Raw genomic sequence first — 57,671 nt, 5'->3', positions numbered from 1 at the left:
GTTCATCCCCTCCGGTCTGAGCTCTTGAGAACCAGTTGATCCCATATCCTTTATAAAAATACGTTCCGCTCTTATCCTGCTTATGAATATACAACGGTGCATAAGTATCCGGAATCTGAAGAGGTAATGTTTCCCAAGAATCAGCAGCATTTGCAGAACCATCTACATTCAGGTATTTGGTATCGTGGCACAATTCCGGTTTGACCCAGGTATAATCATCTGCTTCTCCAGGTTCTACAACACGGTACTCCAGACCTGCATACACAGGAAATGTAAATGAGGACGCATCGAATTTCTGAGATGATCCAAAAAATGAAGGATTGATTTCAAGCTCAGGAATCTGCAGATTATAAACACTGATATAGCGGTATTTTCCATTATGAGAATATCCCTCTGCATCGTATAGACCAGCCGACTGCGGATTGTTGGAGTCCATTCCTTTATTCAGCTTCATCAGCTTTACCGGCAATGAAAGTCTTTCAATTTCAGTAGAAACAGGAAGAGACATTGAAAGTAACTGGTACGTCTTATCATCCGAATTGATATCCAGATTGTTATTGGTATAATATTCTGTGATATAAATATATTCGTTTCCGAAAACCTCATCTTTGATATCAAGATACCCTAATCCCAGCATTCTTGCCACGTGATAATCCAGCGCTGCAATATTTAAAATATCCAGATTGGAAACCTGCATATCCCCTTCCTGAGGAAGGTTCGTGCTAATATCAACCACCTGTTGTGAACCGGTAGGCGAAAGATTAATTGAAATCGTTTCGTTCCCTTTTGGATTCGGCTGATCATTACTCAGCTCTACATATCTTTTGACTACCGTCTGAATATCTCTGTCTAAAGGTCCAATAGATGGATGTTCCCATTTTTTATGATAGTTTTCAACATTGACATAGGCTTCATCATTGTATCTTAACCAAGCTCCATGAACAGGATTATCCTTAGGTAAAGGATCTAATCTCTCCAAAGCCAAGTCTCTCTCATCGGTAAGAGCAAACTCTCCCATCAGTTTCCATGCATTTGCCTGGTTTCTGCTGATAATAAAGTCTGAGTAAAATTCAAATTTAACTCTGGCGACAATACATTTATCTGCTCTAAAACGTAATGTTTTTCCGTTCTCAGCATTAAAATATGTTTCTGAAACTTCATTACCGTAGCAGTATGTTCTGTAAGCAAGTTGCTGTTGGGATAAGTTATTGGGTTCTGCAAGGGAAAGGGCTTCAAATTCCACAAGTGAATCTGACTGCTGATCAATCACATCCAGTTCTGCTGCAAAGAAGATATCTGTCTTACAAAGAATTTCCACAATCTCATTACCATATAGCTGCATGAATTTAAGCGGATCAACCATCGGATTGACAGACTGTCTTACCTGTGTGTATTTTGTTTTATTTTTGAAATAGACATAAAAAATTCTATTGTCATTATTAAACTTATACATCCACATCTTCTTACTTTCATCAATAAGCTGAGGAGCCTGTTTAAAGTCTAAGGTGAAAATTTCTTTTGTATAAAGGGTTCTGTATACTTTTACAAAATCATCAGGTTTGTTGAAATTGTTTTTAGTAGATGACAGTTTCCCTTTAGGAAGGTGATTTTCTCCTAATTTACCTCCGAATCCCCATCGCAGGTGAATACCTTTTGTACTGTCGTCTCCTTTGGATCCGGCAGCCTGAAGATATAAATTGGGGGTTTGCAATCCTGAAAATTCATTAAAAGGTATCGTTGTTCCATCGCCACCATCTGTACCACACGCATTTGTGTTTGTATAAGGTTTATCTGTAATATTAAAATTGAGATCCGCTTCCGTCACATTTACTCTGGAATAATTGTAAGGAGCTTGGTCCATCTCAAAATACGTCTCTGATACTTGGACATTATTAACCGGAATATTGTTACAGGTATTAATTGAAGGTCCTACAAGCCCGGTAAAATAGGCATCATTCAGGCCTCTAACCGTTACTTCGCTCCCAACAATCTGATCAATAACAAACTCTTTGCCTTTCGCTTCTCTGGTCCATTGAGGAATGTCATCATAGAGAGAAAAACAAAAATTATGACCTGCTCCTGTTTGGCCATAGAAAAAGTCTTTTCCATAGGTAAATGTCACCAGCTGACGGTCCCATCCGTTATACAACCTTGCAATTGATTCTTCTCCTAACAAAACAGGAATAGTGTTTAATTTACCTGACAGATACAGTTGGTACCCATGCTGAACCGGGCGGCAATACACTCCATTCAAAACAATAGGAGTTCCATCTACTGATAAATAGTCAGCACTAAGTACTGGTGCACTTACCTGCCCATATAAAGATACTCCACGTTTTACTCCATTAAGGGTTTCGTTGGCGCTTATGTAAACTATTTCACTGTAGGTACTGATTCCGGTAACTTCCAGGGTTGCCCCTGGAGTTCCGTTATTAATAATATCTGTTCTTGACTCTACTTTTCCATCCCAACCTAATAGAAGAGTTCCGCTGGTCTTTGTGTTTATATTATGAAAAGTAATATAAACCATTGAATCGACAAATATTTCAGCATAAATACGTCTTTCATCGGTTTCAATGGATGGAAAACTTCTACACCATACCACTTCTCCGTTTGCTCTGATTCTCATTACAAAAGGAGTTTTATAAGATTGCATTCCCAGAACTGCAAACTCACCGTTTGAGAATGGCATTACCTTGATAAATTTGGTGCTTCCTCCCTGTGAAGATTGATACACTTTGTTCCATTTCAGGTTACCGCTTTCGTCCAGAACTGTAATCAATCCTGATGTTTCCATTGCTCCCACCTGCATTACATTTCCCTGGTTCTTTGTAGAAGAACTGATTCCTGAATCGGCACTGGAATTGAAATAATTATGATATTTAAAAAAACTCATTTTAGATTTAATTAGTTGTTTAGTTGTAATTCGTTGATTGTTACTGTAGATCTTTTAGCATATGCTGATCCGTCCCAAGATTTATAAGTGAATTCCAGTTTTAATTTTGAATCTTTGATCTTATTGCTCTTATGCATAACTAAAATCTGAGAATAGTCTTTAGCATATATGATTTGGAAATCTTTATTATGTTCACCTACAGCATTAAGAACCTTAAAGCAGTCTGCCATATCACCCAATGGAATTTTCGGATCATTGAACGGTTCCGGGTTTCTGATCAGCAAGGCGGCCACCTCATTATTGGTGTTGATGATCTTAACAAATTCTGTATGGGTAGGAGGATTTAATGGTTTTAATCCCATCACTCCTTCAAAAGCACGGTCAAACACTTCTGAATAGGTATTGGCAAGCCCCTTTAAATAAGGATTTTCAACACCTTCTGAAGCCAAAATATAGAGGTCATTAAGCTGCTGTTGCTTAAGATCTGCTTTCACTTCATATATTGCATCCTTCTGTCCTATTACGACAAGTCCTTTATCATCATATTCTTTCAGCTTATAACTTTCCACCTGTTCTTTAAAGTCTTTATATCTTGAAGTTCTAAATACAAACTCATGGATCTTTTGGTTTTCTTCATATACTTTATCAGGTTTTCCCGGAACCGGTGTAATCTGTGGTTTATAATGTCCATCTCCGTCATCGTCAAAGGCATTGTATACAATAGCGGTATATAATTTTTCCGGATTCAGATTCGTGAGCTCAACCGAGTATTTATATGATTTTGGCACAACAGGGTCTCCAAGATCAATACTACAGGCCATGCCCGTATTCCCTTGGTTAACATGATTCACATAATTAAGCATCTGCTGAATTCCCAATGGTAAATTTGGATCATCTTCAGCCCAGCTTTCCTGAGTTACCGGTATTGTTTCCTGAGACACCCAGTCCTGAGGTAAAGGATATGGAATACTAACATTAGTTACAGGATCTTTAATCGCAATATTAATACTTCCTGTGATCTTTTTAACATCCATTACATTATGAGCTTCCCATGTCTTAAGCATATGATAGATATAAGGCTTGGTAAAGAAGAATTCTATTTTACACTGCTCATTACCATAGAATAATGGTTTTGACATTAAAAGATCTCCGTCTGCATTCGGATATGACTTCTTCATATCGATATATGACTTCAGAGAGGTAATCGGATATTCATCTATATTTTTCTTCTTATCGGTCAGATTACCATTGTCATCTTTAAGGTATTCGATATATTTTTCATTTTTCTTTTCAAAGTGCCCGATAGGTCCGGCCGTTTTAAAGGCAAAATAATAATCAATGATGTGTGGTGTATCTCCATTCACATTATCTTTCAGTTTAAGATTGATATAGTAAACACTGTTGGGTCTCCAAACCGGCTGTATCACTTTACTCATCGCTTCCTGCATCAGCTGCATGTCACCTGTTACAGCATCTTGTGATGGAATCGTCTGCTGATATTCGTAGTCTGTAACGGTCATCCAGTTTACTCTGTGGAATAAAGTATAGCACTGGGTAACTGCATTTCCATTTCCATCACTATCATCATTACATCCGCAATTTCCAAGTTTAAAGATGACATCATTAATTTCTTTTGTTAACTGCAGTGCTCCGAATATTGTGGATCCTTCAGTATTCAGATAGTCGGCCAGTTTCTTTAAAAGTTCTCTTACATATCCAATACCCTGAACCAGGTTATATTGTGGGAACTCTTTATCAAAGCTGTAGATGGCTTCCATATATATCTGAAAACACTTCAGGTTATATCTCAATTGAGTAACATCATCAACCCCATAATAAACAATACATTGGTTAAGATTATACATAAGCCCGGTAAGGAAATCACAAAGTTTCACATCTTTTGTACAAGGCTCCGGTTTTTCATCACATCCGCAATCAGGAGTAAACTTCAGATTAAGAGGCTTCTGAGTAGTCTTATTAACCTTGATAATGACTGCTTTATTGATTTTTTCTTTCGGATACTCACTTGAATAGCAGACATCAATACCATCGGCCTTGTCTGTAATTTTTGAGACAACACTATTATGTTTGATAAATTGAGCAACAGGGCTATCCGGTAAATACAGGAAGATCACAGAATGGGTATTGAAGTCAACAAATGGTGGAGTATTTCCTGATGTTATCGTTCTATACTGTGTATCATAATCTGCCCAGCCATTTGATATATTGGACATGCTAAAATTTACAAGTCCATTCCCGAAAGCTCCATTATAGCCATCTTCTACATGCATCACATCAAAGTCAAGCTCATTGCATTGACCAGTGGTACATCCTCCGGCTTTCAATTCTTTCAGTATCTCAATAAGCTCATCATATTCAGCCTGTTGCGTTGGAGAAAGAACTACTGTGGATACTTCACCTGTAGTATTTGCTGTGGCATTAGCCCAAATAAGATCTATTTGTGCATTGATATCATCAATTTCCTGCTGATTGGCATTGTATGGAATAATTTCAATCTTGCTTACATACTGTCCCCCGAAATTAGCGGCATCGTACATCAGCTCTGCTCCTAATTCTGCTTTTGTCTTCGTTACCTCATCAATTATAGCATAGTTCTGGTAAATGGCATTAGAGAATACGTCTTTATAATACCTGATCGTAACCGTACTTGCCATTGTAGAAAGTAGTAATTTTACTTTAGCAGAGGCTTCCGGAAGAAGAACAACCATTGTATTTCCATTGGTGATCTTCAATGACTTCGGATGATTATGAGGATTGGAAGCATTAGAAACCATCATATAATCCGTAGCGTCTGATACGGTTCCTAAGAGATTATAATAAGCTCCATTAATGAAGTTATACGGCGATCCTGCCGGCTGGTAATACACCGTTCCTACTGTTTTATCCAATACATTAGACTCATGCCATACATCTTCAGTTTGTGTACAGAATAATGAAGAAGCCGTAATTCCGTACTGTTCAGGAATAAACCATCCCGGTTGTGCAGAATCTAAGAATGAGAATGGTGTAGACGCCAAAATTCTGATCGTGTCATACTTATCATTGGTTTTCTGCCAGAATCCTAATTTGAATTTATCAATATTAGCGATGCTGTTTGCTTCAGCATCAGTAAGCACTGCCCTGTAAGGATTATATTTATTCCATCCATTCCCTTGTGTATTTAGAATCTTAATCTCTACATCTTCAATGGAATACTGGTGTTTCACCTGACGCAGTACATGCCCTCCCGGCTGGGTTTTCTGAGGGGGAATAAGATCTGTAAATTCAGTTGCTCCGCTGGTGTGGCCTCCAATTTTCTCACCTGCAACCGGCGTTGGAATAAGCCCTTTTTCAATTTTAATATCAATATAGGTATCCAATGGGATTGTTGGCAGCTTATCATCATCTTTAATGGATGGTTCCGGTGCATTGAAAATCTGAACGACAGGAAGGTCAAATGTCTCGTTGGTCAACATATGAACCCCTTTCACAGCATTTTTCAATCGCTCTTCTTTCGGATAATCAATTTCCGGATTATCTGATTTGTAAGTAAGAGGGGGTACTGCGCTGGTATCTACATTTTTATCTTTCTCCCATTTGATGCTTAAATGAACTTTAAGTTTAATTTTAAAGATCGCCAGCTTGATCTTGAGTTCGAATTTAAGTTCGGCCAGGATCAGGAATGGAAGTATAAGTTCTACTCTGAAATAGATCGAAATAAATAGGGCAACACTTATAATGTAAAGGTTGATCTCTGCTCCACCTTCCACATAAATATATCCTCCTACCTGAGGTCTTTCAAAACTGATATGGGCTCCTACTTCAATAGCCGCAAAAACTTTTACAATGATCAGGTTCAGGTTAAAATCTACCCTTGCGCCGGCTTCAATTCCTTTGGCAGCAATCATCAGATAAGATTCTGCCTTGATATTCACTGAATCTTTAAACAGGCTGGCTCTGATCGGTTTATCCCTTGTTCCGAAATTGACATACCATGGTCTTTGATTCTTAAAGAAGAAGCCCATCTGAACTTCGGCCTTAATATCAATAAATGATCCGTTATTTTTGTTAAGCTGGAAGTTACCTCCTGCTCCAATTTCCAGTGAATTGTCCCCTACGATAACGAATGCATAGAATGGCGGAACTTTAGGGTCATCTTCGGTAAGACCGAGACGCTCACTGATGATCGTTAATCCGGCATCAATAGCGAACATACTTGGTACTGAAAGCAATACCATTGCACGTAGCGAGGCAAGACGTCCGTCTAAGGTAGCCAGGGAAGCCCCTGCACCAAAGGAGAATGGAGCACTATATTGCTGTGTATGCTGTGGTCCGATAAATTTATCTGTGTTGATTCCTCGCTGCGGATGCACATAATAATCGTACCAGGTATCATTTTCTGTCATTCCGATCGCCTCCTTATGGGCAATATATCGGTATCCTATTAATCCTCTGAATCCGAAAATACCAAATGAACCTAATGGAATGATAAACGGAAGTTCAACGCTTGCGTCTACCAAGAATCCCGGATATTTGGGGTCGAAAGCCATTTCTGCAGAACCGGAAATATTCATTTTCGGCAGCTGAAGAGAAACCTTTCCTCTGTATTCTGTAGAAACACCCGGCTCAGGAATGGTAAGCGCCCCCTTGATAATAGCTACTGCAGCACTTGCACTTGCCGATCCCGGAATTACAAGGTCTACTTCAAGGGTTGAAATATGGAAATAAGAATCTTTATATGATTCTTCTGTTCCTCCGTATTTTTCAACCATTTCATCATTATCGGCAGTATAATAATATTTAACACCATTTCCTCTTACATCAAGGCCTAATGGGTTGATATTGATACCTCCATCAAATCCAATATAATTATAGGTACGCATTTTGTCCTTATACATTCGCTGTATGGTCCCCATATGGATGGCTGTAACGGCCATACGTACCGGCCCTAAATTCAGATGGATATTGATTGGAATAATAGAACTTCCGCCGGCAATTTCAAATTTACCATTGGCGTAATAACGGATAGCCGGCAGATCAATTCCTTCTTCTCCTAACAGCTTTTCTCCAAATGAACCTTGAGGGAAAGTAATCTTAGTATCCGCTTCAATATAGAAGTTATCATCTTTCTTACCAATTTCTATTCTTTGCAGATTAAAGATAAGCAGCTTAAACAGGTTCATTTTCAGGCCACTTGGAAGGAATGCTGCAGAAAGCTTAAAGTTTTCTTTACTTTCCCATTCTCCGTCTACTGCAATGATTAAGTCGGTAACTCCATCATAGCCTTTAAACTTTTTGATCTTTAAGGCGGCCTTCAAGGAGGAACGTACTACCTGTCCCTGATGGAAGTCAATATCAAAGTTACTGAATCCTAATTCCCATGCTTTTTCGGGATCTTTTCCTAATTTAAACCATAATGTCTGTTTTTTAATATCAGCAAGATCCTGGATTTTCAGGGTGCTGATAAACTGATAATATTCCTCTTCTTTATTAAAAGTTCTGTGTTCTCCGGTGATAGTCGTCAATTTGAGAGGGTACACAAATTTCAGCTCTGAAGGAGAACTTAGTCCATTAATATAAGCAAGCAACTGAGGCTTACCACTAATCTGCTGGGTTGAGGTTCCATCCATGGATTTTACGGATAGACCATTATAATCCAAAGAGAAGAAATCTCCGAAATAATCAACTACTTCAGTAGCATTTCCTACAGTCTTTGTACTGTACGTAGGACGGATGGCAATATTTCCGGATAATCCTCCTGTTCCAATCAGTAAATGGTTGGCAGAGATCCCGATGGTCTGCCCGGTCTGCTGTTTTTCAAACCATTTTTTAGGAAGAAAAATTTCCGTGTATTCCATGTAAACTCCCATGAATTCTTTCGGTCTTCCGTCAGCATCTGCTTCTGCAATATTTTCCTTTTTACTAAGGTCGATTTTCATGTTGTGAATATCGATGGCAAAACCTGTATTTCCAATCTGAGCAGGCGTACTGGTACTCAATGCCAGATCCATATTATATCCGAAACCTCTTTCCGTATCCGCATAAAATACAGCTTCCCCGAATTTCAAGGTTACTTTGTTCGCATATCCGGGGGTATTTTCCGGAATAGGATCTAATTCATTGGCGTGGCCACGCGGATAAACAGGTGTTAAAATATTTCTTGGAAATTCAATTGCTGCAGACAACATCAGTGTTGCTTTAAATTTCGGAAGCACTACTTCTTTAATGAACTCATCAATATCCTGTGGAAGCAGGGATTTAAAGAATATTTTTACTTTATTTCCTGTTTCCTGAAGGTCATTGGTTAAAAGATACGTTGCAAAACCAACTAATGAGGCATATTTTCCGGCCGATTTATTAAAAATATCCTGTACGACTTCTGTAACCGTCGTAGCATCCGATGGTAATGTAAGCCCCAAATTCTGCGAAGCATTAATATCCTTCACAAACTGCATCAGGGGAGTAATATTCTGATCCGTAGGACTTACAAAGGTATTGACGAAATGGGCAATCGCCTGTTCTTCCGTTACGTTGAGCACTCTAAGCGCTACCTCGAAGATCTGTTGAGGTTCAAAGGAAAAATTTCCTAAGCTGAAATAGCGTAAATACGCCAGGATCTTCCATTGGTATTCAACCGTGATAGGAAATGCAGAAATTTTGGAATCATTGTTTTCAAGATCCGGATTCAGAACCAAAGCGATTCCTGTTCCGGGAATTTCGATATCGATTCTTTTCGAAACGATAGACAAGCTGTAAAAAGCCGAATCTCCTTTCGGCCCTTTACTATACTGTAAATCTTTATAGTAGATTTTGTCGAGGAGGTTGGTCACCCCATCTTTTATGAATCCCAGAATATCCGGGATGTCGTCTTTTGTAATCACAGAGGATAACCTCGGGTAATACCTGTGTGTTACCGGTGTTTGATTTGACATAAAAATAATTTTGTGTTTGGGTGAGTGGAAGGCTTCCGTTTTAGGCAAACAAAAGCCTTATCAAGTAGGGTTTACTTAATTCCCGTGGTGTTAGAATATTTCTTAGGCAGAGTTATATTTGTGTACTATAAAATATAGAGGAAATACTCTCTCTTAATTGTAATACAATTATTGTTGTTCTAAAAGAATTCCATTTATATTTTAATAGCAAAAGTTTATGAAAGTACTTTTTAATTTATGATTTAGAATATTACTAAGTAATAATATCTTGTTAATTTTAAACATTATCTTTTTGTAAAAAGGTGCTTCATTAATAAACTTTACAGACTCTGAAATTTCTGCCATAATTCATTTACTTTTTCCTGATTAGGAATACCATCATTTCCTATTAATTTACATTCTAAATCAATATATTCTAAAAAAGAATCTTCTATTGAAGGTAACTTAAGATTCATACTACTATTTCTCATTGTAACTCCAGATATATTAATCCCTTCCATTACATATATATAATCATTCCGAAATATTTTAACAATACCTTCATAGGGATGAGATAATTTAGGATTTTCTTGCATTATTTTCATTATTAGTGGATGAGATTTGTATATTTCCCAATAAACAAATAAATAAATAAATAATGAATTTTGAATTCTACCTTGAGGAAGACTTATATTAAGTTGATCATTTAAATGACTACAAAATTCTGAATAAGGCATCATTTCATTATTCCATTCAGGATTAATATCAATCAAAAGATTATTTCTATCTAAGTTTAGAAATTTTCCAAATGGAATATATTCAATATTTAAAGTATCTTTCCATGTTTTTAACCTAAAAATATAATCTTTAAATAACAAAATACTTGAGATATTATCACTATTATTCTTAGAAAAAGCTTTATAATCGATAGTGTAAATATCTTTAACTTTTGCATCTATTTCTTTTAAATTCATATTATTACTTTTTAATCTAATTTATAAAATTCTTTAAACCACTTTACAATTTCGTCGACATTTGTTAAGTCGGTTTTAAGTGGTGGTGGATCACTTGCTCTCTTAATAGGAACATATTTACCATTATCTATCCTAACAGCAATGTCATGGGCCCCAAAAGAAGATGGTTTAAAGTCAGCAAATTTATCAAATGATCTATATCCCATTCCATAATTATCTATTAACTTACCTTCAATATATTCATGTGCAATAAAATATTTAAATGAATTTATATCTTCAAGAGTACCTTCTACAGCTTTTTTCCACTCAAGTAAATCATACTCAGTCTTAACAAATCGACCATAAGAATATTTTAAAGTCTCATCTGGAAGTTCTACAAGTAAAAATCGATCTTTTTTGAAAAAATTCTCTTTTGCAAATAAAACGATACTTTCAGATACATTTATATACTTTGCAATTACTGAAACATCATTAGGATTATTTATGATATTAGATATTTTATTAGCTATTTGTTCTGTAAATTCTATATCTCCATCATTTATCCATTTTTGTCCTGGTAAGCTACTGAAAGTTATTGAAGAATTAATTGGAGAAGTCATTGATGGATGAAATAATTGGGCAATTTCATTCCATTGTTGATTTTTATATAGTTTTCTTGCTTCAAAATATTTCAACCAAACTTCAGCATTCTGAGCCAATAATATTTGACCTTCAGGATCATGATTCAAAAATATATAAATAGACGTTGGATAAAGCTTAATTCTATTAAAAGTTGTTGGATTTACGTTTCCAAAATTATTTAAAAAATTCCACCTTCTTCCATATCCAGATGCTTCTAAAATCTTCTTTAATGGAATTTCCTTATAAAACTTTTCCATTATATTAGTTTTTGATGTACTAGTAATAATGTCCAAGGTATTACGGTCAGAAGAACCAACAGTAAGTAATTTTTTCCAGTTTATAACTGCAATCACTTCTCCATTCACCACATGTCCCATTCTAAGTAAGTCTTGTTTTCCCAAATGGATGAAATCAAAATAAAAAGCAATTTTCTCGTCTTTTGTCAAAGCTTGAACTGCATTTAAGAGAGGTGCAGGATCAATTCCTGTACTTGGAACAAATGTATCTTCAATTTTGTTGATAATACTTTCCAAATATTTTTCTGTTTGTGCGAGAGATATTAAAAACTTTTTGGCATCTTCATTCAGTATAACAGTAACTTCAGATGAGCCTAACATTCCTAAAATGATATCCGCTTCTTTTACAGCTTTCCCTTGTGCTACTAATGATCCAAAACCTGTTCCCAACATCACCAGAAATGCAAGATTTCTCATTCTTTCATAAAACTCCTTATCTTTTGGATTATTAGAGGTCTCGCCTAGATAAGTTGCGAAATTTGCAAATGTAGAAGCAACAAAAGATATCTGTTCAGCTGTATTTACAATATTCCATAATTTCACGACATTGGTTGCATTTTTATAAAGAGTTGGGTTTAAAAGAATTTTCCCTGATTCTGATAAATACTTAAGGTATCTAATTTCCATTAATTCAGAGGCACCTCCTGTCAAATACATTAATAAGATATCAGAAGTAACCTGTACTCCCAGATTAATAAGAGCATTTGTATTTCTCTTTTCTTCAAGTTCTTTAAAATAATAGAACATAAATGCAGGAACTCTAGGAAACTCAGGTATACAGAATTTTTCTTTATTATCTACTTCTACTTTCTGATAACCCAATATAAGTATCGGCTGATATAGATGATACCACAAATCAGTAATTTTATCCTGAGAATTATAAATTCTTCCTTCATACTTTTTAATACGAATTTTTTCTTCATGAAATTCTTCATCAACTTTATAATAATTAAATATCACATCCTGTCCTACTTCAATAGCCTCAAATTCCAGACTTTTATCTGTTGCAGGCTCTCCATTTTGTTTTTCAAAATAATATTTCCCCGGAGCTGTTAAAAAGAAACTATTAGGATTAAGTCCATCTGGATTTGGCGTTACTCCAGCAGGAATATAGCTAGGATTATACTTAGAATAATTCCATATTGTAAATAGTGTATAAACCAATACCTTTCTACTTCTTTCCTTATTTCCTACCGGAATACCCAATACAGGAATTTCTATCTCAATAATATATTCAATAATTTTGTAATAAAGATTTTGAAAATTCAGTAAATTTCCATTATTTTTCTTTAGAAGATAATTTAAAAAAGGATCTGCATCATCTGGATTTGCAAACGTTGAAATAACTTTTAAAATATTATTTTGGGTAAGCTCGCTTCCACTTTCTTTTGGTAATGAAGGCTTATTAAGAATATCAGTAACAAAGCCTAACCTTGTGTCATAGTCTAATAAACCAATTCCAGCAGTTGTAAGATGTTTTAATAAAATGTTAATTCTTCTTTCATTATCTGCTTTATTTTTTTCCTGTTGAGTAGCCTGTCCCATAGCTCCGCCCGGTTGTATGATACCATCGCTAGTTATAGGTCTTCCATTAAAATCTAATGGATTATTGTAGCTATCATATCCAAAATACGTGTTTTTATCAGCGCCTCTCAGCGAACTATAAAAACTTGACATCGAATTATAATAAGCTTCTGCGAACTCACAAGATTTACCCTCAAAAATATAAGTAGGTTCTACCTGGTCTATATATCCCCAATCTTTTAATAGTTCCCCGATGATCTGGTCAATTTTCAAAAGGCTATCATATTGTGAGCTATTGCCTTGTTGATATTTTTTGAAAACAGCTTGTTTAATAGTAGGAATATCTTCCTTTGAAATAACTCCAAAAATATCTCTACAAATATTATCTGCACGAAAAGCAACAAGAGTGATCGTTTTGGTATAACGTTGTTTCTTAATCAGTTCACTGTTAATAGCAGGAATATTCTTTTGATAAAACCTGCCTGATGATGTTGATAATAAATCTTCAGAACGATCTATTACTATATTAGTATATTTTTCTGGTGAAAAGAAATCCATATCAAATTCCGTGACCGTTAAAAAATATTTTTTTTGTTTATAATATTTTGAGGGCTCATTAAACTCTAATTTATCAATGGTTATGCTATCAGAAATTTGCGCATATTCAAAATTATTATCAAACCAATTATCAGCCTGTAAAAATTTTTCTAATGATAATTTAAAGTTTTTATATTGTTGATAAACTGTATTTAAACAATACCCCCCAAACTGTCCGAATTTATATTTTTTTTTATCAGCTAATAATGATTTATCCGTATCCAGGATAAATTCATAGCCAATATAAATATAGGTAAGAAAAGAATTTGGGCTCTGTTGAATTTTAAATTCCAGCACTTGTCCTTCCGGGGTTAATACAAATGTATCATTAGCTCCAGTAGGTAAAAGATTATATATTGTTCCGTTAGGTGTTTTGCCTTCTTTTCTTACAGCAATTCTGGTTGCTAAAAATAATGCTTCCATAATTAATGTTATAAGATTTTTAAATTAATGGGTTCTGTGTTAATACTGTTTGTAATTGGCAGCCATTTGCCATATTCCTCTGAACAGAAAGCAAGACTATCTATAGTTGTAACATATACAGGAATATCAGGAAAAGCAATAGTGAGTTTTCCTTCTTGATTCTCTCCTAATACTGCCAGAAAATATTTTTTATATTCTATTCCTTCTGAAGATTGATAAAAAGCACTTTCATCTTCAAGTTCATTTTTAAAATAAAATTTTGGATTATTCAGAAATTTACCTGAAATCAGAGTTTTAATTCTATCATTTTCATCTTCAGTGATTCCCAAAACTTTTTTACTTGGTAATGTCCCATTATCCATATATAATGATACTCCAGTAAATTGTGCTCCATTCGCTCCTGAATATTTTTCTGTTTGCAAATAATATGGAAAAGCAAATTGATAAAAATTATTTCTTTTATCACTGTATGAAATTGTTCCACTATTAGAATTATCTTGATAAGCAGCTCTGCTTTCAAAAAAACCTCCTACATTCTGTCGAATATTATGTAGTAAAGTTTCATAAGTAACTCTTTTCACACTTTCCGTATCATTTTTCATAATGAGATCCTCTACTTTCTTGGTAGTCACCGTTGCAATATCTTTTTCTCCTGCTTTATTTTCAAAATCAATCAACAATAAATTCTGATCAATAACATAGACAAGCTCATTTCCTCCTTTAGACTGAACTTTAGGGGTCACATTAATCAATCCAAAGATGTCATCAATGTCCTTCAGATCATAAGTAGTACTCACGGTAGGATCTCCCGGATTTGGACCAGGGGTTTCAGAAGTGACTTTCACTGTTTTCCCTTCATAAATCAACTGTACAAATGAAGCAACTGTTTTATTTGCACTTGTTTTATTTAAACTGAAAGTAATGGGCTTCGTAAAATTGGTATCTACTCCATTTCCCTCTTCCTGCAATAAGTTTTTACCTCTGATAAAATAATCCTCATTGGGAGTATCTGCGTGTAAAACACCTTGTTTTACGTACATGGCAGCGGCATCATTATTATCAGTTGTAAGCTGCAGTACCAATGATGGCTGTGCAGCCAGCTCTTTTACCGGCCAGCCTGCTTCAAACTGCTCTAAGGAAAGGTTGCCAGCTGTTGATCCGATTTTAATATTATTGGTACTTCCTTCCAGGTTCTGATTTCCATAGAAATTATAAGATCTCTGTCTGCTGCCCTGGATGTACAGATAGGTTGTATCAGCTGTTTTAAAGCCTGAAATCTGACTGGCAATCTGTTCTACCGTTTGCAGGACAGAGTTGTCACTCATATGAATCTTTCCTTTTCCCTGGGTATGCAAACCATAAAAGGCTGCAATATCAAGGAACTGAGTGGCTGTTTCCCTGATGAGTTTCTTTTTAAAAACTGTAGCACCTGCCGCTTGATCTAAAACATGGTCAGGATGGCGGGCAAAACCCAGATTCAGTTTAAAAGGATTGGGGTCATTGGCTACGGTATAATCTCCTTCGTTCAGTACGATATCAATTCCTATGCTTCCTGTGGCATTTCCAAGATGGGTTCCTCTTGGAATCATAGGCAGTTCAAAAGCTTTTTTAGGTTCTACTTCAGTGGTGGTAGTTCCGGTAGTTTGAACTTTAGAAATCTTAAGGAAATAATCATCAATAAGATCATCTGCTGACTGAGAAGTTCCTGACGGATACCCGATATACTGAGCAGTAAACGCAGGCTGGGTAATTCCCAGCATAGCATACAGGTCTTTAAATTCTTTTCTGATAACGTCTACAAAGCCTGTTACTCCTGTTCCGTCATTAATAACGAAGTTAGATCCAAAGAAATCTGATCTGTTCAGCCCTCTGTATACGATATATTTGATCGCAAGTCCCTTAATCGGCTGATTAAAAGGCTTCAGGATCGCATTTACTTTAGTGGCATCTGTTCCACAAGGTTGTAAAAATACCTGTCCCTGACAAATTGTATATACTTTGCCGGTAACGCTTACTTTGGAGGTGGTCCTGAATACAGTCCCATTAGCTCCAAATTTTCCGGCCTGGTCTTGCGAGAAAGTCTTTCCTTTCTCCAGGAAGAAGAAAGACTCCGGCAACAGATCTGGCCGTACGTTAAGCCCTTTGCTGTCGGGAGCTGTTGATAAGCTTCCCGATGGAATATTTTGTGGCATTTTTGTGATTTTTGGTGTTAATAAAAGATAAGACGGTGGTAATGATCAGCCTCATAAAAACTGAAAAGCATTCTGAACCATTAGGGTCAATTAGGCTTTAAGAATACTAAGCCTGGTTGCTTTTTAAGGAGTGTTTCCTTAAAAAGGCAATATGATTTTTCTTCATGTATCTTAGCTGCTTCAATAGTTCTATTATTCAGAATTTTTTCAGATTTTTTCTACTGTTCAATAAGAAGAGGTTTATTTTTTTCCGGTAAAGACAAACCTCTTCCCGTACAATCATTCCGGTTGATTGTAATATTGATTTTCACTGTGAAATAATCCCGGGATTATTGGGTGAAAATTACATATCCGTCTTTATCTTTTGGTAAATTTTGTAAGTTTCTCCAGGATGCTTTGATCTTTCGCCCGCCTTTCCAGATGGAGCTTCGTTCAAAATGTGGCAGGTCTTTAAAGGTTTTCCAGTTTCCGCCCCAGCTCCAGCCGTGTTTTGCAAAGATCTTTACACATTCGTACCAGTCGGCTACGCCATCGTTATCCCAGTCTTTCGCAGTGTCCCAGCTTGCTACTTTTCCATCGATAATCAGGCAGATATCTACCGCTAATCCGTAATTGTGAATACTTTGTCCGGCTTTGGCATTAGTGACTTTTTTTCCGGCTTTTGTTCTTCCCTGCGCATACAATGCATCTTGGTCTTTAAAGGATCTTAACCCCTGGGTAATCCTCACTCTTGCTCTCCCGGTAAGGGCTTCATCACATTCTTTTACAATTTCTGTGACTTCTTTCCTTACCAATGGATGGAGATTTCTTATTCTGTTTTCACTTGGTTTATCCATGGATGATTATTATTTTGTGATTTGGTGTTTGATTCTTAAGCAAAGCTATTTCAGGCTGACGCCAAAACCTGACGTGTTATATTTTGTGGTAAAAAAATGTGAAAATTTTGTTATGATCTTTGATTTTCGGACATGTGAATCATTTTCATAAAAAGTGGTATCATCATTATAGCTTGTTATTTATTTCTGAAACAAAAGTATAGCCCCTCAACGTCAAAACTTGACGCATTAAATTTTTTCTGAAAGAAAATTAAAATCTTATGGCTTTCCCTATAAATAATAATCCGGCAATAGAGCTCTCATTCTATTGCCGGATTTAATTGTTTGGTATCGGTATGCAGTTACTTCTTACATTTACTGTAGTCAGAAATAATCTGCATCAGGTTTTGTTCGTTTTTAAGATCAAAGCTTTCTTTTTTCAACTGATCAGAAACTGTTTTACAATCTTTAAGATAATCAGCCAGCTTTTCTGAAAGTTTATCGTTTGATCTGTTATCAAGCATCTGCCCTTTGGGCTGAAGGTCTGTTTTGATTACATATTTCTGCCTTTCAACAGGATCCTGAAGCAGCATGATTTTATTCTCTTTCGCTACCAGCCTGTAGAAATAGGAATTGTTACCGTGCAGGCTTCCATAGTTCTGCATTTTCTTCATGAACTCCCCTTTTACATCCAGTCCGTAATAGCATTCTTCATTTCCATTGGCAGCCACACAAAAATGTACACCGGAGTCTGCATCATAGATTTTGGTCGCCATACTCCTCATTCCCGGCAGTTGTTTCTTTAAAGTAACCCGCTGCCCAAAGAGATCAGCACCACCTTCAGGAAGCTTTTGACCGGTTCTTTCGGTATCCAGCATTTCAAACCAGATGGTGATCGCTCCTTCTGTTTTCTTCCCTGATTTTTCCACCAGGTATCCCGGAACATCATATAAATTGATACTGCGGTTGACGGCATCTGTCACTTTTGCATGCTGAAGCTCCTGGTTTTTATAATACGCCTGATGTTCCAGTGTATAGCCCTGGATAAAAAGATTGGCTATAAACTCATTGACAAAAGCATAATCCGACTGGGCGTAAGGTCTTGTGGCAGTAAAAGTAAACTCATTATGATCAAAGGTTCTTACTGTATATGTTTTGATGCCCTGTGTCTGGTACATAGAAGCTACCTTAATCCCATCCAGATCGCTTACCTCCAGGCATGGGCCTGCAGTATTAAATCCAGCACAGTTGTACCCTTTTGCATAGCCTATTATTTTAGCGGGATAATTTCCGTTATTAATCAGTATTTCACCTTTTGATCCCAATCTTGGGTTATAAAGACTTCTGATATTGTCAAGCCTGCTCTTTCTTTCATTATCTTCTGCAATGCTGTTGGTTTTTGCTGTAAGGTATTTATCCGCCAAATTTTCTCTCGGTGTAGCAAAGAATTTCTCCACTTCATTTTTATCAAAACCGTTCTCACCGAAGAGATGGTATTTTACAGCCAATTGATGGGCAACAATTCTATCCGGTTTAAAAGAGGTGATTAATACTTCATACGGAATCTGGGTGGTCTTTCCGTCTGCCGATTTCATATCCAGGTAATACAGAAACTGGTCCTTTGCCAGGGTAACCCCTTTGAGATCGGCATCAAAAACTTTTTCATTAGCTAAGGTATAAAACTCAAAGTGATCCCGGTAAGGAGACTTCAGAATTCCGGCTTCTTTTTCATTGACCAGAATTTTGTCTTTCTTCAGCTGTATCTTTTGAGAGAGTACTAAAGAAGAACATAATAGAGTAGCTAATAGATATATTTTCATGATTCAATAGTTAATAATTAATTGAAGGATGAAAATACAAAAAAATAAGACACCTTATCATGGAAAGGATCTAAGATGGATGAAGATACTTTATAAGGCAGGTCAGCTGTTCAGCCAGCTCAGGCATTCAGCGATCTGCATTTTGCTGATAAAAACCTCAGTATTCACTTCAGGTTCGGGGGAAAGCTTAAGCTCTACTTTCTGGCTTGAATGCTTGATAATTTCAGTGACTGCTTCTTTATTGATGATAAATTTACGGTTTACTTTAAAGAAAACATTGGGATTTAATTTTTGAATAATATCTTTAATAGTATCATCGTAAATATAGGTTTGATGGTCCTTTGTCGTTAAGAAAAGATATTTCCCCGACGCAAAAAAATAGGCCGTATGATGCTCGTCTATGGATTTAAGCTTATTCCCTTCTCTTACCATAAAACGTTTCATCATTTCGGAGCCTCCCTGATGTAAGGTAGAAATGGATTTTAGAGTAGATTCCGGGTCAAAATTATTCCTGATGGAGATAAATTTCTGTAATGCTTTGTGTAGGTCATCTTCTTCAAAAGGCTTTAAAAGATAATCAATGGTGAAATGTCTGAATACTCTTATCGCATACTCATCAAATGCCGTTATGAAGATAATCGGGGTAAAAAGTTCCACCTGTTCAAAGATTTCCAGGCTCATTCCGTCACCAAGATGAATATCCATAAAAACAAGATCTGCAGCATTATGTTCGAAGAAATCTATTGCCTGTTTTTTGGAACGAAGAATAACTATCTCAGTGACAGGAACTATAGTCTGCTTATCCAAAAGGTCTTTCAGATAATTAACAGCCAGCAATTCATCTTCTATAATGGCAATTTTCATAACGGTACAAAAGTACAAAAAAACCGCTAGAACGGTTAAGCTCTGGCGGTTTCAGGGGTGTTAATATGAATGTATTATAAATTAGGATTATTTTTCTTCGCACTCATCGGATATTCTATCGTATATCTCACATCATTCTGCTGAAGAATATATTCCTGCCCATTTACTGTATGGGTTATTTTTTTCTGATTTGCTCTTCTTAAATCGAACCAACGCTGTCCTTCTGCTGCAAATTCTCTGAATCTCTCATCCAGAATAAAATTCATGAATTCCGCAGTGTTCATTGGTGCTACCTGATTCTGAACAGAAACATATCCATCCGGGGTGTATCTGTTTTTTAAAACCTTAAGAAGTTCCTGCTTGGCTTCATCAGGTTTATTCAGCTTTACCAAAGCTTCAGATTTTATAAAATACAGTTCGGATGTTCTGAAAGATACTCTGAAATCAGAGCTTCCTCCTTTGATCACTTTATATTTATTTCCGCTCTTTTCAAAATATAGTCCGAATCTTTTATCTGTAGTACTGTTATATTTTGAAAGAAGTTCTGCTGATGCAAAGGATAAATTCTGCACAGAGCTGTTGAATGCATTATCCAGAGCCAGAATAGATTCCGGCGAAGCATAATGGTTAGGTGCCGTATTTACCGTATTCAGATTGCTAATATCACTTTTAATAGCCAATGCCTGCTCTGAATAACTTAGAGCCTTATTCCATTCTCCTTCATAAAGAGCTGTTCTTGCCTCAAGTGCCAGTAATGCAGCCTTAGAAAATCTGTAATTGATGCCTGTAGCCTGCTTCTGCTCTACCATAAGGCCTTCAGCTTTTGCCATATCTGCATGAACCTGACTGTAAACTTCCTGTACAGTAGAAGGTTTCAATACTTGTTCAAGATCAATATCAAGGGTGATAGGAACTCCTCTGTCTGTAGAAGCCGTGGCACTGTTGTAAGGTTTAGCATACAAATTAACCATATCGAAATAGGTATAGGCACGCAATGCATAAGCTTCAGCTAAAATCTGCTGTTTTTCAGGAGACTCCGCCATAGTCTTGCTCCCTTCATTGATGATCTGATTCAGGTAAAATACCACGGAATAAAAACTCACCCATGGAAACTCAGTAGTTGCCTGATCTGTATTGGAGTCCTTCCACATAGCAATCTCACGGTAAGAGATGAAATCGCTGGTATTCTCATCAATATTCACCTCATCGGTACGGAGTGCTGTAAGAGCTCTGTGAGAAGGATATTTTGAATAGGCTGACGTAAGTACTTTCCTGTAATCATCAACTGTGGTTGGAATTACTTTTCCTTCCGGCTGAATATCTAAAAATCTATCACACCCGATACTGGTAAAACTGATTACCGCCAGTGCTATAAATGTTGTTATTTTTCTCATTTTTTTCAAGTTTTAAAAAGAAACATTAAATCCTACTGTAACTGACTTTGTAATAGGCTGTGCATAAATATTCCCATAGGTTTCCGGATCAAAATATCCCTTATATCCGTTACTGAATACAAATAAATTACGCCCTTCAACACTCAGCCTCAATGCACTGATTCCCATAGGTGCTGTAAACTCTTTAGGAAGTGTATATCCCAAACGGATGCTGCTGATTCTTATATAGCTGATTTCTTTTGCCCATACATCCAATAAGCTGTACGCATTGGAACGGTTACCGGTAAACCATTTATTTGCCATCCATCCATTCGGATTAGCCTCCATATCAGGGCTTGTAATTCCCGGAAGTGAACCTCCTGCTTCGTAGATATCTCTGGTATAATTTCTACCTCTGTCAAACTCAGATCCACGGTAAGAAGGCGTTCTCATTACGGTCTGCTTCAGGTTAAATGTTGCAGAAACAGTAAGATCAAAATTATGTACTTTAAATGTGTTGATAATACCTCCTGTAAATTTCGGATCCCTGTCTCCGATATAAGTAAACATACTTCTTAATTCCGCATTGGAAAGTTTGGTATCTACAAGCTGACCCGGAAGGAAATCCGCGTAGACATCGTATAATTTAAAGAAGTCTGCAGCTGATATTTTTTCATTTCCTTTCCAGAACATTGGGTTTCCTTGTTCATCCATTCCTGCTGTTTTCAAAGCAAAAACGGCATTCACCGGAAGCCCTTCTCTTGAAGGAAGCAAAGCGTTATCACGAGGCTGCTCGCTCAGTACCCTGCTCTTGTTGTGGGCAAAGTTAATCGTGGTACTCCATTTGAAATTTTCTTTGTCGATATTTCTGGTAGATAGCGCCAATTCAAAACCTTTATTCGTCAGACTTCCCCAGTTCATCATCGTATATTCGAACCCTGTTTCCAGCGGTGTTTCTTTCATACTGATCATATCTGTTCCTTTTCTGCTGTAAACATCAGCAGTAAGGTTGATACGGTTTTTGAACAAGCCCAAATCAAGCCCGAAGTTAACATTGGTTGTTTTTTCCCAACGAAGCTTATCATTCGGAGGACTGATTACATTTATGATATTTTCTTTTGATCCGGGAAGAATTGTTGCATCACTGTATTCTCCAATAAAGAATGGTGATGTGTTACGGTCAATATTTCCCTGCAGACCATAGGAAGCTCTCAGTCTAAAGTTAGAGATGGCATTAACATTCTTCATGAAGTTCTCCTTTGATACCAACCATGAACCTGAAACAGCCCATATCGGAAGGTATTTATACTTTTTATTAACCCCGAATAAGTTGGTACCGTCGTATCTTACACTTCCAAAGAAAGTATATTTCTGGTCATAGGTATATGAAGCTGTAGCAAACATTGAAGCATAAGCATTCTCTACAGGTGGCATTTCACGATAGGTTTCGTACTTTCTCTCTGCCGCGAAACTGGAGCTTGGAAATACAATTGCCGTTGCTCTTCTTGTGGTAGGATCATAACCAAATGCTCTTGTAATGGTTGTATTATCTTCTGTTTTGCGAAGTTCCGTTCCGGCCATCAAGTCAATTTCATGTACGGAATTAATTTTCGTGCTGTAAGATCCCTGCAGTTTCCAGTTGTATTGGAAAAAGTCATTATCCCAGTTTTGCTTTACTGCTCCGTCGGGCAAGAAATAACGGTATGCCCCATCTTTATAATAACGGGTTCCTTCTTTCATCTTTCTGGTAAAGTAAGTATTCTGGGCTGCATATTTTTCCGTTTCATTGGTATCGTACTGAATTCCCAACTGCGAAGTAAATTTCAGGCTTTTGGATACTTTATACTCTAAATCCAATATCGCTTTTAGGGAATGGTTTTTTAGGTTGTAACTTGTATTTTCTCTTTCTTCAAGGAAGTTGAAAGGAATATACCTGTCATCAAAACCATCGATATCCCTGTCATACCTGTAGCTTCCATCTGCGTTGTAAGGTGTCAGATAAGGATTGGCATTTCTTGAATAGTTGACAGGGCTGATATTGGCATCAGCATCTGTAATGAATGATTCACGCTCACTCTGTGTACCGAAAATAGAGATTCCTGCATTTAATTTGTCACTTAATTTATAGTTATTTTTTAATGTCAGGTTATAACGCTTAAAGCCTGTACCAATAGTTGTTCCCTGCTCGTCATAATATCCCAGGGAAAAATAATAATCTGAACGGTCGCTACCTCCGGAAACACTTACTCCATACTGTCTGTTGATAGCATTTCTATATAGTAATTTTCCCCAATCGGTATTACTGTTCCTTAAGCCGTTAATCTGCTGAATCGTCAGTGCATTCAACGCATCTAAACCGCCGTTTCTGAAAGCATCAAGCTGCCCGTTTTTGGTTAAAATCCTCATTACCTCTCCTTTATCAGCACGATATGTTAGGTCGGCACGCTGAGCAAGCATCAGTTCAAGATCAACTTTCTCAGAGGCATTTAAAAGATTAAGTTTACCAAAGTCCGGACGGGATGTAATAAAGGTATCCGCTGAAAAATTCACTCTCATGGTTCCTTTTTTTCCTTTTTTCGTAGTAATGGAAATTACCCCGTTAGCTGCTCTTGCTCCATAAATAGCGGTAGCCGCAGCATCTTTTAAAATGGTAATATCTTCAATATCATTCGGGTTCAGCCCTGCAATAGAGAAGTTCTGGAGCTGATCGATATTATCCTTATCGGTGAAGTTAGGCACATCATTTCCTTCCAATGGAAGACCATCAATCACCCATAGCGGATCCTGCGGACCAGAAAGTGAAGCTGTTCCACGGATTCTGATCTTTGCCGGACTTCCCGGAGCTCCTGTTTCCGGAGTAACAGCTACTCCGGCAATTTGTCCTGATAACATCTGATCTATACTTGCCACACCAGCCTGGTTAATATTATCCATCTTAACCGTTGAAACCGCTGAGGTCTGTTTGCGCTTTTCAATTTTCTGATATCCTGTAATGATGACTTCCTGTATTTTATTCTTGTCAGAAAGCTCAGGGACCAATCTTATTGTATAATGAGTCTGTCCTTCATTGATCTGAATAATCCTGGATTCATAGCCAGGATAACTTACGGATACAGACTTAGTGTCTGCCGGGATTTCTAATATGAATTTTCCGTCCTTATCGGTTACTGTACCTACAGATACACTTTCAATAACTCCTTCCAGCTCGGTTTTTGTAGAAACAGATTGTGTTTCTATTTTTATAGATGCACCGCTAATTATTTGAGATGTGTTTCCATCTTCTATTTTTCCGGTGATGGTTTTCTTTTGTTGCGCTAACGCGATATTAGCTGCTAAAAGAGGTAAAAGTATTAGAGTTTTTTTCATAGCCGATTATTTATTTAAAGCCTCTTCAATTCGAATAATTAAGTCTGTGTAATGAGCTCTTGAAGCGTCATCTCCTTTATATCTGGTTCTGTTCAGTAAATCCAGTACCTTGTGCAGTTCTGCCCTTTTATAGGTAGTTACTTCAGATACTCTTTTCATGGAGGAATAATTAATGTTTCTAAGCTCCTTATCATCTTCATGGAAAGTACAGATCATTGGCATTTTCAGGGTATTGTCTACCTTCAGTGCCTTTACCGCAGTCTTTTCAAATAATTTATTCACAGAAACAATTAAAGCGTCCACATAGTTCTTCTGCGTCATCTTTTCAAGGATTGTCAGGCTACCCCTTTTATTGAAAATAGCAGTTCTTATCTGATCAAATAAATTCTCAACAGTATATATTTCCCCTTTTGACCCCGAAACCTCATGTTTTAGCTCATTTTCCAATAATCTCAACAGTCTGTCATCCATCAACAGGGAATAAATATTTGCATACTGCATTCCTCTTGCCAGCGTATAAGGAGTCTGTTCAAACGGTCCCATTGGAGAATTTTTAACAGGATATGTTTTCTCTGAGATCGGATTGAAAAATAACCATTCCGGAAGGTTGATGGCATTCTTAACAAGATAATCAACAGCTCTTCTCTGGGTTTCTGCAGGTACTGCTTCGTAAGCTTTTTTCTTATTTCCGAAATTCGTATGGTTCAGATAAATTCCTCCTACATTCGCCATGACATGACCGGTATACAGATCCCATTGCCCAATAGCCCCTAAATACAATTTCCCTGCATCCGTATAATCTTTACCATCTGCATAGCTCCATTTTAAAAGATTATCTACAACAATTTTCAGGTTTTTCATCCCGTATTCACTGGCCTTCATAGCATCATCACCCAAATCTTCAGATTGTGAACGCGGATCTATAGTTTCCAGATAACTTTGCTGTTCTCCATAAAAATACAGTGGGTCGTCCTCATGTTTCTCTATTAAATTTCTCAATGCTTTTTTCTCAGAAAATTCTTCAGGATACCAACGGTAGCCCCATTCGATAGCATATTTATCGTAAATTCCAATTTTTGGAGTAATAGCAGTAACACCATCTTGCGGCTGAGCTACATAATTGTAACGTGCATAATCCATGATAGAAGGTGCTGTACCGCCCATCTTATCGGTAAACTCTTTGGAACGGAGTGATTCTACAGGAAAGGCGAAGGAAGATCCCATATTATGTTTCAATCCGAAAGTATGTCCTACTTCATGGGACGAAACGAACCGGATAGCTTCTCCCATATATTCATCACTGAATTTATTTCCTCTGGCTTTAGGGTCTATAGGCCCTATCTGAATTCTCATCCATTCCTGAAGCGAAGTCATTACATTATGCCACCAGATAATATCCGCCTCTATAATCTCACCACTTCTAGGATCCACTACCGAAGGCCCCATTGCATTAGATTTAGGAGAAGCTGCATAGGTAATCACCGAATATCTTACATCATCAATATCAAAATCCTCATCTTTCTCATCCGGCATCTTTGCAATGACCGCATTTTTGAAACCAGCCTGCTCAAAAGCCACTTGCCAGTCATGAACTCCTGCAATAATTTTCTCACGCCACTGCTTTGGGGTGGATGGATCAATATAATATACAATCGGTTTTTTAGGTTCTACCAATTCTCCTTTCAAATACCTTTCTTTATCTTCATCTTTAGGTTCCAAATTCCATTTGGTAATAAAGAATTTCTCATCCATTTTCTGTTGGCCATCATTAAATGCCCAGTGTTTTTCTGTAAAAAACCCCACTCTTGGATCAGAAACTCTGGGTTTCATAGGAGTTTTAGAAAGCAGTACAAGATTAGTGGTTACACCAAGTGTTACCGGCAAATCAACACCTCCTTCATTCACGGATGTTGACAACTGGGATTTCACCACAAGGTTCTGAGGAAATGTCTTCACGCCTTCAATGTAAGAAAGGCTTGATTTCACTGATCCCCCCAATCCTACATTAGCCAAAACATCATTAAAGCTTTTCTGATTCCCATCAAAAACTTTGTTTACCTTAATGGCTACCGCCGTAGAATCTGAATTTTGAGCTTCAATATCAAAAACTTCAATAATAGATTCTGAGAAATTATCTTTTACAGATTTTGTAATAGCATCATTTTTAGGGGAAGAAACTTTCGCTTCTGAAGTTCTGACCCAAACTTTTTTAGCTACCGTATCACGGTGAAATGAAATGATTTTATTTTCATAGTTCATTCCTTTATTTAAACCAGCTTCATTTACCTGCATAGGTACCTGAGACAGTTTATTAACCACCAAAAACTGACGCCCCATCAGGCTGTCAGGAATTTCAAAATAAACATCCGTTTTTACCTGGATCGTATTAAAAAGTCCTTTTTTATAAGTTCCTTTTTTGATCAGGTCTTCAATTTTTTTTGTTTTCTTCGAAGAAACGTCAGCTTTTTCAGTTTTTTCTTTAGTCGTTTTTACAGAATCTTTTTTCTGTGCCAGCACTGCCGGCGAAGCCACAGCAAGTCCTAAATACAGTGCCAGCCTGTAATTCTTCATTAAAATAGTCCGATTCATTCCAAATAGTAAATATCTTAGTTTCAGCGGGCAAAGCTATAGGTAAAGAGAATCATATATATAGTGTTAGGGAGTGAGAGGGGATATTTCGGGAGTGAATGGATTTTTATTTCACTTCATTAATGGCAAAAAACATATGAAATATTCACCATCTACAGAAATATTAACAAAATTATGTTTAAAATATCCATAAACTTGATTCAAATAATCAATTCCGAATTTCTCTCCCTGAACGGGTTCTGTTTTGAGCTGCCAGGTATTTTTTACAATGATCCCTTCTTTTTCAATGGTAATGATAATTTCCAGAGGCTGATCTATGGTTGCTATATTATGTTTTATCGCATTTTCCGTTACGATTTGAAGAGACAGATAAGGAATCTTATTTTCCAAACTCTCCTGATTATTAATCACTAATTTAAACTTCAGCTCTTCATCAAACCTGCTTTTCAAAAGTTCCATATACTGCTGTATAAAATTAATCTCCTGGGCAACGGAAACAATATTTTCCTTGGGAGGTACAATAAGATAGCGGTAGATCTTTGAAAGATTCATGGTAAACTTTTGCGCATTGTCTTTATTAATCCCGATCAGCATATATAGCGAATTCAGAGAATTGAACAGAAAATGCGGATTGATATTATTTTTAAGCTGCTGAAGCTGGTTGATGACTTCTGCTTTGTGCATCTTTTCGTTCTCTACCAACAATAAGTTCTTTTCAGACTGTATTTTTTCTTTTTCCTTATAGGCAATATGAGCAGATCTCTGAAACAATATAAAGACCGTTACAATAAGAAACAATGCTGCCAGAAAAATATAGGTGGTATACGTTTTTACTTTGTATACATTTTCATCGATAATAAAATTGACGTGGTTAACCACGGTATATCCTTCAAAATTATCCGTTTTTAAGGGTTTTATGAACCGGGTGACTTCAACTCCCAGATACTCAGAGATTGCAATGCCTTCGGTATATCCTGATTTTGTTTTACTACTCAATGTATCTTTAGGCTTAATATCTGTAAAATCAAAAATATTTTTACCAAGGTATTTCTTTTCAGGATGGGTAATACAAATACCTTCTTTGGTAAAAACATAGGCGTAGGTATTAGAGCTTTTATCTACATTGATAAAATATTGATGAAGGTCATCCAGACTTACAGCAGAACCATAATACAGTTTATTTTTATCCGGCAACAGCAAAGAATCATAGCTCACCCAATACAAGCTGTCTTTACGGGTAATTAGAAGGTCTTTGAAATGTCCGGCTGCATTATTTTTTAAGGTGACAGACTTTTCTATATTCCCTGTTTTTTTGAAAACATCAGACAATGGGGTATTACTCTCGGTTTTTCCGGAGGCGTCATTATAATAGTAATACCAGCTGTAAGCTAAAAGATTACGTTTTTTGTTCAGGTTATTTAAAACGGAAGAATAATCTTTATAGTTTTTCAACCCGTCTTTTTGGATCAGGGCACGAAGCAAATATTGATAATCCTCAATATTTCTAAATTCCTTTTCAACGGATTCATATTTACGGACAAAAGTTTTCCTTGCGAAATCTTCGGTATTTTTCTGGCTGTCACGGGTAATTAAAAAGCTCAAAATAGCAAGTGCTACAACTGCAATTAAAGAAACAGATAAAGCAGCTATAAAAACAGATTTCTGAGACAGTGCACGTTTAAAATTAATATTCAATGTATTCTAAATTCTTGTTTCCTCCTACAGGTAAATTATTCGTTTGCAAAATTATAACAAAGATTTCAGGACCAAAAAGTGAATTATATATATAATCAGAATACATAGAAAAATCATCTATAAAAATAAAAACGTCTGGTTTTATTAAGACTTTATAGCCATTTACCAATCTAACCTTGGTCTGTATATTTGCAGGCACAGCCGATCTGAATTAAAAATAAGGAAAAGGCTTGGCTTCAAAATCTGTAAGTTTAAATTCCGGTTGTTATTTTCATATGATCTGTTAACCAAAGCAGTCATAAATCTTAAAATTAGTTAATATACTCTATCAGGAAGCGGAATCAGCTCTTTATGTTTTGAAAATTAATTATCTTCGCCTACAAATCTAATTTGAAAATGAAGAAGATCATCTCCGGGATATCTATTTTTTGTTCTATCATTATCTCAGCTCAAGAGTCTATCCAGTTCCAGGAATTACCATTCAAGGATATTATCGCAAAGGCAAAAAAGGAAAAGAAATTGGTTTTTCTAGATGCCTATGCTTCCTGGTGCGGCCCATGTAAGATGATGGAAAAAAATGTTTTCACTCAAAAATCCGTTGGAGATTATTTCAATACCAGCTTCATTAATGCAAGATTCGACATGGAAAAAGGTGAAGGACGTGAAATTGCAGCTAAATATGGAGTACGGTCTTATCCTACCTATCTTTTTTTAAATGGCGAAGGTGAACTTGTTTCTCAAAACTCCGGATATATGGAGGCAGGTATGTTTGTGACTATGGCTCAGGACATCAATTCTCCGGGCAATAAAAAAGGTTCTTTGAAAGAACGTTTTGCCAATGGTGAAAAAGATCCCGAATTTCTGATCAATGTCATGAAACTGAACTCCAGCAGTGATTTTGATTTCGCTAAAAAAGCTTCGGAAAGATATTTTGAAAACAAAAAAAAGACTGAAGAGCTTTCAAAAGAAGAAATCGGCCTCCTGCTCTATTTCGTAAAGTCAACAGAAGACCGTAATTATACTGTTTTCACTTCAAGAAAAGCTGAAATTATTAAGTTTTTACCTGAAGATACCTATAAAGAATTTGATGCTCAGCTGAAATTATCCAAAATAGTAGAACAGTCCATTGATGATAAAAACAAAAGAATCAATGACGATACCTTTATGAAAGCAGCCGAGCCTTTGGTAGGTAAAGAGGCAGCCATCACAAAGCTCAATCAGACCAAACTTAGCTATTACGAGCAGAACGCTAATTTTCCGGAATTTGAGAAAGCAGCGCTAGACTATTATAAAAATGCTGATGCTTTTGAACCCAATGAACTATTAAGGGCTGCATGGATATTCAGTGATCATATCAAAACACCAGCCTCATTAAAGAAGGCCACAGAATGGGCAGAAAAGTCTGTGATGAGAAGTGAAACCTCTGAAAACACTTATATTCTCGCCAAGCTGTATTTTCTTACAGGCAATAAAGAAATGGCAAAGAATTATGCAGAAATGTCTAAAAATATAGCCACTCAAACCCATAAAGATTCAAAACTGGCCGAAGAGCTATTAAATCAAATACAATAACACACCGATGAATTATAAATTATTGACAGGCGCTTTAGCCTTCCTAGCAATAGGTACTTTAAACGCTCAGGAACAGGAACAAGGACAGGATAAAAGTTTATACATAAAGGGGAACGCTCTTTTTCTACCCATAGGAATCATCAACGCCGGTGTAGAAAAGCAGATAAGCCCTAAATATACCATTCAGGGAGATGTTTTTATTTCCCCATGGAAATCTTTTGCCGGACATAAGCTTCAATATTATTCTGCTTCTGTAGAAGGCAGGTATTATTTCAAAGAGGCTTTTAAACACTGGTATCTGGGAGCGAATCTTGCTTTTGCAGCCTATAATGTTCAAAAATGGAACTATTGGAATGATAGGGTTATTGTCAGGGAAAATGGTGATACTTATATCAACTCCAATCTTTACCAAAAAGGATTTTCTATTATGCTGGGGCTAACTGCCGGCTATCAGTTTCAGTTATCTGACCGTTGGAATCTTGACATCTATGGTACTGTTGGAACATCCCAGAGTTTTTATAAAGGGTATGATAAAACAACAGGAAAAAGATATGATCAGGCAAGCGGTCTTAATAAAAGTGGCGAATTTATCCCATACAGAGGAGGAGTCATGATCTCTTACAAATTTAAATAATACAATGAAACCATTCGGAAGAAATCATATTATCATTTCAGTGATCACTTTTGTGATCCTTTTTTTAATGAACTACCTTGGGAATGATCTTCCTGATAAATTACAAAGAGCTTTGCTCACTGCTTTTGCAGGAGTTGTTGGGTTAACTGTGGGTTTATTTATCTTAAACAAAGGTAAAAATGACAAAAACCCACCTCAGCATTTTGATTAATCAGTCTTCATAAACCACATACCTGGTTCTGATCTTTTCAAAATCAGCCAGGTCTTTTTTCCACGAAGCTTTAATTTCCGGAATGGTTTTACCGGCAATAATCTGCTTTCTGAATTCATCGGTTCCGGATAATGTATCAAACCATAGATTCTTCAGGAAGAAATCCAGCTGGGGGTTTTTATAATTCTGATATGCTTTTATAACCCATTCAAGGTTAAGTTCTCTTAAATCTTTTGGGTATTTCGAAAGATTTTCACCATGGCAGAGCTTTCCGTTCAGAAAAGGATCTTTAGCCCCATAGCTTGGTTTGGGAGTAAAGTCATATGGCAGTTTTTCTGTCCACGGAGAACCATAAACCTGGAAAGGGATATCTGTTCCTCTTCCTACAGAAACCTGAGTTCCTTCAAAAAAGCATAAGCTAGGATAAAGATTAATGGCTTTATCATTCGGTAAGTTGGGAGAAGGTTTATCTAAAATTGGATACCGTTGTTTTTTATGGTAATTTTTCATTGGAATAAGGGTATATTTAGCCTGAACACCATTTTTCAGCCACTTTTCTCCGTTTACCATTTTTCCATATTCTCCAATTGTCAGCCCATATACTACAGGAACTTCATGCATGCCTACAAAGCTTGCCCATTTTTTTCTTAAAACAGGGCCGTCAGTATAACCGTCATGTGGATTCGGGCGGTCTAGAACCATGATTTCAACATTATTTTCAGCACCGGCTTCCATTAAATAAGTTAATGTAGAGATATAGGTATAAAACCTCACGCCTACATCCTGGATATCAAAAAGAACAATGTCAATACCTTTTAGCTGTTCAGGTTTTGGTTTTTTATTATTGCCATATAATGAAACAATGGGCAACCCTGTTTTTACATCTACTCCATTTTTCACTTTCGCACCGGCATCAGCATCTCCCCTGAACCCATGTTCCGGAGCAAAAATAGCTTTAATGTTAATCTTATTTTTTACTAAAAAATCTACCAGATGATTCTTATCACTCATCAGCCCGGTTTGATTGGTCACAATGCCAATCGTTTTGTTTTTTAACAGGGGTAAATACAATTCAGGCTGATCGGCTCCGGTTTTAAAATCCGGTTGAACTTGAGCCTGAGAATAATATTGGTTGAATACTCCTAAAAAAATTAGGCAAATAAGAAGTAAATTTTTAATTTTGAAATCTAAATTCATAAGCTTGAAATTTCCTTTATATTTCTCTAGAAAAATAGCATTTTCCAAAGATAACAAAAATAACCTTTCAAGAGTTATCATCTTCATTGGCAGACTTTCTGTAGCTTTGGGAATCATTGTTTCCTTAATTACTGTGGCCACAGGCTTTGGTTCTAAAAAAGCTATTAAAGAAAGACTGGCAGATTTCAGCGGACATATTACCGTAAGGTCTACACGTTCCAATTCTTCCTATAATACTTCAGTCCTTGATAACCAGGGGCTCAATATTCCTAAGATCAAAGAACTTCCCGATGTGGAAAGCATCCAGAAATATGCCACAGTTACCGGTATTATGCGGAATGAGCATAGCTTTGCAGGCATTACATTTAAGGGAGTTGGAAAAGATTTTGACAGCCTCAGGTTTAAGAAATTCTTAATTGCCGGTACTACTCCCAACGTCACAGAAGTAGGCTTCAACAACGATGTAGCGATTTCCCAGAAAGTGGCTAACGATCTTCACCTAAAGCTCAACGATAGTATTGTCACTGTTTTTTTAAAGGCAGATCAAAAGCCAATTTATCGTAAGTTCCGTGTACTTGGAATTTATAGAACCGATATTAAGATGATTGATGATCAATTCGTTCTTGGAGGGATCAATCATGTAAGAAGAATTCTGGATATGAAACCCGATGAAGCCGGAGGACTGGATATTTTCCTTAAAAATGTCAACGATATAGATAAAGATTTTCCGGATATTGAAAAACTGATAGGATATAAAAATTACGCAGAAAAAGCGACAGAAAAGTTTCCGCAAATCAATGACTGGATAAGCATTTTCGATACGAATATTGCTTTAATCATCATTATTATGCTCATTGTAGTGGTTATTAATATTATTATGGTTCTTCTGATCCTTATCATCGAAAGAACCAATTCCATAGGTCTTCTTAAAACATTAGGAGCCAGCAATTCCCAGATCAGGGCCACTTTTATCAACTATACACTTATTATTATGATTCCCGGGCTTTTATATGGAAATGCCATTGGATTAGGTCTTATTCTGATTCAAAAATTCTTCGGAATTATTAAACTTAATCCCGAAAATTATTACGTAAGCACCGTTCCGGTAGATCTTAACCCTATTGCCATTATTTCTATTTCAGTGGGAATTCTAATCATCTCAGGGCTTGCTTTGATTATTCCAAGTTATCTGATCAGTAAAATTTCACCGGTAAAAGCAATTAAATATAATTAGTAACGGGAAGGAGCAATAAACAGCTGATACCATTTTTGAATGTGAATATTTATGTTGTCAACACGTTATCCACATTTTATCCACAACAAAAATAATTTAAAAGCCTTATCTTTGTCCCGCATATAAAACATTTATGAAATACGCAAAAAATATTCTTGAAACTATAGGTAATACACCGCTGGTAAAACTTAACAATGTATTAGGAGAAGATTTTCCGGCATTAGTTTTAGCAAAAGTAGAGACTTTCAATCCCGGAAATTCAGTAAAGGACAGAATGGCTCTTAAAATGATAGAAGACGCTGAAAAAGACGGCAGATTAAAACCTGGAGGAACCATCATTGAAGGAACTTCAGGAAATACAGGAATGGGATTAGCGCTTGCAGCTATCATCAAAGGATACAAATGTATCTTTGTAACGAATTCCAAACAATCCAAAGAAAAATGTGACATCCTTCGTGCTGTAGGTGCTGAGGTTATTGTATGTCCTACTGATGTAAAGCCTACTGACCCGCGTTCTTATTATTCAGTTTCCAAAAGACTGGCCAAAGAAACGGAGAACGGATGGTATGTGAACCAATATGACAATTTATCTAACAGAACAGCTCATTATGAGTCTACAGCGCCTGAAATCTGGGAGCAGACAGAAGGAAAGCTGACTCACTTTGTAGCCGGTGCAGGAACAGGAGGTACGATTACAGGATGTGGAACATTCTTCAAAGAAAAAAACCAGGACATTAAAATAATCGGAGTAGATACTTATGGCTCTATCCTGAAAGAATTCCATGAAACCGGAGAACTTCACTATGACCATGCCTATACTTATATTACAGAAGGAATTGGAGAAGATATCATTCCTGAGAACTATGATATGTCTGTCATTGATCATTTTGAAAAAGTAACCGATAAAGACGGGGCCATCTATGCTAGAAAGCTGGCTAAAGAAGAAGGTATTTTCTGTGGGTATTCTGCAGGAAGTGCTATTGCGTCCCTGATTCAGATGAAAGATCAGTTCACCAAAGATGATATCATTGTTGTTTTACTTCATGACCACGGTTCAAGATATGTAGGAAAAATTTACAATGACGAATGGATGAAGGAAATGGGCTGGCTTGATTAATAAACGATCACTTCACGATAAAACAAAAATCAGAGCAATTGTTCTGATTTTTTTATTCTTTATTAATATTTTCTTTAAGTATTTTTTTGAGTAGATTGTACTCCCTTTCAGTCATTGACTTCTTTGGAAACATATAACTGTACTTACCTTCCAGAGCAATAAATTCATTATTAGCATCAAAATATTCAAAGTCTTTCCATTCGCTGGTTTCTTTCTCTCCATCTATATTTACCGTAAAAAAAAGAGAATCAAATCTTATTTCGTAAAGCTTACATTTTTCAAGTACTCCCAGATAATGATTCACCTGTTTCTTCCATCTGGACACTTTATTAATGCTTACAGACAGAAAAACCGTACAAAGGAGAAATATAAAACTTAAAAAATATAAGACTCCCCGGCTATCCTTACTCAAGCTGTCTTTCAAAAGAAATGCAATAAATAGAATAGCAGCAGCTACAATTGTTGTGATGGTCTTACTTCTGGTAGTAGGTGAGAAAAGTAAACTTCCCTGGTTTCCGCTAAAATAAATGTCTTCAAACGTCTTTCTATCAGGCCTTAGTACGATCACCTTTTCTTCACTCATAATATAAATATATAGTTTGCTTTATAAAGCTGCAAAGCTAGCTAAATATCTTCATATTGATCACTTATAGCATTAAGTTTGTTCATCAGTTCCCGATTTCTGTTTTTTAAGGCATTCAGTTTCTTCAGCATATTATGGATCACTTCCAGACCGGGAAGATTGATTTCAAGATCATAATGCCAGTTGGAAAATTTTTCAAGTTCCGGCAGGTCTTCATACATCAGATAATGGATATCATTTTCAATATGAATGTTTAACAAACCATATTCTACAAGATCATCAAAAAAAGTGATTTCTATATTATAGATTTTTACGAGTTCCTCCCGTGATATTCTTTCACTCATAGCCTAGGAATTTTTTAGTTGTTCAAAAAGTTCTTTCTGCTTTTCGGTAAGGTTTACCGGCAATTTCACTTCATAGGTTACAAAAAGATCACCATACTGACCTTCTTTTTTGTAAACAGGAAAACCTTTTCCCTTAAGTCTTACCGTCGTTCCGTTTTGAGTCTCCGGTTTCACTTTAAGATTGACGCTGCTGTCGAGGGTATTTACTTTTATGCCTCCTCCCAAAACAGCGGTGTACATATCGATAACGACCTTAGTTTTCAGATCATCCCCTATTCTCTCAAAATCCGGATCAGCAGGGATATTAAATGTAATATACAGATCTCCGTGAGGGCCACCGTTAAAACCGGGATTTCCATGTCCTTTCAACTTAATCTGCTGTCCGTCGTAAACCCCTGCGGGAATAGTAATTCTTACTTTTTTACCATTGATTTCAAAAGTCTGCGCATGGGTGGTAGCGGCATCTCTTAAATTCAGATTAAGCTCTGCCTGAATATCCTTCCCTTTAAATTTTCCGGAGGCACTTCCCCGTGAGCTTTTGCTAAAGCCGCCAGCTCCGCCAAACATACTTTGGAAGAAATCTGAAAAATCTTCCTCTTCACCAAAATCGGCTCCGGAATATCCTCTGCTATAATTCTGCTGCTGTTGATATTGTTTTTGCTGTTGCTGGGCTTTTTCGTATTCTTCACCATGTTTCCAATGTTCTCCGTATTTATCATACTTAGCACGGTTTTCAGCATTACTGAGCACTTCATTGGCTTCATTCAGTTCTTTGAATTTTTTTTCTGCCTCTTTATCGTCGGGATTAAGATCAGGATGTAGTTTTCTGGCCAGCTTTCGATAGGCTTTCTTGATATCATCCTGTGTTGCGTTTTTATCTACGCCTAAAATTTTATAGTAATCTATATAAGCCATAGAAATGATGTTTACTCAAATTTATGAAATTTATCTTTGAAAACCCCATAAGAAAACCCTTAAAAACATGAAAAAAAATATTAAAAATTCTTATAGACAAAAAAAGAGATGAGTAATCTCATCCCTTTTTATTAGAATTATAAATAAATTATCTATGAATAATTTTATCTGCCACACCGTCTTTATCATAACGGTAGTCAGCTTTCGTATAAATATTTGTAGGACTATATCTTCCGGTAAAAATTGGACCATATGTAAAATCACTCCTAAATCCATTATAATATTCCCAATAAGCCGGTTTTGGAGTAGCACCATCTGTGCTTGGAGCACCTAATAAAAGAACTCCGGCAGCATGAGGAGATGCCATGGATGTTCCGCTAATGGTATTGTAGCCGCCGTTTAACCATGTTGATTTTACCTGGAATCCCGGAGCTGCATAATCTACAGGAGATCCATAATTAGAAAAATAAGCCCAATAATCTCCTTCAGCGGAAGCAGAAATAGTATAAACATTAGTAGCATTAGCAGCAGCCGGTGAATAATAACTGGCATCATCATAAGAATTACCTGCTGCTATTGCTAGTCTAATACCCTTTTCCGCTACTTTTAAAACAGCTTGTTCTGTAGCTGAATCTCTATAACGTGAATTAGGACCTAAACTCATATTGACAACATCCTCTGCTGAGGCATTTGCATATACGTAATCTAAAGCAGAAACAGTCCATGAAAAATCTCCTGTTCCATCACTCTTTAAAACTTTCAGTGCGACAACTTTAGCTCCGGCAGCAACTCCAACAACTCCAATACTATTATTAATAGCAGCAATAGTTCCGGCAACATGGGTTCCATGCCCGTTTCCATCATCAGGATTGTTATCTCCGGCAAAGGAAACACTTCTTTGTGTATCTACATTAAGATCCGGATGATCCAAATCAATTCCGGAATCAATAACCCAAGCTGTTTTTCCAGTTCCATCTCCTGCACCTCCAACTCTTGTAATCCCCCAAGGAATCTCCTGTGTTGAAGAAGCTTTAGCAATGATCCCGGTTGTTTTCCCTAACGAAACCTGATAATCCTGTTCAACACTTTTGATTTTAGAATCTTTCCTAAGTGCTTCTACCTCAGCATCAGTAAGGTTTTTTGCAACAAAACCTTCAAGGGCATATCCAAAAGCATTAGAAATCTTTTGACTATTAATACTCAAATTCAATCCATTATCTTTGCTTTTTAATTTATTCAACAGTGATCCTGTTTGTCTTAAATAAGCCTCTCTATTCTGGAGTGCACCTTTAGAAACAGCAAGGCCACTTTTATCAAGAACACCATCATTCAAAACAACAATGTACTGTCCAGGAATAGGCTTGGAATCAGCAGAAGCTACTTCATCAGAATTTACAGCGGCATTCGAATTGGGATTAGATTCAGGTGTATCACTGAGTCTATCAGAGTTACAACTTACAGTGATTGCTACAGCAATCAGCAATAACGAAATTTTGTTACTTCTCATCATATTTGTAATGTTTTTTAAATTAAACAGTTTATAAATATATTATAATTATTTAATTTTAAAACATTTTTAATAATAAAATCTAATAATAATTAGCAATAAAATGTAATTATGTAAAAATAATTACATTAAATGTAATTTAAATAATTTTATTAATTAAAATATTTGTAGTATAAAATTTCATGATTAACAATACAAGCAGTCCAATTTTAAATAATATTTCAAAATTGGGTGATAAAACAGATTTTAAAATAATAGATCTATTTTCTGCTTACACTTGGAAAAGACTTATATTTGAAAAAAAACTTCACATGAAAGAGGTACTAAAAAACTACTCCGGAATTATATTATTACTCTTAGGAATTAGTGTTGGAAGCATTATAGGAATAGCTGCTCCCGGTATTGTAGGGTATATAAAACCTTTGGGAGATATTTTCCTTAACCTTCTTTTTGTAAGTGTAGTACCTCTGGTATTCTTTGCTGTTTCCAATTCTATTGCTTCTTTGGAGCAGCAGTCAAAATTTGGAAAGATTATTCTTATTATGGCTCTTACCTTTTTATTCTTCATCCTGACGGCTGCCGTTTTTACCATCTGTGCAGTCTATCTCTTCCCTGTTTCCGGGGTTTCGGGAAGCTCTGAAGCTATTACAGAGGCCGCTAATAATGATACATGGGGTGACAGGATTGTTGGATTTTTTACCGTAGGAGAATTTACAGCTCTTTTTTCAAGGCAGAATATGCTGGCCCTTCTTATATTTGCTTTTATGACGGGTTTTGCTGCCCGGAAAGCAGGAGAAAAGGGAGAACCTTTCAGAGTTTTTATTGCTTCAGGATATGAAGTCATGAAAGAGCTTCTTCTATTGATCATGAATCTGGCCCCTATTGGTCTTGGAGCTTATTTTGCTTTTCAGGTGGCTACTTTAGGGCCTCAGCTCTTTGGATTTTATGCTAAACCTTTAGGCTTGTACTATATTGCCGGAATTATTTATTTCTTTGTCTTTTTTTCACTGTATGCTTTTATGGCCAATGGGCAAAAAGGAGTTAGAAATTTCTGGACCAACGCCATTTATCCCAGCCTTACTGCCATAAGTACCTGCAGCAGTTTTGCTACCATGCCTGCCAACTTACAGGCAGCCTCTAAAATTGGAATACCTAACTCTATTGCCAACCTGGTTATTCCTATTGGGACAACACTCCATAAAAACGGATCTTCCATGTCTTCCATTATAAAAATCTATGTTGCTTTTTTAATTATTGGAAAAGATTTTTTTGATCCGGCGAATCTGTTACTGGCATTGGGAATTACGGTTTTTGTAAGTATTGTAGCCGGAGGTATTCCCAATGGTGGATATATTGGTGAAATGCTGATGATTTCGGTGTATAAATTACCCCAGGAAGCTATTCCTGCTGTGATGATTATCGGAACATTGGTAGACCCGTTGGCCACTGTTCTGAACGCTGTGGGTGATATAGTTGCAGCAATGTTTGTGAACCGGTTTGTGAAGACCTGATTGTAGAATGACCCTCGGTCATCTTTTTACATAAAAATCTCTATATAACTCAAGATTCTTCTGTAGTGCACTGAAAGCATTACATTCTGTATGAATCTATATCTATCAGGATTCTATTCACTGCGTTTTACCGGCTCCAGGTTTTCATATTCCTCGGGAGTAAAAAGCCTGTACTGAACTTTAAAAGTCTTTCCCAAAGGTGTTTCGAGAGAGAAACCTCCCGGTCCAAAGCCCTCTGCCACATCAAGGGTAAAGTGCGAATATTTCCAATATTCGAATAAATCCCGGTCTATCCAGAATTCATATCCATTGATGGTTCCAATCATAGCATCGTTCATTCTGGGGAAAAACCCTCCTTTCTCAAAACATTGGGGCTGCGTTCCTTCACAGCATCCTCCAGCCTGATAAAACATCAGGGCACCATACTTATTTTCAAGCTCCCGAATGACGTCAAGTGCCTTTTCCGTTGCTGAAAGTCTTGCTATTTTTCCTCCCATTTTTTTATTTTTATATTGAAAAAAGTCCGGCAGATTAGTCTGCCGGACATAAAATACTCATCATGTTTTAATTTGAGCCGGCAATGTCTAATACGACTCTGCCATCAATCTGCCCTTTCTTCATTTTATCAAAAACATCATTAATATCTTCGAGCTTTGCGGGGGTTACTGTAGCTTTTACAAGCCCCTCATTGGCAAAATCCAGTGCCTCCTGCATATCCTTTCTGGTTCCCACGATAGAGCCTCTCACGGTTATTCTCTTTAAAACAGTTTCAAAAATCGGAAGTTCAAAAGATCCGGGAGGAAGTCCGTTAAGCGCAATAGTCCCTTTTCTCCGTAAAACATCTATTCCCTGTTTGAAGGCAATTGGAGATACTGCTGTAATCAAAGCGCCGTGCATCCCGCCAACTTCTTTATGCAAATATTCTCCAGGGTCTGTATTCTTGGCATTGACTACCAGATCTGCCCCTAATTTTTTTGCCAGGTCGAGTTTATCATCTGCTACATCTATTGCGGCAACGTGCATTCCCATTGCTTTAGCATACTGAACCGCTACATGTCCCAATCCTCCGATTCCTGAGATGGCTACCCATTCTCCGGGTTTTGTTTCTGTTTCTTTTAATCCTTTATAAACTGTTACTCCTGCACATAAAATTGGCGCTATTTCCAGAAAGTTGACATTGGATTTTAAATGTCCTACATACCTGGAATCTGCAATTACATATTCTGCAAAACCTCCATCTACACTGTACCCTCCGTTTTTCTGGGCTTCACAAAGTGTTTCCCATCCCGTTATACAATAATCGCAGCAGCCACAGGCACTATACAGCCAGGGAACACCTACTGCATCTCCTTCTTTTACGAAGGCTTCCGGTCCGCAGGCTACTACAATTCCTACTCCTTCATGTCCCGGAATAAGCGGCATCTTAGGCTTTGCCGGCCAATCACCATCTACAGCATGTAAATCTGTATGACAGACTCCACAGGCTATCACCTTTACCAGAACTTCATATCTGCCGGGTTCTCTTACGGGCACTTCTTCAATTTTCAGTGGCTGTCCGTAGCCTTGAACTACGGCGGCTTTCATTGTTTTTGGGATCATATTTTATGTTTTGAATTGTTTTCTTTGAGGTTATTATATTTTCTGAATAAATAGACTGCTAGTCCGGTACACACCCTATTTCTCCGCGTGAGGGATAGTAAGGGCGGCGAGGTACGAGCCGGTGCGGAATGTAATGAAGCACCGAAACGAAGTAAAGCCCTGGATAGCCCGACCGTTTTGCCCTGGAAAAGCCAAGGCAATCGGGCACGTCCTAAATTTAAATATTAAAAGAAGCCTAACTTATTTTTGTTATAAGAAATAAGCATGTTTTTAGTCTGACGATAATGATCAAGCATCATTTTATGGTTCTCCCTTCCGATTCCCGACTGCTTATATCCCCCAAAAGGTGCTCCTGCCGGATAAGAGTGGTATTGGTTTACCCAAACTCTTCCTGCTTCAATCTGACGTGGAATATTGTACAGCTGGTGTGCATCCCTGGTCCAAACTCCGGCTCCAAGGCCGTAAATAGTATCATTAGCAATTTTTACCGCTTCTTCTTCATCTTTAAAAGTTGTAAACGCCAGAACAGGACCAAAAATCTCTTCCTGGAATATTCTCATCCTGTTGTTTCCTTTGAAAATGGTTGGCTGAATATAAAATCCGTTTTCAAGATCTTCTCCCAAATCATTAACATGACCTCCTACCAGTACTTCTGCTCCCTCCTCTTTTCCTAACTGGATATAGGAAAGTATTTTATCTTTTTGAATCTGCGAAGCCTGAGCTCCCATCATCACGGTTTTATCCAATGGATTGCCCACTTTGATTGCTTTTACCCTCTCGATCACCTTTTCGATGAAAGCATCTGCAATATCTTCCTGAACCAGCAGCCTTGAAGGGCATGTACAGATTTCTCCCTGATTAAGGGCAAAAAGAACAGCTCCCTCAATAGCTTTATCCAAAAATGCATCATCTGCATCCATTACTGAACTGAAGAAAACGTTGGGTGATTTTCCTCCCAACTCCAACGTGACAGGAATAATGTTCTCTGTAGCGTACTGCATCACCAGACGTCCTGTAGCCGTAGAACCTGTAAAAGCTGCCTTAGAAACCTTAGGATTGGTTACTAAAGCTCTTCCCAATTCTGCTCCGAATCCATTCACAATATTAATTACTCCTGCAGGCAGAAGGTCACCGATAAGCTCCATCATGACCATAATAGAAACCGGGGTGCTTTCTGCAGGTTTTAAAACCACGCAGTTTCCGGCGGCCAATGCCGGAGCCAGCTTCCATACCGCCATCAGTATAGGAAAGTTCCATGGGATAATCTGGGCAATAACACCAAGAGGTTCGTGTACGATAAGGGATACGGTATCTTTATCCAATTCGTTATGGGATCCTTCTTCTGCACGGATCACAGAAGCAAAATATCTGAAGTGATCTATTGCCAGCGGTAAATCTGCTGCCAACGTTTCCCTTACTGCTTTTCCATTATCAATGGTCTCTACAATAGCAAGATATTCAAGGTTTTGTTCTATTCTGTCTGCAATTTTATTCAGGATGATACTTCTCTCTGTAGATGAGGTGTTTTTCCAGGACTGAAAAGCCTTGTCTGCAGCATTTACTGCCAGTTCCAGATCTTCTTTAGAGGAATGGGCCACCTGAGTAAAATTTTTACCGTCTACAGGAGAAACTACATCAAAATACTGCCCGTTAACAGGGGGTGTAAATTTTCCATCAATATAATTATCATATCTGTTTTTAAATTCAGGACGCTGTAAAAGAGTCGCTGATCTTGGTTCTGTAATAGTGCTCATATTAGTATGTTTTACTTTTTTCTGTAATGCCAAATTACATGTACAACCATAAAAACATATAGCACAATCGTATAAAAAAAGTGCAGAATAGTGCAGATGTTCAATTTTATCATTTTATTAACAGCAACGTACAGGCAAATTCTCTATATTTGAGTTACCTGCGCCTTTAAAATGTTTAGAAATGAATAACAATAATAAATATTTATTAGACACTCCCGAATTAATCAAGGAAAATAAGCTATTGAACATTGTTGAAAACCAGACAAAATTCAATCTAAACAATTGTGAATTCAGTATCTATGAAACGCATAAAGCGGCTTTTGATGTAAAACTTCACTTCGATAATATAGCATTTACAGCAATGCTGAGAGGCAAAAAACATATGAAACTGGATAATAAGACCAACTATTTTGATTATTTCCCCGGTGAAAGCATCCTGGTTGCTCCGGGAGAAACTATGGTCATTGATTTTCCTGAAGCTGATGAAACGCCTACCCAATGTATTTCTTTAAGCTTAAATCCCGAGTTTATAGAGGACTCGCTGAATTACCTGAACTATAGTCTCCCAAAAGTGGATGAAACCTCACAGTGGAACATTCAGCTGGATGAGTATTTCCTTTTTAATAATCAGGCCCTGGCCTCAGCAACCAATAATATTATGAGAATTGCTATGGATAATAATTCTCAAAAAGACATCATGGCTGATTTTGCCCTGAAAGAACTGCTGATCAGGCTTATGCAAACCCAGGCAAGAAGCATGGTGGTAAAAAATATGGTAAAAAATAAATCAAGGATAGGCTTCGTGGTAGATTATATTAAGAAAAACCTCCATCAGAAACTTTCTATTGACAGTATTGCAAGATTGGCTTATGTAAGCAAATCCAATTTCTTTAGAATGTTCAAAGATGAGCTGGGGACTTCTCCCAATGAATTTATTTTGCAAGAGAGAATCAACAGGGCTAAAGAATTACTGGCAGATCAGAACAGCATTAAAGAAACCGCCTATCAGACAGGATTCTCAGACACCAATTACTTTACAAGAGTGTTTAAACAGCTTGAAGGCACTACTCCCAAGAATTATCAGAATAAGATTACATTTTCGAGATAGGATTTGGTATTTTCTTGATTAAAACTAGCTATCTGAAAAAATAAAAGAGGCTACTTTAAAAAGCAACCTCTTCGGATTAAATTAAAATTTATGGATTAATATCCAGTATTTTGGACTATATTAGGATTATTATTCAACTCTCCTTGAGGAATTGGTAAAAATCTAAATTCTCTTTTATCTGGAGTTAAAACAACTTGTGTTTGTGAATTTGTAAATCCAATATTATTTCTTTTCAGATCACTTCTTCTTGTTCCTTCTAAAAATAATTCAGCATTTTTCTGGAAAAGGATTTCATTTAACAAATCTGCACCAGAGCCGGCAAAATTATAAGCAGTATCTCTGTTTGTGCTAACCCAAGTATTAAGTTCACTAAGAGCAAGAGCAGGATTAGTATGATAAAGAGACTCTAATCTGATAAATACAGCTTCACTTCTTCTAAATACAACAATATCTCTTTCAAAAGATTTATATTTTAAAACATCTATAGGCTTGGGATTATCTCCTAATGCAAGTACAAATGCATTACTTTGATACCATGTATTTTTTCTGACATCAGTATTAGATAGCTTATTATAAAAAGCTCTTGTTGCAAAATTATGTTTGTATGTTCCTTGTGATGACCAAGTAGCTAATAAACCATCATTAGAACTTGGCAAATCTTTGGAATTATTATCAAGCTGAAATATTGTTTCTGCTGTTTCTCCTTCAGAGCTTACTTCAAAATAATTTGCTGCATCGTTTTTAGATAAACCAGTAAATACATTTAACACCTTATCTGCATATTGCTGAGCTTGTGCATAATCTTTAATAGCCAAATAATATCTGGCAAAAATCATATTTACAGCGTGCAGTGTCATGTTTTTTGTTCTTTCATCCCCAGAATATGTAGATAAAATATTTTGTTCTGCTTTTGTTAAGTCAGCCAAGATAAAATCATATGTTTGTGGTACTGTAGATCTATTTTTTTTCACCTGAATATCAAATTGATCTGTCAATGGCAAACCTAGCTGTTGATTTGTTTCCCCATAATTATCACAAAAAAACGAAGCTAATTGAAGATATGCTAAGGCTCTAATAGCATGAGCTTGTGCAAAGTAATTTTCTGGCTTTATTGAAGTGTTCAAATCATCTGCAATCTTTCCTTCATTTGCAATAACTAAATTTGCATTAGCAATAATTCTATATAATGAATTCCATAAACTCCCAATGTCTGTATTTGTTGCTACATAAAAAGAAAGATCTTTATTTCTTGTTGTTGCAAATCTGTTTGAGTTTTTCAATCCTACAAATGCATTATCAGCTAATAATTCATTAAAAGTTAAGATAACACCCCCATAAGATGTCTGTATAGGATCAGCTGGAACATTTAGATCCAAAGCTCCTGTAGTCTGCATCATATTATATAATCCATTAATAGCAGTCTTAAGTGTAAGCTCATTAGTAATAGCCACATCTAAAGGAAGAGTTGTTGTAGGCTTTTCATCTAAGAATTCATTGCTACACGAGGTGAAAAAGAGAACACATCCCACTAAAGCTATTTTTATTTTAAAGTTTTTCATTTTTTATTTTTTAAAAGTCTACTGATATACCGAAAATATATTGTCTCAAGTTTGGCTGCGTCTGGTCATAAATACCCAAATTAGCAGCAACACTTGAATTCGCATTTGAGTTTGATTCAGGATCAAAATATAATTTCTTATCAAATGCATAAGTCCATAAATTCACTCCTCTGGCATATATATATATACCATTAAGTCCTTTTATATCTAAAAAGTCCCTGTCAAATCTATAACCAACTTCTACACTTTTAAGTCTAATATGATCTCCCTTAAATAAATCTCGGGTGGATGCAGCCGTTGAATTTTTATTTCCTCCATATATATATTTTGGTCTGGAAGCGTCTGTATTTTCAGGTGTCCAAGAATCGTACAATGCGCTGTTAAATTGATTCAAATAGGCATATGCCCCGTCACTGTTATATACAAAAGCCCAGTTATCATACACATAGTAATTCCCCTGATAAGTAAACATAAATGATAATTTAAAATTCTTATAACTGAAATCATTTATAAAACTTGCCATATGTTTCGGAAGAGCTCTTTTATCTGTAAAAACAAGTTTAGCAAGACCAGAATTATTTGTAGTTGCAGTCTTAGTCTCATCAGTATACCATAGTGGATCACCATTTGAAGGGTCAACTCCTGCCCACAATCTTGTATAGTACTCTGTAGCATTATGACCAACAGCCCATCCTTTTAGGCCACCTGGCTGAATAACAGAATTTGAGTTCAAATTCGAAATTTCCCCTTCATTATAGCTATAGTTACCAGTGACACTCCAGTTTAAGCTTTCATTATTCAAAATTCTTGCGGTTAATGATGCTTCAACTCCTTTTGAAACTAAACTTGCAATATTTGACACATAACTAGGTGTTCCATTACTCCCTGGAAGTGGGACACTATACACAAGATCTTTATTTTCATTTTTATAAATATCAAGAGTACCTCTTAAGAAACTTTTTTCACCTAATGTAAATTCTAATCCTATATCGCTCTTAACTGATTTTTCCCAATTTACACCTTCCTTTCCTACTGCATTGTATAAATAGCTGCCATTTGCAGATAAATATGCTCCACTTAGTGCTGCTTGGGGAAATTTGTCATAAGCTCCAGCTGCCGGATTTCCATTTTCTCCATAACTTCCTCTTATAGAAAGTTTTTTAACAATACTTTTACCTAAAAACTTAGATACATCTACACTTGCCCCCACACCATAAAATGTTCCCCATTCTTTTGTAAAACCAGAATAACCATCACGTCTAAGCGATCCAGATACTGTTACGAATTTATCATAAGTATAGCTCGCTCTTGCAATATATCCAGTTAATGCAGTATTTGTCGCACGAGAACTTGTTGATACTGGGTTTACACCAGAGTCAGCGTATGGTAGACGAACACCGCTGGCAAAACCTTGAGTCCCCATATCTATAAATTCATAATTTCTATGTGTACTTTCTGTCCCCACTGATAAGTTGATATCATGTTTCTCTGCAAAAACATTATTATAGTGTACAAAGTTATACCAGTTCCAAGTTAACCTATTTCGAACGGAATTATATAAATTCCCATTTCCATTTGGATCTCCCGTATTCAATCCATCTCCAAAGTCAGGATTCCAGAAAGTGACTTCTGAAGAAGTGGTATAGTCTATACCAATATTTGAATTAAATCTAAAGTTCGGTAAGAATTTATAATCCAGGTCAACACTAGATAATACCTTATTGAAGGTACCTTTATTCACATTTGCATCTTGAAGTGCAGCAGGGTTAAATGTAGGATTTGTAAAATACAAATCAGATACCTTATATGATCCATCTTCATTAAATGCATTTTGAGTTGGAGACATAATACGTCCTGCAAATACTGGATTTGAAAAAGATGACCCATCTGCTGGGCCTTTCTGTACTGTCCTACCAAAGGTCGAACTAAATTTAAGGTTTAATTTATCATTTGCCTTCCAATCTGCTCTTAAGCTTCCTGTATATCTATCAAATGATGCATCTCTGGCAACGCCTTGTTGTTTCAAATATCCTAATGATGCAAAAATATTGAAACTTTCAGAGCCACCAGTATAACTTAAATTGTGTCTGGTATAAAATGGATTTTTACGTCTTACTAAACTATTCCAGTCTGTATCTGATTTTCCATCCCATCCAAATTCTGATTTTGCTATATCATATCCTTCTGCAAGTGAGGAAGCATCTCCAGAATTATAGAGTGATAATCCGAACAATTTAGTACTTTCTTCTGCATTCAGCATCTTCATTTTTTCAAAAGCTACGTCAGATCCTCCTACCTCACTGGTATAGTTTATCTGAGATCTCCCTTTTTTTCCGGATTTAGTTGTAATTAGAATTACACCATTAGCCCCTCTTGATCCATATAATGCTGTTGCAACTGCATCTTTCAACACTTTAATGTCAGCAATATCACTTGGATTGATCATTGATAAAGCATTTTGAGAAGCTAGTAATCCGGAAATATCACCTGATGGAATTGGTACACCGTCAATAACATATAAAGGATTGTTATCTCCCGTAAGAGATGTGAGTCCTCTAATTAATGTAATAGCACTCGCACCAGGTTGCCCACTACTTGCTGTTGACATTAAGCCAGGCGACTGTCCTTGCAATAAATTATCTAATGAAACAGCAGTTGGCTTTTCTAAAATCTGTCCTTTGATAACCCCAACTGAACCAGTAATTTGTTCCGGCGTTTGCTTAATACCATAAGAACCAGTAACTACTACCTCTTCAATCTTATTTTCTTTTGGAACAGTATCATTCTTTGTTCTCTGTGCAAAAGCCGTTTGTCCCAAGAAGAACAAAACTCCTGCACTCAATACACTTAGTTTAACATTCATATTTAACACATTTTAATATTTTTCAGAAAACAAATATCCCAATAAACATTAATAGTATCAACTTATAAAACACTGAAAAACAATATGTTATTATATATTTATTTCACTATAAATAAATGATTGTATTAAAAAAAATAGTGAATTATAAAAAATGATAAAAAAATTTTAGCACAAGAGTACATTAACAGAATTTTAACAACCATTAAATATATTGCCAGCTTACACTTAATTATAAAAAACAGTAAAAAAAATTAATATAAATACAGGTTTCAACATAAAAAATCCAAAAAACAATTATTACATATTCTTATTAAAATCAACAAAACTGCACAAAATGAATAAAAAGAATTGCCAAAAACTTATAAAAAAGCAAAGCATTCCAAATAATTGAAATGCTTTATATAATTTTAAGTAAATACTTTTACTTCTGATAAGTATAATATCTTGCTCCCATAAGAACAGGATTCTCTGATTCGATTGAAGTAAGTCCAAATCCCTTATAATCAGAGCGTATAGATTGATGTAATTGTTTTCTATGCAGTTTCTCATAGGTTTCAAAATCAATAGGAGTTCTGGTGTTCAGGTTTTCAAATACGTTCCATTTTTCCACCACTTTTTTCCAGTTTTCAGAAACTTTACCTACAAAAACTTTTGATTTTGACCCGCTTCCATAGCCAAAGAAACCGATCTCTGTTCCTGACAATTCTTCATTTTCATCAAAGGAAGTCTGTAAAGCAGAAAGGAACGCCATGAAAACAGAAGCGGTATACATATTTCCGATTTCAGAAGAAGCCCGCTGTGTTTTCTCTATTTTATCACTGATTAAATTCAGATAATTTTCAGATTTCGCCACTGCTTTTTGCTCCTCAGGATTGGTATAAGGAAGTCCGTTTTCAAGACTATAGATTTCTGTAAATACCCTTTTACCATGAAAAGCATAAGGAAGATGAAAAATAATATATTTCCAGTTTTCATAAGGCTTTTCCTGTCCTGCAACTTCTTTATAATGCTGATAGGCTTCTCTTATTCTGTCCTGATAGCACTGATTAGAATACTGACCGTCAAAAACAGGTTCATCTGTGAATATTTCAATGGTATCCGGGAACATTTCAGGTGCATTATGTAAGTCTTCTTTTTTATACTGTCTTCTTGGTTTGAAAAAGTCAAAAACACTTTCTGATGCTACTCCCCAGTTATTTTCTATTTCAAGCAGATCTGGCTTAGAAGAAATCAGTAAAGCAACGGCTCCCCCTCCCTGGGTATATTCTCCTGAAGAAGCCAATTCATATTTTGCATAATCGCTGGCAATAACCACTGCTTTTTTATTGGGATTCACCCTTACAAAATCAAGGGCATTATGCAGGGCGTCTACCCCTCCCACACATGCAAAGGTCATGTCTACAATATCACAATTTTTGAAGGCTCTTGTTCCGTATTTCTCCTCCAGCACTTTTTCTACCATCTGTACTGCATATGACGCAGTAGGCTTTGCAGCATCCAGGGCGCTTTCCGTACCCAAGTAAACTCTTGAGATCTCTCTGGGATCAATGGTATAATCATTAATAAGTTTGAATAATGCTTCTGCCGCAAATGTTGCTGCATCTTCGTGAACATCGGGAAGCCCCATTTTATGAAGTCCCAATCCTTTTTCCAGCTTTGCAGGTTCAATCCCTCTTTTTTCAGCTAAATCCTTAATTTCCAAATATAAACCGGGTATATAGTAGCTCGCCGCTTCAATTCCAAAAGTCATTTTATTCTAATTTTTATACGAATTTAGAAAATGTAACCTGAATAACCTGTCAATATATCATGACTTTTTACTAATTATTTATAATTTAACTTTTTATTTCTGACTATCAATTACAAAAAGCAGCATCACAAAAATGTAATGCTGCTTTTTCAATCAGATCTGTTGAGTCTATCTAAAATTTTCAATAGCTTTATTCAGAGCGTCGATCTGTTTATTGATACTTGCGGATTTTTGCGGATTTTGTTTCAGCAATTCCATTTTTTTGCTTAGTCCGTCTTTCAGCATTTGAACAATCATCATCTTAGCCTGTGGGTTATTTCCCATATCGCTTTTTGCATAATCCAACATTTTTGTAATGTTTTCCACTGCTTTTAGGTTGTCAGAGTTCATGATCCAGTTATATCCTTCTTCTGCTGTTTTACCCAATTCCGGATTCTGGAATTTCACAAACGGATAAAATGCAGCAAGTGGAGCGATATGTTCCATTTGAGAACTTATCTTATTCTTCACAATAACCGGAAGCAAAAGGGCCAGCAACTCATCTGAAGCACCATCCAGCTCAATTTTATCAGCTAAAGCATTGGCCCGTGACGGATCAATGGTAAGAACAGCACTTAAAGAGTTTCCTTTAACTGCATTGGAAACTGCATTCACCCCTTTTTCAAATATCGGCAGGTATTTTTTATCTTTTGTTTTAGCCAACGCACCAATAGCCGCAGCCTGAGCCAATGTTTTAGGATCATTTGAAGCGATTTTTTCAACTTCTGCTCCCAGGGCTTTCATCTGATCGGAATTGGTAAGATCCATTAATTCCAACGCCTTAATTCTTATTCTAAAGAATGGATCTTTTAATGCGGCAGCCAATAATTTTATAGCCGCAGGACTTTTTCCTGTCTGATCTTTAATTCCGGCTAACGCTGTATATCTGCTTTTGAATTCTTTAGAATTGGTAAACTGCAGCAGGTTCTGCTCCGGTGTTTTGATATCCGTGATATCAGCTACCAGTATTCCGTCTGCATTGATATTGACAAGATCCGGTGTTTTGGATACATCGAAATTAAATGTATTCCTGTTTTCAGCATTAACCCAAACATTGTATCTTTTTGGTTTACCATTATCATACACATCAATAGCCAAAGGAAACTCGAATAATTGATCCTGAGTCTGATTAACTGTTACAGCAATCTGCTTTTTTACAGGTTCAAAAGTAAATGAATAATTCAATTTTGGGTTTCCGCTTCCAAAATACCATTGGTTAAAGAACCAGTTCAGATCTTTCCCTGAAACCTTTTCAAAAGAAAGCCTTAGCTGATGGGCTTCAGCATTCTGATATTCATTGGTTTTCAGGTAATCATTCATACCGGCAAAAAAAGCATCATCCCCAAGATAATTTCTTAGCATATGAAGGATTCCACCTCCTTTCTGGTAGGTTACCAGGTCAAAAACATCTTCACGGGATTCATAATTGAATCTTACCAGGTTTTTCTTAAAGTCTGCAGGGTTATGAATGTACATATTTACATCCTTCATCTGGTGATAATCTGCCTGATCTTTTCCATACTTGTATTCATTCCAGAGATATTCAGAATAATTGGCGAAGGATTCGTTCACGGTAAGGTTGCTCCAGCTTTCTGCGGTCACAAGATCTCCAAACCAATGATGGAATAATTCGTGGGCAATAGTATCTTCCCATTTATTTTCATCAATCAGCTGCCCCGGTTTTTGAAGGATATCACTTCCGTGAAGGGTTGCCGTAGTATTCTCCATAGCCCCACTTACATATTTTCTTCCGGAAATCTGTGCATATTTTGCCCATGGATAATCATAGTTCATCTTTTTGGAGAAAAACTCGATCATCTCCGGAGTATTTCCATAGATCTGTTTTACATAAGGTTCATATTCTTTCTCAATATAATAATCAACCGCAATATTTTTCCATTTGTCTTTAACTACAGCATATTCTCCTACTCCCATAAAGAAAAGGTAGGTAGAATGTCTTTTATCCATTACCCAGTGATCTGTTCTCAGGTTATTGGATTCTTTCTGAGAATCTTTTAAAATACCATTTGAAAGAGTTACATATTTATCCGGAACCGTCATATAGATTTCCTGGGTAGTTTTTTGATTCGGTTTATCAATTGTTGGGAACCATGCAGAAGATGATTCGGTTTCTCCCTGTGTCCAGATCTGTGTAGGCATATCAGGTTCTGTTCCCTGTGCATTAATAAAGTAAAGTCCCTTTGCATCATTAATAGCCATGCTTCCTTTTTGTTTTACTTCATTCGGACGGGCTGTATATTTGATATAAATGGTATAATCCTGGTTCTTCTGATACGTTTTATCCAGCGTAACCTTTAGTGTTTCGTCTTTGTATTCGTATTTCAAAGGAGATTTCTTGCCATTAGCCTCAAGGGCAACTTCATGAATCAACATTCCTTTAGCATCCAGAGACAATTCATTGGTAGGATAAAAATAGGGTGAAGCAGTAAGCCATTCTTCCCCGTTCATCTGTTCTTTCTGATAATCAAAGTTTACTTTCAGCTTAGTATGCTTAAGTTCTGTTACTTTTGTATGAGTGGCTCTGTACACCTTTTCTCTTCCCGAAGCCTCAGTTTGTGCCGATACATTAGCGGAAAATAAAATCCCAAGTATTGCAATGGATAAAATGGCCTTTTTCATTCTTCTATTTTATTATTATTTTTAGAATTATTTTTTTATTATTATATCAAAAATATCATTAACAAGTGTTTCGTAGTCACCTGTTTTCAACTGTTCTTTTGTTTTGGCAAAAGCTTTTTTCAGCTCACTTTCCGGATTTTCATCATCGATGATATCTACGGAAGCCACTCCTTTCAATTGAAGTAATGTATTTTTCAGTATTTCTATATCAGCAGTTTTTTCAAGATCTACTTTTAAATATTTCATGAGAGATAATTTCCTTTAAAATTACAAATTTCTTTTGGGGCAGCCTACGGACACTGCATGATAAGTTCATGGGAACAGGAGTTTGTTACAATGATACCTGGATTTATTATTACACTTGAAAAAAATCTAAGAATGAAATGAAGGATTCTGAAAAGATGAATTGGCATACCTTTCTGATGCAAGAGAGAAGATATTTAATACGCTGTGGGATAGATCCCGTTACTTTCCAGCTGAAATATGATTCTACTGTCGGCAAGGTATTCATAGTCAATGATACATCCGTTCTGGGTATGAACCTTCCTTTTCCTATTGAGGAATTTTTTGAAAACCGCTGTAATATATTGAGGGTTTATTTCTAAGAATCCTACGGCTGCATAGAGCAACTGCATTATTTCTATAGTACAGCTGAAGAGAATAACAAACGTAAAGGCAATGACAAAAATACGGGAGAATAGTATTATACCGCTACAGGAGCTTTGATTCCCGGATGCGGATCATAATTTTCAAGCGTAAAATCTTCAAAATTAAAATCGAAAATATCTTTGATTTCCGGGTTTAGCCTCATGGTAGGAAGAGATCTTGTTTCTCTTGATAGCTGTCTGTTTACCTGTTCGAAATGATTGTTATAAATGTGAACATCACCGAAACTGTGCACATAATCTCCTACTTCCAGATCACAAACCTGCGCTACCATCATTAATAAAAGAGCATAGCTGGCAATATTGAACGGCACTCCAAGAAATACATCAGCACTTCTCTGGTAAAGTTGCAGGGATAATTTTCCATCCGCTACATAAAACTGGAATAAAGCATGGCAAGGCGCCAATGCCATATTAGGGATTTCCGCAACATTCCATGCGGAGACAATCAGTCTTCTGGAATCCGGATTTTTTTTAATCTGATCAATTACTTCTGTGATCTGGTCTACAATTTTTCCGTCGGCACCATTCCAGCTTCTCCATTGTGCACCATACACCGGCCCAAGGTCACCATTTTCATCGGCCCACTCGTCCCAGATGCTCACTCCGTTATCATTAAGGTACTTCACATTTGTATCTCCTTTCAAAAACCAGAGTAATTCGTAAATTATTGATTTCAAATGCACCTTTTTAGTGGTTACCAAAGGAAAACCTTTCGACAGGTCATATCTTAGCTGATACCCGAATACACTTCTTGTTCCGGTACCTGTTCTATCGGTTTTATCTGTTCCGTTATCTAAAATATGTTGTAAAAGATCTAGGTAGTTTTGCATTTTGAAAGGAATTTTATGGTTCAAATTTACTAAAAATGATCAAAAAAAACATCCCTTTTTATGAATGCTTTTTATAAGACAGATACTCGTTTTCTATTAAAGAACTGTATATCTGATCTCTGTAAATTAATTATTTTAATTAACTACAGAATAAAAACACTTATATCATCGCTGTTTCCTTTCATTGATTTCAGCTGACCGTATTTATTTTTTTCAATGAATTTGTCATTCCAGTATTCCAGGCTTACCGGCCCAAATTTTATAAGTTTCCGGTATTTACTTTCGTCAATAATATCTTTTATTCCATAATCAACAGAGATATCTCCTACCGATTTCAATTTTCCCATTCTGCTGTTATCAATGACATCATTGGGCCAGTAGTCGATGGTAAAGTTTCCTATTTTCTTTATTTTGCCCCATTTTTCTTTATTAAAAATGGAGTCGTCCCAGTAGTCTACATCAATATTTCCAATGTTTTTCAGTTTACCATACCGGGCACTGTCTTTATTTAAATCATCCCAGTAATCTATTTTGACATCACCCATGCTTTTAAGCTTGCCATATTTGTACTGGTCAAAATATTGATCATCATAATAGGTAAGTTCTCCATTCAAATCAGAATTATGAAAATCAGTAATCTCTCCCTGAGCATCGACTGTAATAATAAAACCGTCCACTTTAAGGTTTACAGATTCCAGATCATAGGTTTTTCCTGAGATGTTAGCACGGATTTGGGCTTCCAGAGCCATACTGCTCCATAAAAAAGTAAAGAAAAATAAATATTTTAATTTCATAAGTTGTTTACCAGATATTTTCAATGACCTGATTCATTGTATTGATTGCAAATACATCACCCATTTTCTTGCCAAACATGGCTTTTACCAATGGTGATTCTGCTGAAACCGTCATTACTTTCTGATTTTCAACGGTAATTTCCCCTATCGAAGCTGCAATATAAAAAAGCCCTTTATCGGTTTTTACCAAAGCTCCGTTCTGAACTTTTTCAGAGGGATCGGAAGTTATTTTCTGCAGAACAGCCTGTTGATTTAAGGTTTCGTTAAGCTGTCTCTGAAGGTTATTGATTTCCTGCTGAAGCATTTCACGTCCGGTTTCATATTTATCACCCATTGAGCTTTTTGTATCATTATTGGAAGCCCGGGTTTCAGCAATCAAGGTTTCAAAATTCCGGATTTTTCCTGCAATTTTTGTATTGATTGTATTTATTATTTCCTGTTTGTTCATTATTGTAATTCAGGTTATTTTTATGATGGATGAGTAAGACTATCCCGTCAAAATCTTTGATTTTGATACCTCCAACGGAAGGGGACTCGGTATCTTTGAAAACTAATGTTCAAGGTTTAACAATCTCAGCCAGAATTGTAATGGCTTCAGTATTTATTTTTCAAAAACAGCATAATCTGAAACTTTGAAAATGAAATCTTTGCCGTTACTGAAATCTCTTTTTGTCTTATCAAAAACGTTTTTGAAGATTCCCGATAAATGATCGTCTTCAACGGTAAAATCTACAGGTTCTTTTGACATATTCAGTACTACCAGCACCTCATCTTTTCCATTTTTTCTTATATACGCAAGAATCTTATCATTTGCTGTTGTATTCAGAAAATAAGTGGTCACATTCGCATCTCCTCCTCTTAAAGCAGGATTGGAAGATTTTAAATCCAATAATGTTTTATAAAAATCTGCAGCCTGGTAAGTATTGGTCCATTTGATAGCATCTTTTTCAAAAAACTCAAGCCTTTTCATATTGGGAAGTTCCTGACCTGAGTATAATAAGGGTATACCATTCCATGTGGCTGAAAATACAGCCATAGGTTTTGTAATGACACCATATTTTTCATACTCCGTTCCATTCCATGAATTTTCATCATGATTGGTCGTAAACCAGGCCCTCATAGACTGGTCTCCTATATTGGAATATTGAATCAATAAATCTTTCAGTTCCTGAAGTGGTTCATTTTTCTTATAATAATCGGCTGACTTATGCATCCATTTCCATGAATAGCTGGCATCAAAAACTTTCCCATATTCGGGGCTTTCCAGTTCATCAAATTCTCCCAGCCAAAAAAGAGGCTTTAGTTTTTCAACTTCCGGGCGGGCCTGTTCCCAAAAATCTACTTCTACCCACGAAGCAAGATCACATCTGAACCCGTCAATATTTGTTTCTCTTACCCAAAATTTCATGGCTTCAATCATCTCCTGGCGCATTTCCTGATTTTTGTAATCCAGTTCGATAATATCATCCATTCCGGAGGCCCTATGAAATTCTCCGTCAGGATCTTTTAAATAGAATTCAGGGTGCGTTTTGGTCCATACATGGTCCCAGCCCGTATGGTTAGCCACCCAGTCTATGATTACCTTGAACCCTAATCTATGGGCTTCATTTACCATATCTTTAAAATCCTCAAGTGTTCCGAATTCCGGATTCACTGAAGTATAGTCGGCGGCGGCATAAGGGCTTCCCAAACTTCCTTTCTTATTCTGCTGGGCAATTGGGGTAACAGGCATCATCCAAAGTGTTTTTATACCCATTGCTTTCAGGCGGGGCATCTCTTTGGCAAACGCTTTGAAAGTTCCCTCTTTAGTATATTGTCTTACGTTTACTTCGTAGATATTGGTGTTATATTTCCAATTTTTTGGCAGCTCTGTCATTTTCCGGGTATTTTTCTGAGAGGTACAGGAAACAATTCCCAGACCAATTAAGGTTAAGAAAATTAATTTTTTCATTAATCTATTTTTAACAAAAGTAATGATTTTGGAAAGTAAAAGGAACAGGAGGCAAAACCGTGGAAAAGTTATTGGAAATATTGACAATTGAACTCATGGGTCAGTTTTGCGCCAAATGAATGTGAATAAGTCTTAACATTTCAAACGTGGCATATTACGTATTTTTTCCACTTCTCTTCCATCAAAAAGCCCCGGATCAAATCCAGGGCCTATATTGTATTGTTTGTCCCGTCCTAAAATAAGTTGACAGAAAACCGACTTATTTATGAAAAAAGAAGAATCAAAGAGAGAAAAGCGAACGCAAAGAGATTACACAATGGCTTTTAAATTAAGTG

General features: G+C 36.5%; 37 protein-coding genes (1 of these 37 running past the window's edge). 7 read left to right on the top strand and 30 right to left on the bottom strand.

Annotated elements, in window-relative coordinates:
* The 12 genes from MP478_RS00185 to MP478_RS00130 all read right to left on the bottom strand — a co-directional run.
* On the bottom strand, positions 1 to 2,896 hold the start of the coding sequence (locus MP478_RS00185; protein WP_257199223.1) for a hypothetical protein. It extends 3,329 nt beyond the left edge of the window; only the first 2,896 of its 6,225 coding nucleotides appear in the window; the start codon lies at positions 2,894 to 2,896; its stop codon lies off the left edge, out of view.
* 11 nt (positions 2,897 to 2,907) lie between these two features.
* Positions 2,908 to 9,828, bottom strand: a complete 6,921-nt coding sequence (locus tag MP478_RS00180; protein WP_257199222.1) for a hypothetical protein — start codon at positions 9,826 to 9,828, stop codon at positions 2,908 to 2,910.
* Between the two features lie 320 nt (positions 9,829 to 10,148).
* Entirely contained in the window at positions 10,149 to 10,781 is a 633-nt protein-coding gene (locus tag MP478_RS00175) for a hypothetical protein (protein ID WP_257199221.1), read from the bottom strand.
* An 11-nt stretch (positions 10,782 to 10,792) separates the two neighbouring features.
* Positions 10,793 to 14,242, bottom strand: a complete 3,450-nt coding sequence (locus MP478_RS00170) for a hypothetical protein (RefSeq protein WP_257199220.1) — start codon at positions 14,240 to 14,242, stop codon at positions 10,793 to 10,795.
* Positions 14,243 to 14,250: 8 nt separating this feature from the next.
* Positions 14,251 to 16,434 (bottom strand): hypothetical protein, encoded by a 2,184-nt coding sequence (locus MP478_RS00165; RefSeq protein WP_257199219.1) that lies wholly within the window; start codon positions 16,432 to 16,434, stop codon positions 14,251 to 14,253.
* Positions 16,435 to 16,763: 329 nt separating this feature from the next.
* A complete protein-coding gene (locus MP478_RS00160) occupies positions 16,764 to 17,270 on the bottom strand; it encodes a M15 family metallopeptidase (protein ID WP_230037023.1) in 507 nt (168 codons plus the stop codon).
* A 341-nt stretch (positions 17,271 to 17,611) separates the two neighbouring features.
* Entirely contained in the window at positions 17,612 to 19,069 is a 1,458-nt protein-coding gene (locus MP478_RS00155) for a hypothetical protein (RefSeq protein ID WP_257199218.1), read from the bottom strand.
* 102 nt (positions 19,070 to 19,171) lie between these two features.
* Entirely contained in the window at positions 19,172 to 19,933 is a 762-nt protein-coding gene (locus tag MP478_RS00150; RefSeq protein WP_230037027.1) for a LytTR family DNA-binding domain-containing protein, read from the bottom strand.
* Between the two features lie 74 nt (positions 19,934 to 20,007).
* Positions 20,008 to 21,327, bottom strand: coding sequence for a RagB/SusD family nutrient uptake outer membrane protein (locus MP478_RS00145; protein WP_257199217.1), 1,320 nt, complete (start codon positions 21,325 to 21,327; stop codon positions 20,008 to 20,010).
* 12 nt (positions 21,328 to 21,339) lie between these two features.
* Complete coding sequence (locus MP478_RS00140; protein ID WP_257199216.1) at positions 21,340 to 24,672, bottom strand: SusC/RagA family TonB-linked outer membrane protein; 3,333 nt, start codon at positions 24,670 to 24,672, stop codon at positions 21,340 to 21,342.
* A gap of 6 nt (positions 24,673 to 24,678) precedes the next feature.
* The gene (locus MP478_RS00135) at positions 24,679 to 27,261 is read right to left on the bottom strand and encodes a zinc-dependent metalloprotease (RefSeq protein WP_373691649.1); all 2,583 of its coding nucleotides are present in this window, start codon (positions 27,259 to 27,261) and stop codon (positions 24,679 to 24,681) included.
* 111 nt (positions 27,262 to 27,372) lie between these two features.
* Positions 27,373 to 28,956 carry a histidine kinase gene (locus MP478_RS00130; RefSeq protein WP_257190744.1) on the bottom strand — a complete coding sequence of 528 codons (1,584 nt, stop codon included), beginning with the start codon at positions 28,954 to 28,956 and terminating at the stop codon, positions 27,373 to 27,375.
* Positions 28,957 to 29,352: 396 nt separating this feature from the next.
* Between MP478_RS00130 and MP478_RS00125 the strand changes: the two genes are divergently transcribed.
* The 3 genes from MP478_RS00125 to MP478_RS00115 are packed head-to-tail and all read left to right on the top strand — an operon-like array spanning position 29,353 to position 31,373.
* Positions 29,353 to 30,528 (top strand): thioredoxin fold domain-containing protein, encoded by a 1,176-nt coding sequence (locus MP478_RS00125; protein WP_257190746.1) that lies wholly within the window; start codon positions 29,353 to 29,355, stop codon positions 30,526 to 30,528.
* A 7-nt stretch (positions 30,529 to 30,535) separates the two neighbouring features.
* Positions 30,536 to 31,162 carry a DUF3575 domain-containing protein gene (locus MP478_RS00120; RefSeq protein ID WP_230037040.1) on the top strand — a complete coding sequence of 209 codons (627 nt, stop codon included), beginning with the start codon at positions 30,536 to 30,538 and terminating at the stop codon, positions 31,160 to 31,162.
* Positions 31,163 to 31,166: 4 nt separating this feature from the next.
* Entirely contained in the window at positions 31,167 to 31,373 is a 207-nt protein-coding gene (locus MP478_RS00115; protein ID WP_047495019.1) for a hypothetical protein, read from the top strand.
* Here the strand turns inward: MP478_RS00115 and MP478_RS00110 are convergent, their stop codons facing one another.
* Positions 31,374 to 32,570 carry a DUF1343 domain-containing protein gene (locus tag MP478_RS00110; protein WP_257199215.1) on the bottom strand — a complete coding sequence of 399 codons (1,197 nt, stop codon included), beginning with the start codon at positions 32,568 to 32,570 and terminating at the stop codon, positions 31,374 to 31,376. It lies immediately after the preceding gene.
* 4 nt (positions 32,571 to 32,574) lie between these two features.
* Here MP478_RS00110 and MP478_RS00105 point away from each other — a divergent pair, with 4 nt between their 5' ends.
* Together MP478_RS00105 and MP478_RS00100 are read left to right on the top strand one after the other, a co-directional pair.
* Positions 32,575 to 33,804 carry an FtsX-like permease family protein gene (locus tag MP478_RS00105; RefSeq protein WP_230037044.1) on the top strand — a complete coding sequence of 410 codons (1,230 nt, stop codon included), beginning with the start codon at positions 32,575 to 32,577 and terminating at the stop codon, positions 33,802 to 33,804.
* A gap of 133 nt (positions 33,805 to 33,937) precedes the next feature.
* Entirely contained in the window at positions 33,938 to 34,921 is a 984-nt protein-coding gene (locus MP478_RS00100; protein WP_047495013.1) for a PLP-dependent cysteine synthase family protein, read from the top strand.
* Between the two features lie 52 nt (positions 34,922 to 34,973).
* Here the strand turns inward: MP478_RS00100 and MP478_RS00095 are convergent, their stop codons facing one another.
* From MP478_RS00095 to MP478_RS00080, 4 genes are all read right to left on the bottom strand, one after another.
* Complete coding sequence (locus MP478_RS00095) at positions 34,974 to 35,504, bottom strand: hypothetical protein (protein WP_257199214.1); 531 nt, start codon at positions 35,502 to 35,504, stop codon at positions 34,974 to 34,976.
* Between the two features lie 41 nt (positions 35,505 to 35,545).
* A complete protein-coding gene (locus tag MP478_RS00090) occupies positions 35,546 to 35,848 on the bottom strand; it encodes a chaperone modulator CbpM (protein ID WP_230037048.1) in 303 nt (100 codons plus the stop codon).
* 3 nt (positions 35,849 to 35,851) lie between these two features.
* Positions 35,852 to 36,763, bottom strand: coding sequence for a J domain-containing protein (locus tag MP478_RS00085; RefSeq protein ID WP_257199213.1), 912 nt, complete (start codon positions 36,761 to 36,763; stop codon positions 35,852 to 35,854).
* A 148-nt stretch (positions 36,764 to 36,911) separates the two neighbouring features.
* Complete coding sequence (locus MP478_RS00080; protein WP_257190750.1) at positions 36,912 to 38,273, bottom strand: S8 family serine peptidase; 1,362 nt, start codon at positions 38,271 to 38,273, stop codon at positions 36,912 to 36,914.
* A 308-nt stretch (positions 38,274 to 38,581) separates the two neighbouring features.
* Here MP478_RS00080 and MP478_RS00075 point away from each other — a divergent pair, with 308 nt between their 5' ends.
* Positions 38,582 to 39,781 (top strand): dicarboxylate/amino acid:cation symporter, encoded by a 1,200-nt coding sequence (locus MP478_RS00075; RefSeq protein WP_257199212.1) that lies wholly within the window; start codon positions 38,582 to 38,584, stop codon positions 39,779 to 39,781.
* 113 nt (positions 39,782 to 39,894) lie between these two features.
* On the opposite strand, the gene MP478_RS00070 is transcribed toward MP478_RS00075, so the two are convergent.
* From MP478_RS00070 to MP478_RS00060, 3 genes are all read right to left on the bottom strand, one after another.
* Positions 39,895 to 40,278 (bottom strand): DUF779 domain-containing protein, encoded by a 384-nt coding sequence (locus tag MP478_RS00070; protein WP_257199211.1) that lies wholly within the window; start codon positions 40,276 to 40,278, stop codon positions 39,895 to 39,897.
* A gap of 67 nt (positions 40,279 to 40,345) precedes the next feature.
* The gene (gene adhP, locus MP478_RS00065) at positions 40,346 to 41,380 is read right to left on the bottom strand and encodes an alcohol dehydrogenase AdhP (protein WP_257190753.1); all 1,035 of its coding nucleotides are present in this window, start codon (positions 41,378 to 41,380) and stop codon (positions 40,346 to 40,348) included.
* A 224-nt stretch (positions 41,381 to 41,604) separates the two neighbouring features.
* A complete protein-coding gene (locus MP478_RS00060) occupies positions 41,605 to 43,134 on the bottom strand; it encodes an aldehyde dehydrogenase family protein (protein ID WP_257199210.1) in 1,530 nt (509 codons plus the stop codon).
* Positions 43,135 to 43,315: 181 nt separating this feature from the next.
* On the opposite strand from MP478_RS00060, the gene MP478_RS00055 reads away from it, so the two are divergent.
* A complete protein-coding gene (locus tag MP478_RS00055) occupies positions 43,316 to 44,242 on the top strand; it encodes an AraC family transcriptional regulator (RefSeq protein WP_257190755.1) in 927 nt (308 codons plus the stop codon).
* 95 nt (positions 44,243 to 44,337) lie between these two features.
* On the opposite strand, the gene MP478_RS00050 is transcribed toward MP478_RS00055, so the two are convergent.
* The 10 genes from MP478_RS00050 to MP478_RS00005 all read right to left on the bottom strand — a co-directional run bounded on the left by MP478_RS00050 (position 44,338) and on the right by MP478_RS00005 (position 57,336).
* A complete protein-coding gene (locus tag MP478_RS00050) occupies positions 44,338 to 45,801 on the bottom strand; it encodes a RagB/SusD family nutrient uptake outer membrane protein (RefSeq protein ID WP_257190756.1) in 1,464 nt (487 codons plus the stop codon).
* Between the two features lie 10 nt (positions 45,802 to 45,811).
* The gene (locus MP478_RS00045) at positions 45,812 to 48,664 is read right to left on the bottom strand and encodes a SusC/RagA family TonB-linked outer membrane protein (protein WP_257190757.1); all 2,853 of its coding nucleotides are present in this window, start codon (positions 48,662 to 48,664) and stop codon (positions 45,812 to 45,814) included.
* A 421-nt stretch (positions 48,665 to 49,085) separates the two neighbouring features.
* Entirely contained in the window at positions 49,086 to 50,414 is a 1,329-nt protein-coding gene (locus MP478_RS00040; RefSeq protein ID WP_257199209.1) for a hydroxymethylglutaryl-CoA synthase family protein, read from the bottom strand.
* Positions 50,415 to 50,582: 168 nt separating this feature from the next.
* On the bottom strand, positions 50,583 to 53,093 hold the full coding sequence (locus MP478_RS00035; RefSeq protein WP_257199208.1) for a M1 family metallopeptidase: 2,511 nt from the start codon (positions 53,091 to 53,093) through the stop codon (positions 50,583 to 50,585).
* Positions 53,094 to 53,120: 27 nt separating this feature from the next.
* Positions 53,121 to 53,339: a hypothetical protein gene (locus MP478_RS00030; RefSeq protein ID WP_257190760.1), complete on the bottom strand. Its 219-nt coding sequence runs from the start codon at positions 53,337 to 53,339 to the stop codon at positions 53,121 to 53,123.
* A gap of 194 nt (positions 53,340 to 53,533) precedes the next feature.
* On the bottom strand, positions 53,534 to 53,728 hold the full coding sequence (locus MP478_RS00025) for a hypothetical protein (RefSeq protein WP_257199207.1): 195 nt from the start codon (positions 53,726 to 53,728) through the stop codon (positions 53,534 to 53,536).
* A 68-nt stretch (positions 53,729 to 53,796) separates the two neighbouring features.
* The gene (locus tag MP478_RS00020) at positions 53,797 to 54,591 is read right to left on the bottom strand and encodes a thymidylate synthase (RefSeq protein WP_230037074.1); all 795 of its coding nucleotides are present in this window, start codon (positions 54,589 to 54,591) and stop codon (positions 53,797 to 53,799) included.
* A gap of 143 nt (positions 54,592 to 54,734) precedes the next feature.
* Complete coding sequence (locus MP478_RS00015; RefSeq protein WP_257199206.1) at positions 54,735 to 55,385, bottom strand: hypothetical protein; 651 nt, start codon at positions 55,383 to 55,385, stop codon at positions 54,735 to 54,737.
* Between the two features lie 7 nt (positions 55,386 to 55,392).
* Complete coding sequence (locus MP478_RS00010) at positions 55,393 to 55,833, bottom strand: GreA/GreB family elongation factor (protein WP_230037078.1); 441 nt, start codon at positions 55,831 to 55,833, stop codon at positions 55,393 to 55,395.
* 153 nt (positions 55,834 to 55,986) lie between these two features.
* Positions 55,987 to 57,336 (bottom strand): alpha-amylase family glycosyl hydrolase, encoded by a 1,350-nt coding sequence (locus MP478_RS00005; RefSeq protein ID WP_257190763.1) that lies wholly within the window; start codon positions 57,334 to 57,336, stop codon positions 55,987 to 55,989.
* Positions 57,337 to 57,671: the final 335 nt, after the last annotated feature.

The sequence above is a fragment of the Chryseobacterium sp. WG14 genome (genome assembly GCF_024586945.1).
GTDB lineage: Bacteria > Bacteroidota > Bacteroidia > Flavobacteriales > Weeksellaceae > Chryseobacterium.
Note: the sequence above shows the minus strand (reverse complement) of the source record. Positions and strands in the feature narration are given on the sequence as shown.

What these genes read in the sequence shown, in the direction of transcription:
- MP478_RS00180 (WP_257199222.1), bottom strand. Translation starts at nt 9,828, where the DNA reads ATGTCAAATCAAACACCGGTAACACACAGGTATTACCCGAGGTTATCC.
- MP478_RS00175 (WP_257199221.1), bottom strand. Translation starts at nt 10,781, where the DNA reads ATGAATTTAAAAGAAATAGATGCAAAAGTTAAAGATATTTACACTATC.
- MP478_RS00170 (WP_257199220.1), bottom strand. Translation starts at nt 14,242, where the DNA reads ATGGAAGCATTATTTTTAGCAACCAGAATTGCTGTAAGAAAAGAAGGC.
- MP478_RS00165 (WP_257199219.1), bottom strand. Translation starts at nt 16,434, where the DNA reads ATGCCACAAAATATTCCATCGGGAAGCTTATCAACAGCTCCCGACAGC.
- MP478_RS00160 (WP_230037023.1), bottom strand. Translation starts at nt 17,270, where the DNA reads ATGGATAAACCAAGTGAAAACAGAATAAGAAATCTCCATCCATTGGTA.
- MP478_RS00155 (WP_257199218.1), bottom strand. Translation starts at nt 19,069, where the DNA reads ATGAAAATATATCTATTAGCTACTCTATTATGTTCTTCTTTAGTACTC.
- MP478_RS00150 (WP_230037027.1), bottom strand. Translation starts at nt 19,933, where the DNA reads ATGAAAATTGCCATTATAGAAGATGAATTGCTGGCTGTTAATTATCTG.
- MP478_RS00145 (WP_257199217.1), bottom strand. Translation starts at nt 21,327, where the DNA reads ATGAGAAAAATAACAACATTTATAGCACTGGCGGTAATCAGTTTTACC.
- MP478_RS00140 (WP_257199216.1), bottom strand. Translation starts at nt 24,672, where the DNA reads ATGAAAAAAACTCTAATACTTTTACCTCTTTTAGCAGCTAATATCGCG.
- MP478_RS00135 (WP_373691649.1), bottom strand. Translation starts at nt 27,261, where the DNA reads ATGAATCGGACTATTTTAATGAAGAATTACAGGCTGGCACTGTATTTA.
- MP478_RS00125 (WP_257190746.1), top strand. Translation starts at nt 29,353, where the DNA reads ATGAAGAAGATCATCTCCGGGATATCTATTTTTTGTTCTATCATTATC.
- MP478_RS00120 (WP_230037040.1), top strand. Translation starts at nt 30,536, where the DNA reads ATGAATTATAAATTATTGACAGGCGCTTTAGCCTTCCTAGCAATAGGT.
- MP478_RS00115 (WP_047495019.1), top strand. Translation starts at nt 31,167, where the DNA reads ATGAAACCATTCGGAAGAAATCATATTATCATTTCAGTGATCACTTTT.
- MP478_RS00110 (WP_257199215.1), bottom strand. Translation starts at nt 32,570, where the DNA reads ATGAATTTAGATTTCAAAATTAAAAATTTACTTCTTATTTGCCTAATT.
- MP478_RS00100 (WP_047495013.1), top strand. Translation starts at nt 33,938, where the DNA reads ATGAAATACGCAAAAAATATTCTTGAAACTATAGGTAATACACCGCTG.
- MP478_RS00095 (WP_257199214.1), bottom strand. Translation starts at nt 35,504, where the DNA reads ATGAGTGAAGAAAAGGTGATCGTACTAAGGCCTGATAGAAAGACGTTT.
- MP478_RS00090 (WP_230037048.1), bottom strand. Translation starts at nt 35,848, where the DNA reads ATGAGTGAAAGAATATCACGGGAGGAACTCGTAAAAATCTATAATATA.
- MP478_RS00085 (WP_257199213.1), bottom strand. Translation starts at nt 36,763, where the DNA reads ATGGCTTATATAGATTACTATAAAATTTTAGGCGTAGATAAAAACGCA.
- MP478_RS00080 (WP_257190750.1), bottom strand. Translation starts at nt 38,273, where the DNA reads ATGATGAGAAGTAACAAAATTTCGTTATTGCTGATTGCTGTAGCAATC.
- MP478_RS00075 (WP_257199212.1), top strand. Translation starts at nt 38,582, where the DNA reads ATGAAAGAGGTACTAAAAAACTACTCCGGAATTATATTATTACTCTTA.
- MP478_RS00070 (WP_257199211.1), bottom strand. Translation starts at nt 40,278, where the DNA reads ATGGGAGGAAAAATAGCAAGACTTTCAGCAACGGAAAAGGCACTTGAC.
- adhP (WP_257190753.1), bottom strand. Translation starts at nt 41,380, where the DNA reads ATGATCCCAAAAACAATGAAAGCCGCCGTAGTTCAAGGCTACGGACAG.
- MP478_RS00060 (WP_257199210.1), bottom strand. Translation starts at nt 43,134, where the DNA reads ATGAGCACTATTACAGAACCAAGATCAGCGACTCTTTTACAGCGTCCT.
- MP478_RS00055 (WP_257190755.1), top strand. Translation starts at nt 43,316, where the DNA reads ATGAATAACAATAATAAATATTTATTAGACACTCCCGAATTAATCAAG.
- MP478_RS00050 (WP_257190756.1), bottom strand. Translation starts at nt 45,801, where the DNA reads ATGAAAAACTTTAAAATAAAAATAGCTTTAGTGGGATGTGTTCTCTTT.
- MP478_RS00045 (WP_257190757.1), bottom strand. Translation starts at nt 48,664, where the DNA reads ATGAATGTTAAACTAAGTGTATTGAGTGCAGGAGTTTTGTTCTTCTTG.
- MP478_RS00040 (WP_257199209.1), bottom strand. Translation starts at nt 50,414, where the DNA reads ATGACTTTTGGAATTGAAGCGGCGAGCTACTATATACCCGGTTTATAT.
- MP478_RS00035 (WP_257199208.1), bottom strand. Translation starts at nt 53,093, where the DNA reads ATGAAAAAGGCCATTTTATCCATTGCAATACTTGGGATTTTATTTTCC.
- MP478_RS00030 (WP_257190760.1), bottom strand. Translation starts at nt 53,339, where the DNA reads ATGAAATATTTAAAAGTAGATCTTGAAAAAACTGCTGATATAGAAATA.
- MP478_RS00025 (WP_257199207.1), bottom strand. Translation starts at nt 53,728, where the DNA reads ATGCAGTTGCTCTATGCAGCCGTAGGATTCTTAGAAATAAACCCTCAA.
- MP478_RS00020 (WP_230037074.1), bottom strand. Translation starts at nt 54,591, where the DNA reads ATGCAAAACTACCTAGATCTTTTACAACATATTTTAGATAACGGAACA.
- MP478_RS00015 (WP_257199206.1), bottom strand. Translation starts at nt 55,385, where the DNA reads ATGAAATTAAAATATTTATTTTTCTTTACTTTTTTATGGAGCAGTATG.
- MP478_RS00010 (WP_230037078.1), bottom strand. Translation starts at nt 55,833, where the DNA reads ATGAACAAACAGGAAATAATAAATACAATCAATACAAAAATTGCAGGA.
- MP478_RS00005 (WP_257190763.1), bottom strand. Translation starts at nt 57,336, where the DNA reads ATGAAAAAATTAATTTTCTTAACCTTAATTGGTCTGGGAATTGTTTCC.